The organism is Providencia sp. PROV174, from assembly GCF_028480685.1.
GTDB classification, from domain to species: domain Bacteria; phylum Pseudomonadota; class Gammaproteobacteria; order Enterobacterales; family Enterobacteriaceae; genus Providencia; species Providencia rettgeri.
Genome location: NZ_JAMPOT010000028.1, coordinates 1 through 57671, shown reverse-complemented (window position 1 = coordinate 57671; position 57671 = coordinate 1). Strand labels below are relative to the sequence as shown.

At 42.5% G+C, this 57671-nt stretch carries 50 protein-coding genes and 1 riboswitch (1 of these 51 running past the window's edge); of the genes, 27 read left to right on the top strand and 23 right to left on the bottom strand.

All coding sequences use genetic code 11. From position 1 onward, the window contains the following. Both purH and purD read left to right on the top strand, forming a co-directional pair. A protein-coding gene (gene purH, locus PSE60_RS20090) for a bifunctional phosphoribosylaminoimidazolecarboxamide formyltransferase/IMP cyclohydrolase (protein WP_272666553.1) crosses the window boundary here: on the top strand, positions 1 to 1208 show its 3' portion. The gene continues 382 nt to the left of window position 1, outside the view; 1208 of the gene's 1590 nt are visible here — the last part of the coding sequence; its start codon lies beyond the left edge, outside the window; the stop codon is at positions 1206 to 1208. An 18-nt stretch (positions 1209 to 1226) separates the two neighbouring features. Next, entirely contained in the window at positions 1227 to 2510 is a 1284-nt protein-coding gene (purD, locus tag PSE60_RS20085; protein ID WP_272666552.1) for a phosphoribosylamine--glycine ligase, read from the top strand. A 235-nt stretch (positions 2511 to 2745) separates the two neighbouring features. Here purD and PSE60_RS20080 read toward each other — a convergent pair whose 3' ends face one another. The 6 genes from PSE60_RS20080 to nudC all read right to left on the bottom strand — a co-directional run bounded on the left by PSE60_RS20080 (position 2746) and on the right by nudC (position 7324). Next, on the bottom strand, positions 2746 to 3390 hold the full coding sequence (locus PSE60_RS20080; protein ID WP_336298621.1) for a DUF1481 domain-containing protein: 645 nt from the start codon (positions 3388 to 3390) through the stop codon (positions 2746 to 2748). Positions 3391 to 3461: 71 nt separating this feature from the next. Continuing rightward, a complete protein-coding gene (locus tag PSE60_RS20075; protein WP_004264522.1) occupies positions 3462 to 3734 on the bottom strand; it encodes an HU family DNA-binding protein in 273 nt (90 codons plus the stop codon). 199 nt (positions 3735 to 3933) lie between these two features. Beyond that, complete coding sequence (locus tag PSE60_RS20070; protein WP_109913182.1) at positions 3934 to 4521, bottom strand: YjaG family protein; 588 nt, start codon at positions 4519 to 4521, stop codon at positions 3934 to 3936. A 74-nt stretch (positions 4522 to 4595) separates the two neighbouring features. Then, positions 4596 to 5267, bottom strand: a complete 672-nt coding sequence (nfi, locus tag PSE60_RS20065; RefSeq protein ID WP_272666556.1) for a deoxyribonuclease V — start codon at positions 5265 to 5267, stop codon at positions 4596 to 4598. 109 nt (positions 5268 to 5376) lie between these two features. Beyond that, positions 5377 to 6441 carry a uroporphyrinogen decarboxylase gene (gene hemE, locus PSE60_RS20060; RefSeq protein ID WP_004264519.1) on the bottom strand — a complete coding sequence of 355 codons (1065 nt, stop codon included), beginning with the start codon at positions 6439 to 6441 and terminating at the stop codon, positions 5377 to 5379. A gap of 91 nt (positions 6442 to 6532) precedes the next feature. Beyond that, positions 6533 to 7324 (bottom strand): NAD(+) diphosphatase, encoded by a 792-nt coding sequence (gene nudC / locus PSE60_RS20055; RefSeq protein ID WP_115166454.1) that lies wholly within the window; start codon positions 7322 to 7324, stop codon positions 6533 to 6535. A gap of 250 nt (positions 7325 to 7574) precedes the next feature. On the opposite strand from nudC, the gene PSE60_RS20050 reads away from it, so the two are divergent. The 12 genes from PSE60_RS20050 to thiH all read left to right on the top strand — a co-directional run bounded on the left by PSE60_RS20050 (position 7575) and on the right by thiH (position 19003). Further along, positions 7575 to 8627: an ABC transporter substrate-binding protein gene (locus PSE60_RS20050; RefSeq protein ID WP_272666551.1), complete on the top strand. Its 1053-nt coding sequence runs from the start codon at positions 7575 to 7577 to the stop codon at positions 8625 to 8627. Positions 8628 to 8656: 29 nt separating this feature from the next. Next, on the top strand, positions 8657 to 9472 hold the full coding sequence (locus PSE60_RS20045) for an alkaline phosphatase family protein (protein ID WP_272666550.1): 816 nt from the start codon (positions 8657 to 8659) through the stop codon (positions 9470 to 9472). Next, the gene (locus tag PSE60_RS20040; protein WP_272666549.1) at positions 9472 to 10374 is read left to right on the top strand and encodes an ABC transporter permease; all 903 of its coding nucleotides are present in this window, start codon (positions 9472 to 9474) and stop codon (positions 10372 to 10374) included. Before PSE60_RS20045 ends, PSE60_RS20040 begins: the two co-directional genes overlap by 1 nt. Next, positions 10364 to 11194, top strand: coding sequence for an ABC transporter permease (locus PSE60_RS20035; RefSeq protein ID WP_272666548.1), 831 nt, complete (start codon positions 10364 to 10366; stop codon positions 11192 to 11194). Before PSE60_RS20040 ends, PSE60_RS20035 begins: the two co-directional genes overlap by 11 nt. Next, on the top strand, positions 11194 to 12210 hold the full coding sequence (locus PSE60_RS20030) for an ABC transporter ATP-binding protein (RefSeq protein WP_272666555.1): 1017 nt from the start codon (positions 11194 to 11196) through the stop codon (positions 12208 to 12210). Before PSE60_RS20035 ends, PSE60_RS20030 begins: the two co-directional genes overlap by 1 nt. An 18-nt stretch (positions 12211 to 12228) precedes the next feature. After that, positions 12229 to 12891 carry an HAD family hydrolase gene (locus tag PSE60_RS20025; protein WP_272666547.1) on the top strand — a complete coding sequence of 221 codons (663 nt, stop codon included), beginning with the start codon at positions 12229 to 12231 and terminating at the stop codon, positions 12889 to 12891. Positions 12892 to 13195: 304 nt separating this feature from the next. Beyond that, a riboswitch (TPP riboswitch) is annotated at positions 13196 to 13307 on the top strand. Positions 13308 to 13451: 144 nt separating this feature from the next. After that, a complete protein-coding gene (gene thiC, locus PSE60_RS20020) occupies positions 13452 to 15440 on the top strand; it encodes a phosphomethylpyrimidine synthase ThiC (protein WP_272666546.1) in 1989 nt (662 codons plus the stop codon). Further along, the gene (gene thiE, locus PSE60_RS20015; protein WP_272666545.1) at positions 15424 to 16089 is read left to right on the top strand and encodes a thiamine phosphate synthase; all 666 of its coding nucleotides are present in this window, start codon (positions 15424 to 15426) and stop codon (positions 16087 to 16089) included. The genes thiC and thiE overlap by 17 nt, the downstream gene beginning before the upstream one ends. A 76-nt stretch (positions 16090 to 16165) precedes the next feature. Then, positions 16166 to 16924 (top strand): HesA/MoeB/ThiF family protein, encoded by a 759-nt coding sequence (locus tag PSE60_RS20010; RefSeq protein WP_272666544.1) that lies wholly within the window; start codon positions 16166 to 16168, stop codon positions 16922 to 16924. Next, on the top strand, positions 16912 to 17112 hold the full coding sequence (gene thiS / locus PSE60_RS20005) for a sulfur carrier protein ThiS (protein WP_210836562.1): 201 nt from the start codon (positions 16912 to 16914) through the stop codon (positions 17110 to 17112). Before PSE60_RS20010 ends, thiS begins: the two co-directional genes overlap by 13 nt. A gap of 2 nt (positions 17113 to 17114) precedes the next feature. Beyond that, on the top strand, positions 17115 to 17885 hold the full coding sequence (locus PSE60_RS20000; RefSeq protein WP_272666554.1) for a thiazole synthase: 771 nt from the start codon (positions 17115 to 17117) through the stop codon (positions 17883 to 17885). Next, positions 17882 to 19003 carry a 2-iminoacetate synthase ThiH gene (thiH, locus tag PSE60_RS19995; protein WP_210836563.1) on the top strand — a complete coding sequence of 374 codons (1122 nt, stop codon included), beginning with the start codon at positions 17882 to 17884 and terminating at the stop codon, positions 19001 to 19003. The genes PSE60_RS20000 and thiH overlap by 4 nt, the downstream gene beginning before the upstream one ends. A gap of 54 nt (positions 19004 to 19057) precedes the next feature. Here the strand turns inward: thiH and PSE60_RS19990 are convergent, their stop codons facing one another. The 6 genes from PSE60_RS19990 to PSE60_RS19965 form a co-directional block, all read right to left on the bottom strand. Then, complete coding sequence (locus PSE60_RS19990; protein ID WP_272666543.1) at positions 19058 to 20359, bottom strand: uracil/xanthine transporter; 1302 nt, start codon at positions 20357 to 20359, stop codon at positions 19058 to 19060. A 257-nt stretch (positions 20360 to 20616) separates the two neighbouring features. Then, positions 20617 to 21195, bottom strand: coding sequence for a DJ-1/PfpI family protein (locus PSE60_RS19985; protein ID WP_198642143.1), 579 nt, complete (start codon positions 21193 to 21195; stop codon positions 20617 to 20619). A 91-nt stretch (positions 21196 to 21286) separates the two neighbouring features. After that, positions 21287 to 22141 carry a tagatose bisphosphate family class II aldolase gene (locus PSE60_RS19980; RefSeq protein WP_115166445.1) on the bottom strand — a complete coding sequence of 285 codons (855 nt, stop codon included), beginning with the start codon at positions 22139 to 22141 and terminating at the stop codon, positions 21287 to 21289. Between the two features lie 115 nt (positions 22142 to 22256). After that, a complete protein-coding gene (locus PSE60_RS19975; protein WP_272666542.1) occupies positions 22257 to 23723 on the bottom strand; it encodes a DUF2264 domain-containing protein in 1467 nt (488 codons plus the stop codon). Between the two features lie 63 nt (positions 23724 to 23786). After that, positions 23787 to 25394: a sulfatase family protein gene (locus tag PSE60_RS19970; protein ID WP_272666541.1), complete on the bottom strand. Its 1608-nt coding sequence runs from the start codon at positions 25392 to 25394 to the stop codon at positions 23787 to 23789. Between the two features lie 23 nt (positions 25395 to 25417). Beyond that, positions 25418 to 26653 (bottom strand): anaerobic sulfatase maturase, encoded by a 1236-nt coding sequence (locus tag PSE60_RS19965; protein ID WP_272666540.1) that lies wholly within the window; start codon positions 26651 to 26653, stop codon positions 25418 to 25420. A gap of 528 nt (positions 26654 to 27181) precedes the next feature. Between PSE60_RS19965 and agaR the strand changes: the two genes are divergently transcribed. From agaR to PSE60_RS19910, 11 genes are all read left to right on the top strand, one after another. Next, positions 27182 to 27958 (top strand): transcriptional repressor AgaR, encoded by a 777-nt coding sequence (gene agaR, locus PSE60_RS19960; RefSeq protein ID WP_210836571.1) that lies wholly within the window; start codon positions 27182 to 27184, stop codon positions 27956 to 27958. Positions 27959 to 28009: 51 nt separating this feature from the next. Then, entirely contained in the window at positions 28010 to 29293 is a 1284-nt protein-coding gene (kbaZ, locus tag PSE60_RS19955) for a tagatose-bisphosphate aldolase subunit KbaZ (RefSeq protein ID WP_272666539.1), read from the top strand. Between the two features lie 8 nt (positions 29294 to 29301). Then, positions 29302 to 30486 carry an SIS domain-containing protein gene (locus PSE60_RS19950; RefSeq protein WP_210836573.1) on the top strand — a complete coding sequence of 395 codons (1185 nt, stop codon included), beginning with the start codon at positions 29302 to 29304 and terminating at the stop codon, positions 30484 to 30486. 34 nt (positions 30487 to 30520) lie between these two features. Then, positions 30521 to 31015 carry a PTS N-acetylgalactosamine transporter subunit IIB gene (gene agaV, locus PSE60_RS19945; RefSeq protein WP_115166439.1) on the top strand — a complete coding sequence of 165 codons (495 nt, stop codon included), beginning with the start codon at positions 30521 to 30523 and terminating at the stop codon, positions 31013 to 31015. Positions 31016 to 31063: 48 nt separating this feature from the next. Continuing rightward, the gene (gene agaW, locus PSE60_RS19940; RefSeq protein ID WP_004264436.1) at positions 31064 to 31834 is read left to right on the top strand and encodes a PTS N-acetylgalactosamine transporter subunit IIC; all 771 of its coding nucleotides are present in this window, start codon (positions 31064 to 31066) and stop codon (positions 31832 to 31834) included. Beyond that, positions 31824 to 32711 (top strand): PTS system mannose/fructose/sorbose family transporter subunit IID, encoded by an 888-nt coding sequence (locus PSE60_RS19935; RefSeq protein WP_117163054.1) that lies wholly within the window; start codon positions 31824 to 31826, stop codon positions 32709 to 32711. The genes agaW and PSE60_RS19935 overlap by 11 nt, the downstream gene beginning before the upstream one ends. 62 nt (positions 32712 to 32773) lie before the next feature. After that, on the top strand, positions 32774 to 33205 hold the full coding sequence (gene agaF, locus PSE60_RS19930; RefSeq protein WP_115166437.1) for a PTS galactosamine/N-acetylgalactosamine transporter subunit IIA: 432 nt from the start codon (positions 32774 to 32776) through the stop codon (positions 33203 to 33205). Continuing rightward, a complete protein-coding gene (gene nagA / locus PSE60_RS19925; RefSeq protein WP_272666538.1) occupies positions 33202 to 34374 on the top strand; it encodes an N-acetylglucosamine-6-phosphate deacetylase in 1173 nt (390 codons plus the stop codon). Before agaF ends, nagA begins: the two co-directional genes overlap by 4 nt. Before the next feature lie 37 nt (positions 34375 to 34411). Further along, complete coding sequence (gene kduI / locus PSE60_RS19920; protein WP_272666537.1) at positions 34412 to 35242, top strand: 5-dehydro-4-deoxy-D-glucuronate isomerase; 831 nt, start codon at positions 34412 to 34414, stop codon at positions 35240 to 35242. A 67-nt stretch (positions 35243 to 35309) separates the two neighbouring features. Continuing rightward, positions 35310 to 36065 carry a 2-dehydro-3-deoxy-D-gluconate 5-dehydrogenase KduD gene (gene kduD, locus PSE60_RS19915; protein WP_206086819.1) on the top strand — a complete coding sequence of 252 codons (756 nt, stop codon included), beginning with the start codon at positions 35310 to 35312 and terminating at the stop codon, positions 36063 to 36065. A 17-nt stretch (positions 36066 to 36082) separates the two neighbouring features. After that, positions 36083 to 37150 (top strand): glycoside hydrolase family 88/105 protein, encoded by a 1068-nt coding sequence (locus PSE60_RS19910; RefSeq protein WP_272666536.1) that lies wholly within the window; start codon positions 36083 to 36085, stop codon positions 37148 to 37150. A gap of 333 nt (positions 37151 to 37483) precedes the next feature. Here PSE60_RS19910 and PSE60_RS19905 read toward each other — a convergent pair whose 3' ends face one another. After that, complete coding sequence (locus PSE60_RS19905; protein WP_115166432.1) at positions 37484 to 38203, bottom strand: oligogalacturonate-specific porin KdgM family protein; 720 nt, start codon at positions 38201 to 38203, stop codon at positions 37484 to 37486. A gap of 124 nt (positions 38204 to 38327) precedes the next feature. Beyond that, positions 38328 to 39887: a sulfatase-like hydrolase/transferase gene (locus PSE60_RS19900; protein WP_272666535.1), complete on the bottom strand. Its 1560-nt coding sequence runs from the start codon at positions 39885 to 39887 to the stop codon at positions 38328 to 38330. A gap of 904 nt (positions 39888 to 40791) precedes the next feature. On the opposite strand from PSE60_RS19900, the gene pepT reads away from it, so the two are divergent. Continuing rightward, complete coding sequence (pepT, locus tag PSE60_RS19895; RefSeq protein ID WP_272666534.1) at positions 40792 to 42045, top strand: peptidase T; 1254 nt, start codon at positions 40792 to 40794, stop codon at positions 42043 to 42045. Next, positions 42042 to 43415 (top strand): C4-dicarboxylate transporter DcuC, encoded by a 1374-nt coding sequence (dcuC, locus tag PSE60_RS19890; protein WP_272666533.1) that lies wholly within the window; start codon positions 42042 to 42044, stop codon positions 43413 to 43415. The genes pepT and dcuC overlap by 4 nt, the downstream gene beginning before the upstream one ends. A gap of 64 nt (positions 43416 to 43479) precedes the next feature. On the opposite strand, the gene PSE60_RS19885 is transcribed toward dcuC, so the two are convergent. The 9 genes from PSE60_RS19885 to secE form a co-directional block, all read right to left on the bottom strand. Beyond that, on the bottom strand, positions 43480 to 44433 hold the full coding sequence (locus tag PSE60_RS19885; protein ID WP_210840412.1) for a VWA domain-containing protein: 954 nt from the start codon (positions 44431 to 44433) through the stop codon (positions 43480 to 43482). A gap of 416 nt (positions 44434 to 44849) precedes the next feature. Further along, positions 44850 to 49073 (bottom strand): DNA-directed RNA polymerase subunit beta', encoded by a 4224-nt coding sequence (gene rpoC / locus PSE60_RS19880; protein ID WP_004265876.1) that lies wholly within the window; start codon positions 49071 to 49073, stop codon positions 44850 to 44852. A gap of 108 nt (positions 49074 to 49181) precedes the next feature. Further along, on the bottom strand, positions 49182 to 53210 hold the full coding sequence (gene rpoB / locus PSE60_RS19875) for a DNA-directed RNA polymerase subunit beta (protein ID WP_210839816.1): 4029 nt from the start codon (positions 53208 to 53210) through the stop codon (positions 49182 to 49184). Positions 53211 to 53568: 358 nt separating this feature from the next. Continuing rightward, positions 53569 to 53934, bottom strand: a complete 366-nt coding sequence (gene rplL / locus PSE60_RS19870; RefSeq protein ID WP_102140204.1) for a 50S ribosomal protein L7/L12 — start codon at positions 53932 to 53934, stop codon at positions 53569 to 53571. Positions 53935 to 53994: 60 nt separating this feature from the next. Beyond that, the gene (rplJ, locus tag PSE60_RS19865; RefSeq protein WP_102140205.1) at positions 53995 to 54492 is read right to left on the bottom strand and encodes a 50S ribosomal protein L10; all 498 of its coding nucleotides are present in this window, start codon (positions 54490 to 54492) and stop codon (positions 53995 to 53997) included. A 325-nt stretch (positions 54493 to 54817) separates the two neighbouring features. Further along, positions 54818 to 55519 carry a 50S ribosomal protein L1 gene (rplA, locus tag PSE60_RS19860; protein ID WP_272666532.1) on the bottom strand — a complete coding sequence of 234 codons (702 nt, stop codon included), beginning with the start codon at positions 55517 to 55519 and terminating at the stop codon, positions 54818 to 54820. Between the two features lie 4 nt (positions 55520 to 55523). After that, complete coding sequence (gene rplK / locus PSE60_RS19855; protein ID WP_004264379.1) at positions 55524 to 55952, bottom strand: 50S ribosomal protein L11; 429 nt, start codon at positions 55950 to 55952, stop codon at positions 55524 to 55526. A 158-nt stretch (positions 55953 to 56110) separates the two neighbouring features. After that, positions 56111 to 56656 carry a transcription termination/antitermination protein NusG gene (nusG, locus tag PSE60_RS19850; protein WP_004264378.1) on the bottom strand — a complete coding sequence of 182 codons (546 nt, stop codon included), beginning with the start codon at positions 56654 to 56656 and terminating at the stop codon, positions 56111 to 56113. Continuing rightward, positions 56657 to 57043 (bottom strand): preprotein translocase subunit SecE, encoded by a 387-nt coding sequence (gene secE / locus PSE60_RS19845; protein WP_004265885.1) that lies wholly within the window; start codon positions 57041 to 57043, stop codon positions 56657 to 56659. Positions 57044 to 57671 lie beyond the last annotated feature (628 nt).

Here is a 57671-nt window from a genome sequence, read left to right as displayed (position 1 = left end):
TCGGCGGCCCAACCATGGTGCGCTCCGCGGCTAAAAATCATAAAGACGTAGCAATTGTAGTAAATAGTAATGACTATCAAATCATTATTGATGAAATGGATAACCACGAAAACTCGCTCAATTGGTCTACGCGGTTTGACCTCGCAATTAAAGCTTTTGAACACACTGCAGCTTATGACAGCATGATTGCGAATTACTTTGGTGAATTAGTTGCCCCTTATTATGGTGATACGACCCAGCCTTCTGGCCGCTTCCCTCGCACCTTGAATTTAAATTTTATTAAGAAGCAAGATATGCGTTATGGAGAAAACAGCCATCAAGATGCCGCTTTTTATATAGAAGAAAACCCAAAAGAAGCATCTATTGCAACTGCTCAGCAAATCCAAGGTAAGGCCCTGTCTTATAACAATATCGCTGATACCGATGCGGCTCTTGAATGCGTTAAATCATTCGAAGAACCTGCTTGTGTCATTGTTAAACATGCAAACCCTTGTGGTGTCGCTATCGGTGATTCTATCCATGCTGCTTATGATAACGCATTCAAAACTGATCCAACTTCTGCTTTTGGCGGCATTATCGCTTTCAATCGTCAATTAGATAAAGAAACTGCTCAAGCCATTATCGATCGCCAGTTTGTGGAAGTCATTATTGCACCTTCTGTTGCTAAAGATGCATTACCTATTCTTGAGACTAAACAAAACGTTCGCGTACTTGAATGTGGCGAATGGAGCAAACCAGTTGCAGGCTTAGACTTTAAACGTGTGAATGGTGGTTTATTGGTACAAGACCGTGACTTAGGTATGGTTGAAAAGGAAGCGCTACGTGTAGTCACAAACCGCCAACCTACAGAGCGTGAATTAAAAGATGCCATGTTCTGCTGGAAAGTCGCGAAATTTGTGAAATCGAATGCGATTGTTTATGCCAAAAATGACATGACCGTTGGAATTGGTGCAGGGCAAATGAGCCGTGTCTACTCTGCAAAAATTGCAGGTATTAAAGCCGCTGATGAAAGTTTAGAAGTCGCTGGCTGTGCAATGGCTTCAGATGCCTTTTTCCCATTCCGCGATGGTATTGATGCCGCAGCTGCTGTTGGAGTAACCTGTGTTATCCAACCAGGTGGTTCTATCCGTGATGATGAAGTCATTGCGGCGGCAAATGAACATGGTATTGCCATGATTTTCACTAATATGCGTCATTTCCGTCACTAATTTATTAGGAGTCTAGTAATGAATATTTTGATTATTGGTGGCGGCGGCCGTGAACATGCCTTAGCTTGGAAAGCGGCACAATCCCCTTTAGCAGACAAAGTGTATGTTGCCCCGGGCAATGCAGGCACAGCATTAGAGCCAACCCTTGAAAACGTCAATATTTCGGCAACTGATATCAATGGATTGCTTCAATTCGCCAAAGATAAGCAAATTGGTTTAACTATTGTCGGCCCTGAAGCACCATTGGTTATTGGTGTAGTCGATGCATTTAAAGCTGCTGGCTTAACTATTTTTGGCCCAACCCAAGGTGCTGCACAGCTTGAGGGTTCAAAAGCATTTACCAAAGATTTTTTAGCTCGTCATCATATTCCTACTGCGGCTTATGAAAATTTTACTGAAATTGAACCTGCTTTAGCTTACTTAGATAAAGTCGGTGCGCCAATCGTGATCAAAGCAGATGGGCTGGCAGCAGGTAAAGGGGTTATTGTTGCAATGACTCTGCAAGAAGCGAAAGAAGCTGTTCATGACATGTTAGCAGGGAATGCCTTTGGTGATGCAGGCCACCGTATCGTGATCGAAGAGTTTCTTGATGGTGAAGAAGCGAGTTTCATCGTTATGGTAGATGGTGAAAATGTCATCCCAATGGCGACTAGCCAAGATCACAAACGTGTTGGGGATGGTGATACCGGCCTAAATACAGGTGGAATGGGCGCTTACTCCCCAGCTCCTGTTGTGACAGATGAAATACACCAGCGCGTGATGGAACAAGTCATTTACCCTACAGTTAAAGGTATGGACCAAGAAGGAAACCGCTATCAAGGCTTCTTATATGCAGGTTTGATGATTGATAAAGCAGGTAACCCAAAAGTTATCGAGTTCAACTGCCGTTTTGGCGATCCTGAAACTCAACCTATTATGATGCGCTTACAGTCGGATTTAGTTGCTCTGTGCCTAGCGGGTGCGAAAGGTGAGTTAGCGGGTAAAGATTCATTATGGGATGAGCGCCCTGCTTTAGGGGTAGTAATTGCTGCAGGTGGTTACCCAGGTGATTACCACAATGGCGATGTAATTTCAGGTTTACCAACCACTGAATCCACGGATAGTAAAGTTTTCCATGCTGGTACTCGCATGAAAGATGGAGAAGTCGTGACTGCTGGTGGTCGCGTCCTATGCGTAACGGCATTGGGTAATGATATTGCTAAAGCACAAACCAAAGCTTATGAAGTCGCCAAAACCATTCACTGGAATGATAGCTTCTACCGCAACGACATCGGCTACCGCGCTATCGCTCGTATAAAATAAGACAAAGTACTAAACCATTCCCTGAGCTGATAAGAGGAAACTTTTATCAGCTTTTTTATTTTCTATTTTTTGAACTTGTTTTTGCCTTTGACCATTCACACAGACAATGGCTCTAAGTATTTCGAATCACAGCAAAGCTGCAAGAGAGAGAATCTCTAGGAACATACATAAGTATGTAACTAGAGTGAGCGAACGTAGCAATATAGCTGAGGCTCGAAAGACGACGAGCGATTATTTATAAGCTATCTTTAGAAGGTTGCCAGCGGCAAAAATCGGTATCAGCTACCATCAAAAGCTGGTTTCCCTCTGAAGACTCCAACCACGCTAAATTTAGCTGGGAATGCCACACTTTTGCACGGTTTTGCAACCAATTTTCAGCATAGGGTTCGAAAGCCACTTCACGCACATCACCTTCACATGTGGTCACTTTTCCTTGTTGCCAGCGACCTTGATAGAGTTTGACGCCGCCGACAATCAGTGCGGTGTTTGTCTCAAGTACGCGTTCCGCTTCAAAGCGCCAACGCGTGATTTCATCAGCCGAAAGTGATGTTTTATGGCCATCTTGAGCACGCTGCATAAAAATAACGTCATTATTTTTATCGAAGCGTAATTGTTCGGTGATATCGCCATTTTTTTGATTCAAGATTTGGCTACGAATTTGCCAGAGGTTACCAGAGCGATACTCGAAGAAATTAACGGAAGTGTCTGTACCTTTATAGGGGCTATAAACCACCATTAAGACCAGAGGTTGGCTTTTTGCATTATTTAGCCGCCACATACGAATGACGCCATCATCGGCAATAAAACCACTTGCACTAAACTCAGGGAGCTTTGGTGCATTAGAAGAACAGGCGCTTAGCATTGAGATAGTTCCCAACACCAGCAACCCTTTTTGAATAAACAAAAGGGGTAGTTTTTTACCCCCTCTGGTGATTCGGCTGTACAATGTTCTTATTTTACAGCTTCTTTCAGTGCTTTACCGGCAGAGAAAGCAGGTACAGTTGTAGCAGGAATCTGGATTTCTGCTTTAGTTTGTGGGTTACGACCAGTACGCGCAGCACGATGGCTAACTTTAAAAGTACCGAAACCGACCAGTTGGACTTGTTCGCCTTTTTTCAGCGTTTCAGAAATAGCATTCAGAGTAGATTCTAATGCCGCTTTTGCCTGAACTTTGGTCAGGTCCGCTGATTCTGCGATAGCATCAACTAATTCAGTCTTGTTCATAAATTATCCTTACACAGTGTGTTTATCGTTTGCAAAGCATCGAGTGCGTCGGATATGCCAAATTGACAGCCCCTGATACACGCCCCCGATAGCCACTTCTTCTCGCCCCTAAATGTAGACCAGAGTAGGGGCAAATGTGAAGTCTTAGTACTCAGCATTACTGCGTCAAGTCACGTTTTCGATAATGAAAATGCGAAAATCAGCTTAAAGTAATACCTATATTGCTCACCCCCGCTTCGCGGAGGTCAGATTTTAATCCTTTAATTAACTCTAAGTCGCGCTCTTCACAAGCTGCCAGTAAGCGGAAAATGTCCCACTGGATATCCCATTCTTCTTCAACGGCCGGGATTTCTTTGAGTTCTTCTTCTGTCATTTCCCGCCCTGCTTGAGTCATTTCGAGCATGGCAACTGTACGAATGGATGCTTCGCTAACCAATATTGCGTGTTCGAGGGTTTCACCGCTCAATTTCGAATGAATAATTTCACCTAATGCAATACAGGCATCAATAGCTGGATACACACCATACATATCGAAATCATCTGCTGATGGGATAATTTCTTCTAATTTTTCTAACTGATTATCGAAATTGACTTTGCTATCTTTAATGACCAAAGTTTCCCAAACTAAATCAAGGATGGAACGATAAACTTTTGCATCGGCAAATTCAGTTTGCTGACAAAACATTTGAAAGTTCGGATACATTCTTTCACATAGGCTCGCCATGAAAGTAGTATGTTGCCAGCTTTCTAATTTTTCCAACCTCAAATGAATGGGATTTCTTAACATAATTTCTGACTCATCAATCTTAATACTTCGCAGTTTACCTGAAAATCTGTCAATGCCACATATTTTGCTGATAATTAGCTGATTTTCTCATTCATTCGCTTAAAAAACGTTCGATTTGATGCAATTCCGTCAGCAAAACGCGTCGGTTCTGGCAACCGATAGCCTCTTAGACACTGCTTAACCCACGCTAGGGAAGACGAAAAACCTACTTTATGGCCCGGCGAAACATATAATGGTTTGCAGCGTTTTTTACTCCGCAACACCCAACCGAGTTGATTTTCACCTGCCATTAACGGCTGAACACTTTCAGGCTCTTCACTTAACTCAACCGCATCACCACATAGACGGCTTTTTGCAACACCAATTGTGGCTATATTCGCTTGTAACCCAAAATGGCAGGCAACACCAAACCGCCGTGGATGTGCAATTCCTTGTCCATCCACAAGCACTAATTCAGGTTTGTTTTGTATTTTTCCCCACGCTGCCATTAACCCTGGGACTTCACGAAAAGAAAGTAACCCCGGTATATAAGGCAATTGCGTCGGTATTCGAGCTATTTGATACTCAACAAGTTCTAACTGTGGCCAAGATAGTACAGCTACCACTGCACGTGTAATAGCGCCTTGCTGTTCAAAGCCTACATCGGCTCCACCAATCAGTTTGAGTGGTGCAAATTCATCCTGCAAAATGATTTTTGAAGCTTGGCTAGTCTGTTCTTTTCGTAATCGTTGAGTATCTAAAACCATCATGCGTCCATTGCTTATGAGATTTAATTATTCTTAATCATAGATGATAATGGTGTACTTACAAGATTCTATAAATACACCACAAATCAAGAACATCAATAAACAATAATTATTGATGATATTGGCGGGATAAACGGTGAACTGCATCGACAAATGCACCTGCATGCTCAGGTGGAACATCCTGATGGATACCATGACCTAAATTAAATACGTGCCCTTCACCTTGGCCGAAGCCTGATAGAATATTTTGCACTTCTTCTTCAATACGAGCCGGTGGCGCATATAACATGGATGGATCCATATTGCCTTGTAAAGCAACTTTATCACCGACACGACGACGAGCATCTGCAATTTCAGTCGTCCAATCAAGGCCTAATGCATCGCAACCCGTTGCGGCCATTTCCTCTAACCACTGGCCGCCACCTTTAGTGAATAAGGTGACAGGAACACGGCGGCCGTCATTTTCACGAATTAAGCCATCAATAATTTTATGCATATAATTCAATGAAAACTGTAAATAATCACGCTTAGTTAAGACCCCACCCCATGTGTCAAAAATCATCACGGACTGTGCACCTGCTCGGATTTGAGCATTCAAGTATAAAATGACACTGTCTGCCAGTTTATCCAATAACAAATGCAATGTGTTCGGGTCTTCGTACATCATCTTTTTGATTTTAGTGAATGCTTTGCTACTACCGCCTTCCACCATATAAGTCGCCAGTGTCCACGGGCTACCAGAGAAACCAATTAGTGGCACATTACCTTCAAGAGCTTTACGAATAGCTCGCACCGCATCCATCACATAACCTAATTCCATTTCAGGATCAGGAATAGGGATATTTTTTACATCTGCCGCGCTCATAATCGGTTTATGAAAACGTGGGCCTTCACCCGTTTCGAAATATAACCCAAGCCCCATTGCATCAGGGATAGTCAGAATATCAGAAAATAAAATTGCAGCGTCTAATGGAAAACGACGTAATGGCTGTAATGTCACTTCACAAGCCAATTCGGTGTTTTTGCACAGAGCAATAAAATCACCAGCTTCAGCGCGTGTTGCTTTATATTCAGGCAGGTAACGCCCTGCTTGACGCATCATCCATACAGGGGTCACATCTACAGGCTGACGTAGCAAAGCACGTAGATAGCGGTCATTTTTTAACTCAGTCATTATTTACTCCATTATTATAAGTGGCCGCCGCAAATGGCTAGAGCGAAGTTCATTATTGTATCATGTTAATGGTAACAATATCAGCGCTGTGCTATTTGCCCGTTTCATATTCACTCTGACGACACAATGCGACCGTATCTTCAATCAAACGTCTAGCGATTGTGTCTGCCGGTGGGATCAACGGTAATTCATTGTAATGATACCAATTTGCGCTCACCAGTTCCTTAGGGTCTACTTTAATATCGCCACTCTCATAATCCGCGAGAAAGCCCATCATTAAGGAATGAGGAAAAGGCCATGGTTGTGAAGATACGTAACGAATATTTTTCACTTTTATATGGCTTTCTTCCATGACTTCGCGCATAACAGCTTCTTCTAATGTTTCACCAACTTCAACAAAACCCGCAAGTACAGTAAATAATGGATTTTGCGAATGGCGCCGATGCTGAGCCAATAGAATATGGTCATCACGGCGGATTCCCACAATAATACAAGGGGCTATCTGCGGGTAATAACGCTCATGACAATGGTCACACAAACACGCCCATTCTGTTTCACTATGGCGCATTGCCGTACCACAATAGCCGCAATAACGATGAGAGCGATAGAATTCTGCCAATTGCACGCCTCGCCCAGCAAGACGAAATAAACCTTCATCTTGCGCAGCAACGATACGAGGAGATGCCATATCTGATGGCATTTTTTCGGCGATCAACCAGACGATTTCCCCTTGCCACTCACCGATTGGCGTTGCTGTTTTTCCTTCTAATAAATAGTCCTTTGCCATACCTCGTGGAATGTCTCCATGAGGTAGCCACAAACGCCCGGAAAAACAGATGAACCACCAACCACTTTCTGTTCCTGATAATTTTAACTTATTCATTTTTCACATCTTTTGTTAGCTTTCATTGTCGATAATGAGCAATCTATTAATGACACAATACACTTCTTTGACACAATATCATTCAAACGTTTGTTTCATTATTTTTCTTTGTCAATTTTGACACTTTTTAGACGTTCCATTCCATAAAATGTCTAAAAACTGTCATAAAAGGATCAACTAACTGTCACTTCTTAAAATTAGGATGCTAAGTAACCAATACGGTTCACCGTTCTGTAAAAGTGAGAAAATAATGAAAACTATCGTTCCTGCGATTTTACTATCATTGACCGCATCCAGTGTGACATTAGCTGCTGATACTAATTTAGCAGAGTTAATCGATGCAGCGAAAAAAGAAGGGCAAGTTTACAGCGTTGGAATGCCTGACACTTGGGCTAACTGGAAAGGAACTTGGCAAGACTTAGAGACACAATATGGGTTGAAGCATCAAGATACTGATATGAGCTCCGCTCAAGAAATTGCCAAATTTGCCGCAGAAAAAAATAATGCGACGGCAGATATTGGTGATGTCGGTGCTTCTTTTGGGCCTGTTGCCGTGCAAAAGGGAGTGACTCAACCTTATAAACCAACAACGTGGTCACAAATTCCTGATTGGGCAAAAGACAAAGACGGTCATTGGGCTTTAGCCTATACGGGGTCTATTGCTTTCATGATTAATAATGACTTAGTGAAAGATGCACCGAAAAGCTGGGATGATTTACTAAAAGGGAAATATAAAGTCACCGTTGGGGATGTTGGTATCGCTGCACAAGCCAACAATGCTGTACTAGCCGCCGCATTTGCCCGTGGTGGTGATGAAAATAACCTAAAACCTGCCATTGAGTTTTTTGCTGAACTCGCCAAACAAAAACGCCTATCCGTTAATGATCCAACTGTCGCAAATATCGAAAAAGGTGAAGTCGAAGTTGGCATCTTATGGGACTTCAACGCACTGAATTACCGTGATCAGATCAACCGTGATCGCTTTACGGTTGTGATCCCATCTGACGGTTCTGTCATTTCAGGTTACACCACTATCATCAATAAATTTGCCAAAAACCCAAATGCGGCAAAATTAGCTCGTGAATTCATTTTCAGTGACAAAGGCCAATTAAACCTTGCAGAAGGCTACGCTCGCCCAATTCGCGCGCAGTATTTAACCTTACCTGATGATATTAAAGCCAAATTACTGCCCGAAGAACAATATAAAAATGTTCAACCTATTAAGAATGCAGAAGGTTGGGAAAAATCGTCTCGTAATCTCCCTAAAATGTGGCAACAGCAAGTTTTGATCCACCAGCAGTAATTTAATGTATTGATTTTAGGAAAAAATTGATGTCTGAGAAAGTCATACTGGTTGTCCTAGACGGTTTAAGTTATTCAGTAGCCCATCATTGTATGGGCTATCTCAACGGTTTAATCAAAGCTGACAGTGCAACACTTTACCGATTAGAGTGCGAGCTTCCTTCGATGTCTCGCCCTCTATATGAATGCATACTAACGGGAGTTCCCCCTATCAAAAGCGGTATTGTGCATAACCAAATTGTCCGGTTATCCCATTTTGATAGCATATTCTCTCTTGCTCGCCTTGCAGGTAAAACAACTGCCGCCGCTGCTTATTATTGGGTGAGTGAACTGTATAACCGAGCACCTTTCGTAGCAACAAGAGACCGTTTTACCCATGATGAGTCGCTAACCATCCAACATGGCTGCTTTTATCAAGCAGATCATTACCCTGATGACCATTTATTTGTTGATGCGGAATATTTACGTAGTCAATTTGATCCTGATTTCTTATTGATTCATCCTATGAATATAGATGATACAGGGCACAAGTTTGGCTTTGATTCCCCACAATACCGTAATGCAGCACGCCATGCAGATATTATCCTGTCGAATTATATTCCTACATGGGTTGAGCAAGGTTATCAAATTCTGATCACTAGTGATCATGGTATGAATAATGATCGCAGCCACGGAGGAACACTCCCCGAAGAGTGTTTAGTCCCATTGTTTGTTGTCGGTTCACAATTTTCTCATCAACCCTACAATATTGAGCAAACTGAGATTTGTGGAACCATTTGTCGTTTACTTGGTGCCAACTCTCTCGACAAACCGGTTTGTGATGCGCTATTACGAGGAGATTTGTAATGGCTGACATTCCTGCCCCCTGTGAACAGACATACCAACAACAGGGAAAAATTGCCATGTTAAAAAAACGCTTTGCTCGTTTTCATTGGCGCGCGGCACTGTTACTGTTGCCATTCTTCGTGCTGTTTAGTCTATTCCAAATCGCCCCAATGATTTGGGTGCTCATTAATAGCTTTATCTACGAAGAAGCATGGTCATTAGGTAACTACCTAGAGGTATTCAATAATGATTTTTACTTGCAAGCGTTTGAAAATACCTTATGGCTTTCCGTTATTTGCAGTGTAATTGGCTTATTCATTTCCAGTATCACGGCATTTTCCATTTATAAAATGCAAGGGAAAATTCGCCGGATAATGATCTCCTTCACCACCATGGCCAGTAATTTCAGCGGGGTTCCCCTTGCTTTCGCGTTCATTATTATTTTGGGTTTCAATGGCGCAATTACTTTACAACTCAAGTCATGGGGAATTATTGAAGATTTTAATATATACAGCGCCAGCGGGTTAATGCTGTTGTATGTGTATTTTCAGATCCCATTAGGTGTTTTGTTGCTCTACCCCGCCTTTGATGCACTAAAACCGGAGTGGGAAGATGCAGCGAAAACGATGGGAGCAAGTAAGCTAACCTATTGGTTAAAAGTCGCAATTCCAGTGCTTTCTCCTGCTTTACTTGGCACTTTTATTATCCTAATTGCTAATGCCATGGGCGCATACGCCAGTACTTATGCCTTAACGAGTGGTAATTACAACCTTGTGACTATTCGAATTGCCAGTTTAGTTTCCGGTGATCTGTTTCTCGAACCGAATATGGCTGCTGCGTTATCAATGCTACTTATCGCTATCTTAGCTTTTATTACTGCTATCCATCATTGGCTAATCAAGCGGAGCTACCATGCAAAATAATAATGTGATTAGCCCAGTGATAACCAATAACAATAAACCCTCTGGATTATGGCTCCATAAGTTAGTACTAATCAGTGTTGCTAGCCTATTAGCGCTACCTATTATTGCCACATTTTTGTATTCCATCGCCAGCTCTTGGGGAGCCACTGTGCTACCCGATGCCTTGTCCATCAAATGGTATCTACAACTGTGGCAAGACCCGCGTTTTCTCATGGCATTTGGTCGTTCATTAATAATTTGCTTTGGTACGTTGCTGGTTAGCACATTAATTATTTTGCCGATGACATTTGCGGTATTTTATCGCTTCCCTAAATTCAAAGGGGTGATGGATTTACTGATTATTTTACCCTTTGCGATTCCGCCTGTCGTCTCATCGGTGGGCTTGCTGCAAATATTTGCCGATGAACCATTCATGTTAGTTGGCACGCCTTGGATCCTGATTGGTACTTATTTCACCATCACATTACCTTTTATGTATCGTGCTCTTGCGAATAGCTTTCAAGGCATTAATTTGCATGACTTAATGGATGCTGCACATTTACTCGGCGCCAGTACTTTCCAAGCTTTTATGATGATTGTGTTACCAAATATTCGCAAAGGTATGTTGGTCTCATTATTAATTTCATTTTCATTTTTAATGGGTGAGTTTGTATTTGCCAATATCCTTGTGGGAACACGTTATGAAACCTTGCAAATCTATCTTTTCAATATGCGACAAACCAGCGGACATTTCACTTCTGCTCTGGTGATGTCATATTTTCTGTTTACCTTATTGCTGACATGGTTAGCAATGCGATTAAATCGTTCAGGAGATGAATGATGAGTTATGTTATTGCGGAAAACTTAGCTAAATCTTTTGGCACTAATCAGGTATTTTCTGATATTCAATTTACTATAAAAAAAGGCGAATTTATTACCCTACTGGGCCCAAGTGGTTGCGGAAAATCGACTTTATTACGCTGTATCGCAGGGCTTGAACAACTTAATGATGGTGAACTTTATATTAATTGCCAGAATGTAACCCACCAAGCTGCGCAGCAACGCGGGGTGGGTATGGTGTTCCAAAGTTATGCGTTATTTCCCAATATGACGGTAGTTGACAATATCGCGTTTGGTTTAAAAATGCGTAAAATTGATAGCCAAGCAAGGTCTAAAGCAGTCGCTGAAGTGATCGAATTAGTTGAGTTACAAGGAAAAGAACAACAATTTCCGCATCAGCTATCAGGCGGGCAGCGCCAACGTGTTGCGCTAGCAAGGGCATTAGTCATGAAACCGCAAATTTTGTTACTTGATGAGCCACTTTCTGCTCTTGATGCTCGCATTCGCAAGCACTTACGCCAGCAAATTCGCCAGATTCAACGCGAATTAGGTTTAACGACAATTTTTGTTACTCATGATCAAGATGAAGCGATGATTATGTCTGACCGTATTTTTCTGATGAATAAAGGCCAGATAGTACAAAGTGGCACGGCAGAGAATATTTATACCCAACCGGCAACAGAATTTGTCGCTCGATTTATGGGGCATTACAACCTTGTTGACTCCGAAAAAGCCAATACGATGTTAGGCCTTAATTTACAAGGTACACTTGCTATCCGCCCTGAGTCTATATATGTCAAAGAAGCGGGTCGCCAATATGGTAACCATATTTCTCACCCTGTTGATGCCGTGATATTGGATCACCAATTGCTCGGCAATATTATTCGTTATAGTGTGAATACCCCTGCAGGTGATATGACAGTGGATTTACTTAACCGCTCATCCGAGCGTTTATTTGAACCGGGCACTCGCCTTGAACTTATGTTTAATAAAAATGAAATTCGCACACTTAGTTAATAAGTAGATAGGAATATAATGCAAAACCAACTGGCCATTTTTGACTTAGATGATACGTTAATTCAAGGTGATAGCAGCGTATTGTGGACACAATATCTGTGGGACAGGCAAATTATCAACGACCCACAGTTTGTAGAGGCGGATAAAGCCATGATGGCGCAATATAATGCAGGCACATTAGATATGCCGACTTACTTACGTTTTAACCTGCAAACTCTCGCCAATGTAAAAACTGAGCAAGTGGATATCTGGCTAAATGATTTTGTGCAAAGCATGATTCTGCCAAGGATCTACCCTGAAGCGATTAGAACGATCGCAAATTATCGAGCTAAAGGGATCCCAATTATTGTGATCTCCGCAACTGTTTCGTTTATTGTCAAAAAGATCGCAGATCAACTCAATGCCGACGTCGCTATGGGCATCGATATTAAGCAACAAGATGGTTGCTACACCACAGAGATAGACGGTATCCCAACCTTTAAAGAAGGTAAAGTCAAACGTCTATTAGCTTGGATCCGCCACCAGCCAATCACTGACGCCTACGTGTATTTCTACTCCGACTCTGCCAACGATCTTCCGATGTGCCAATTCGCTGACGAAACCTTTATCATCAACGGCGACCCTCGTCTCCTCCAAGCCGCCAAAGAAAATCACTGGCCGCAATATCAGTGGAATTTATAAACCTTATTTTTATCTCACCTTGATTTCAATTTGTTAGAAGAAGGCAGCAAACGAGGATATCTCAAGGAGCATATATAAGTATGTGACTTGAGGAACCTAGCGCAGCCAACGCACTTATCGCTTGAAGAATGACGAGAAAATAATCTTATTCCGCTCTAATTTCTTCTTTCCTCTAAATAATTCAAGTGAGAAGAAGGCGGCAAACGAGGATATCTCAAGGAGCATACATAAGTATGTGACTTGGGGAGCCGAGCGCAGCCAACGCACTTATCGCTTGAAGAATGACGAGGAAAGCTTATACTGAAATCTCTTGTCGGAGTGCCTAGCATGCATAGCATCAGGCTGAGACCGTTAATTCGGGATCCGCGGAACCTGATCGGGTTAATACCCGCGAAGGGAACAAGAGTAATCACTCAGCGTTAGTTTGCCACCTCAGATTTGGTGAAAAATTAACCGCAATGTCTTTTTATTACTCCTCCGAACTCCTGACAAGCAACTTTCTTTCGATAAACCCGCTACACACTAAGCTGTGATAGCCGTGACAATGTCAGGAAATTGCTATGTCCAATAATACAGAACAAAATATCATCCCTACAGCTGATTTATCGCCACAAGCTGCACCCGCTCGCACTCGTAAAGCCCAACGCGACGCTGCTGAAAACTTTATCAATACTGTTTCTGGCGTTTCCTTTCCCAATTCTGAACGAATTTATCTTCAAGGTTCAAGAGACGATATCCAAGTCCCAATGCGAGAAATTCAGCTTTCGCAAACCCTTATTGGTGGCGACAAAGACAACCCGCAATTTGAAGACAACGAACCCGTTCCTATCTACGACACTTCAGGCCCTTACGGCGACCCAACATCAGAACTCAACGTTCACAAAGGCTTGAAAAAAATTCGCGCGCCATGGATAAACGAGCGCTCAGACACCACTAAAGTAGAAAATCTCAGCTCTGACTTCACACAACAACGCCTTGCTGATGCAGGCCTTGACCATCTACGCTTTAACAACCGTCCCCACCCGTTAAAAGCCCAAACTAACAAGTGTGTTACCCAATTACATTACGCACGCAAAGGTATCATTACCCCTGAAATGGAGTTTATTGCAATCCGCGAAAATATGGGACGTGAACGTATTCGTGGCGAAGTTTTATTGCAACAACATCCAGGCCAAGGCTTTGGCGCAAATTTGCCAGAGAATATTACCCCTGAATTTGTTCGCCAAGAAGTGGCGGCGGGTCGCGCTATTATCCCAGCCAATATCAACCATCCCGAATCAGAACCAATGATTATTGGTCGTAATTTCTTGGTTAAGGTTAATGCCAATATTGGTAATTCATCAGTCACCTCATCCATTGAAGAAGAAGTAGAGAAACTGATTTGGTCAACACGTTGGGGGGCGGATACCGTCATGGATTTATCCACCGGCCGTTATATCCACGAAACCCGCGAATGGATTTTACGTAATAGCCCAGTGCCTATTGGTACAGTTCCGATTTACCAAGCTCTCGAAAAAGTGAACGGCGTCGCCGAAAATCTCACGTGGGAAATGTTCCGTGACACATTATTAGAGCAAGCAGAACAAGGTGTCGACTACTTCACTATCCATGCCGGCGTATTGCTACGCTATGTGCCAATGACAGCTAAACGCCTAACAGGGATCGTCTCTCGCGGTGGCTCTATCATGGCAAAATGGTGCTTGTCTCATCACCAAGAAAACTTCCTGTACGAAAACTTCCGCGAAATCTGTGAGATTTGTGCCACTTACGACGTTTCCTTGTCATTAGGTGATGGCTTGCGTCCGGGTTCCATCCAAGACGCCAACGACCAAGCTCAATTTGCCGAGCTCCATACCCTTGGTGAGCTCACAAAAATTGCGTGGGAATATGATGTCCAAGTCATGATTGAAGGCCCCGGCCACGTACCAATGCAAATGATCCGCCGTAATATGACGGAAGAATTGGAACATTGCCACGAAGCCCCATTCTATACTTTAGGCCCACTAACAACCGATATTGCTCCGGGTTACGACCACTTTACCTCTGGTATTGGTGCCGCCATGATCGGCTGGTTTGGCTGTGCAATGTTGTGCTATGTAACACCAAAAGAGCATTTAGGCTTACCAAACAAAGAAGATGTTAAACAAGGGCTAATCACCTATAAGATTGCAGCCCACGCCGCTGACCTTGCTAAAGGCCACCCGGGTGCACAGATCCGTGATAACGCCATGTCCAAAGCCCGTTTTGAATTCCGCTGGGAAGACCAATTTAACTTGGCGTTAGACCCTGAAACTGCTCGCAAATATCACGATGAAACCTTACCACAAGCTTCTGGGAAAATTGCCCATTTCTGCTCTATGTGTGGGCCTAAATTCTGTTCAATGAAGATATCCCAAGAAGTTCGTGACTACGCAGCCCAAAAAGAGGCAAATGAAAAAGAAGCGGGTATGGAACAGATGTCTGAAGCCTTCCGTGCCCATGGCAGCGAACTCTATCACGGTGCTGAAATTGTGAATGCAGAGGTGGATGAAAATGCCAAAATTGCCTAACGCTATAGCTATCCCAAATAGCCCTTTTCCTGAGACTGAACAACGCCTTGGGCTTTACCCCGTTGTGGATTCCGTTGAATGGATTGAACGTTTGCTTAATGCTGGTGTTTCCACAATTCAATTGCGTATCAAAGACAAATCTGACGCAGATGTTCGTGATGAGATTCAACAAGCTATTGCGCTCGGGGAAAAACATAACGCACGCTTATTCATTAATGATTACTGGCGGTTAGCGGTCGAGTTTGGTGCTTATGGCGTACATTTAGGCCAAGAAGATTTGGAAACTACCGATTTATTAGCAATCCACCAAGCGGGCTTACGGTTAGGAATATCAACGCACGATGAGCATGAATTGGCTATCGCAAAATCGGTTCGCCCTTCCTACATTGCCATGGGGCATATCTTTCCAACACAAACGAAAGAGATGCCTTCTTCGCCTCAGGGTTTAGAAACACTTAAAGCCATGGTGGAAGCAACGCCTGACTACCCAACTGTAGCCATTGGTGGGATTTCCATTGATAAAGTGCCTGACGTGCTAGCAACTGGAGTGGGTAGTGTCGCGCTAGTCAGTGCGATTACTAAAGCCGATGATTGGCGCGCCGCAACAGAAACTTTGCTGAATTTAATTGAGCGGGATCACGCCAATTAGTCGATTTTTAATCACAAAATTAGCCCTAGTTTATCGTCATAAAAACAGGGCTAATGATGATTTAAGGAATTCAATCATGTTAAGTGACCAAGAATTCATGCGTTACAGCCGCCAGCTATTACTTGAAGACATCAGTCCTGATGGGCAACAAAAACTGAAAAATAGCAAAGTTCTCATTGTCGGCTTAGGGGGCTTAGGCTCTCCTGCATCCCTTTATTTAACGGGTGCTGGTGTCGGCGAATTGTGGCTAGCTGACCACGATGACTTGCACGTTTCTAACTTACAACGGCAGGTACTTTACGATACCGATGATATTGGCCAGTCAAAAGCCCAGCTTGCCGCAGATAGGCTACATCAACTCAATCCGTTGGTCAGAACCCATGTTGTCGCACAAAAATTGGATGTTGAGACGTTAATTCCTTTAGCTGAACAAGTCGATTTAGTGCTTGATTGCTGCGATAACATGGCTACTCGCCATGCAGTTAATGCTGCCTGTGTCATGACTAATACAACCTTAGTTAGTGGCAGTGCGGTTGGGTTTGGTGGCCAATTAATGGTACTTGAGCCGCCATTTAGTACCGGTTGCTATGCCTGTTTATACCCAGACCAAGATGAACCTGAACGCAACTGCCGCACAGCTGGGGTATTAGGGCCAGTGGTTGGGGTTATCGGCACGTTGCAAGCACTGGAAGCCATTAAATTACTTGTCGGCCTTCCCTCTTCACTGAGCGGCAAATTGCGTTTATTCGATGGAAAACAACAACAATGGAATACATTGCAATTAACGCCGTCATTGCAATGTCCAATCTGTCGGGAAGAAACATGCATATCATAATTAATGACCAACCTATGGAATTCGATGCCCCACTGACGGTTAATCAATTATTTTCCACTCTCGATCGCCCAATGGTGGGAACTGCACTTGCTATCAATCAAGTGATCATTCCGAAGAGTCAGTGGAATTCATATCTCATTAATGACCAAGATAATATCTTGTTGTTTCAAGCTATCGCTGGGGGCTAATGATGTTAAAAATCGCAGATTTTACTTTTCACTCACGCCTGTTTACTGGAACAGGTAAATTTGCCAGTGCCAACCTCATGCAAGACGCCATTGCGGCATCCGGCAGTCAATTGGTGACAATGGCAATGAAACGTATTGATTTACGAGGGCAAGATGATGGCATTCTACAACCTCTGCAAGAACTGGGTGTGAAACTATTACCGAATACCTCTGGTGCGAAAAATGCCCAAGAGGCGGTGTTTGCCGCGCGCCTAGCTCGAGAAGCCCTCGGTACCAATTGGGTCAAACTCGAAATTCATCCGGATATGCGTTATTTACTACCGGATCCCATCGAGACATTACTCGCCGCAGAGCAGCTCGTTAAAGAGGGATTTGTTGTATTACCTTATTGCAGCGCAGACCCGGTGTTATGCCGTCGTTTAGAAGAAGTTGGCTGTGCCGCTGTGATGCCATTAGGCGCACCGATTGGCACAAACAAAGGCTTAGCAACTAAAGAAATGCTCCGTATCATTATTGAGCAAGCTTCTGTGCCTGTCGTTGTAGATGCCGGGATTGGTGCACCAAGCCACGCCGCAGAAGCTATCGAGATAGGGGCTGATGCCGTCTTAGTCAACACCGCAATCGCTGTAGCGAAACAACCTGTACTCATGGCAAAAGCGTTTAAACTCGCGGTCGAAGCGGCTGAGTTAGCTTATCAAAGTGGTTTAGCTGCACCGAAGCAACAGGCGCAAGCGTCCAGCCCATTGACCAGTTTCTTAGGGGCCTTATCATGATCCCAAGTTTCCAAGAACGCTTACAAGCACTGGATTGGGACGATACGACACTGCGGATAAACAGTAAAACACCTGCCGATGTAGAACATGCTTTGGCGGTGGATATACTCACACTCGATGATTTTATGGCGCTGCTTTCCCCTGCTGCCCGTCCCTATATTGAGCTGATAGCACAAAAAGCTCAGAAACTCACCCGACAACGCTTTGGCCATGCCGTTGGGTTTTATGTGCCACTTTATTTATCGAACCTATGCGCAAACGATTGTACTTATTGCGGTTTTTCGATGAGTAATAAAATTAAACGTAAAACGCTAAATGACGCTGAAATCATCAATGAGTGCGAAACCATTCGCAAAATTGGTTTCGATAGCTTATTACTGGTCACCGGGGAGCACCAGAGTAAAGTGGGTATGGACTATTTTCGTCACACATTCCCCATCATTCGCCCTTATTTCAGTTCCTTAATGATGGAAGTGCAGCCATTAAGCACAGATGAGTATAAGGAATTGAAAACTTTGGGGTTAGACGGTGTGATGGTTTATCAAGAAACCTACCATGAGCCCACGTATCAACTCCATCACCTCAAAGGCAAAAAGCAGGATTTTCACTGGCGCTTAGCTACTCCAGAACGCTTAGGGGAAGCGGGCATAGATAAAATCGGCCTTGGTGCGTTAATTGGTTTATCAAACAGTTGGCGTACCGATTGCTATATGGTTGCAGAACATTTGTTGTACTTACAGCAACATTACTGGCAAAGTCGTTATTCTATCTCTTTTCCTCGCTTACGCCCTTGTGCAGGTGGTGTTGAACCGGCATCACTGATGAATGAAGCCGAATTAGTGCAATTAATTTGTGCTTTTCGCTTACTGGCGCCGAATGTCGAGCTTTCACTCTCAACTCGTGAATCGCCTTACTTCCGTGATAACGTGGTGCCATTGGCAATTAACAACGTCAGTGCCGGCTCGAAAACCCAACCAGGTGGCTATGCAGATACCAAAGAAGAGCTAGAACAATTTTCCCCAAATGATAACCGCAGTGCCGCACAAGTAGCGAATGCACTTGTGCAAGCCGGTTTACAGCCCGTTTGGAAAGATTGGGATGGTTATTTAGGCCGCTAGAATTTTACTGAAAAAGAGCATTAGCTGCACAACAGCTTAGTGCTCTTTTATTATTTAGGAGATTTTATCCCACTTGATCGTATTTTCTAAAATAAGAGCCAATATAATGCCTATAAGTAACCCATTACCCAGTAAAGAACTAAACATTGTTGGTAACGAATTTAGTACCGCAGCAGGTGCTGACATCAAAAAGATGCCAATAAAAATAGGTAATGCGAGGCGATAAATATTACGTGCATTCAGTTTCATATCCGCAAGAAATGAAAATGAAGAAAATAGCAGCGGCAAATAAGTCGCTAACATAACCGCGCTACCAATGGCTAACGGCAAAGAGCGGAAAAATTGCGTCAATACTGCAACGCCCCCCACACATAAGAAAATAAGGCTGCCGATAGTAAAAGAGATACGTGAACTGTCTTTTGTTTGAGTAATTAGACCAATTGATGAAACAAACGGTGAAAAAGGCACTACGCCTATCGGCGCTGCTAATATTGTTATAGCTCCTGACATCATAAAACTACGCCGATATAAGGACTTAACGGGTAATGAATCGGGGTAAAATACATCCGTTCCGCGCATTGCTCCAAACGTATTTGATGTGTTTAATATCCCAGCCAAAATTGCTGTTATCACAATACTTATATTAATTTCATCGGAACGGCCTAATGGAAATAGTACCCACTCCCCTGATGAAACAGATGATATCGTGCTACCAAATAACCCACTATAAGCAACCCACCCTATGATTGTTCCAATCAATAAAGCATATTTACTAATATTCACAGGTAAATACACAATAATCCCTATAACAAATACCAGTACTGCGAGCGCCAAAAAGAATACTGGATAATTAACTGTAATATTTTCACTGCCAACACCAAAGGGTAGCCCTAACATCCCTTTTAAAAAAATAGTGACCAGCTGCGCGCCAAGTAAAAACATAAATACCACCAGCACACCTGGTTTGAACAAACCCGCTAACCAACCACCAAGACCACTTAGGCCAATAAGAATAGTAATAATCCCAGACAGAAAAATCCCCATGGCCAAACTCCATCCAATCGTCTCAAGAGGAGTTCCTTGTATAGATTCTGACAAAGTTACGGTTAAAATTGTTGCCCACCACAACCCTGTTGGCCCCTCCATCACAGAGCGTTTATGGCCTATAAATGCTTGCAACAAGCAAGCTAAAGCTGTTAATAAGAAAGCATATTGAGTAATAACAAACGTGGTTTGTGGTGACAAATGAAAAGCAGACTGTAACGTCGGGGGAATAACAACCGTATTACAAAAGATAAAAAAGAACCATTGAAAGCCAGAAATAATATTATTTTTTGTAATAGCAATATTCCGCATTTTCATTCCTTACCGGTGATTATATATCTGACCAGCTTAATGTTTATAGCGGAAAATTTCTAATTTAAATCTAATTGTTATGATATTTATAAATTATCATTTATTCTTATCATGATAAAAAATGGCTTCATACGCTATTAAGTCTCTATTTTTATTTTCATTCGACTAGTTGATAAAAATAAAGCGGGGAAAATATTATTCCCGCTTTATTTATTACCTTTATTGCCGATATAAAAGTACGTAGTTACCAATAAAAATTATAGATAGGAAAGCGGCCAATGTTTAAAATATATATGTTTAGCTTGCCAATCCACTTTATCAATATTGTCAGCCAGTAAATGTTTTGCGACGGTAAATGCAAATTCAAAGCTTACACCAAGTCCTTTTGCACTAATAAATTTTCCATCAACAACAACATCTTGGTCGACATAGATACCATCATCAAATTTTTCAGCCAGCTTATCTCCTGTACTATAATGCCGTCCTTCCAGTAACCCATGAGCCGCTAACACCTTCGCGCCTGAAGAACATAGCGCACAAATATACTTATCCTCATGTATATGCCGACGAAGAAAATCAACTACTTTTTCATTCGCATACAAGCGGTCAGTTCCTTTTGGGCCCCCTGGCATCATGATGGCATCATAAGTATGGGATAACTTATCGACTAACAGATAATCTGCACTAATTTTAGTACCAAAATACGTATTTAAAATAAGCGAATCCATGCAGGACAGCACATCAACATGAATATCTAGCCGACGCATGATATCAATGAAAACGACCGCTTCCCCTTCCTCAAAGCCATCCGCGAGCAAAACAGCAACTTGTTTCATGACATTCCTTTTATTTTCAAAGAAAGCTATTACGAGTCATCCGCAATAAATTTGGGTTGTATACTCAGCAAATCCAGATAATTTTTACTTGTTAAAGTGTTCCATCACTTTTGCAAACACGAATTTTATCCATCACCACCGCTTTCATCGCTGCCTTTCCTGGAACCAGATAATGGCGAGGGTCAGTGGCTTCTGGGTTTTCAATGAAGTACTGCTTAATGGCATCAGAAAACGCAATTTTGAGTTCTGTTGCGACATTGACTTTACAAATTCCAAGGTCAATACAGTGCCTAACATCCGCATCAGGGATCCCCGAAGCACCATGCAGAACTAACGGTAAATCTGTTTTCTTACGGATGGCATCTAGCCTAACAAAATCCAAATGAGGCTCACTTTTGTACATGCCGTGAGCGGTTCCGATGGCAACAGCTAAGGAATCAATACCGGTTCTTTGAATAAAAGTTACGGCAGCATCAGGGTCGGTGAAAAGTGCATCTGCAGCATCGACAACTAAGTCATCTTCTTGCCCACCTAAACGCCCTAGTTCAGCCTCAACCGTGCAGTCCCATTGATGGCAAAAATCAACAACCCGTTTAACAATTTGAATATTTTCTTCAAACGGAAAATGAGAAGCATCAATCATCGCAGAGCGCACACCCGCGGAGACTTTCTGGAAAATGTCTGGAATATCTTCATGATGGTCGAGATGCAAAGCCACTGGGACTTTATAACGCTCAGCGGCCTGCTGGCAGATTGCTATCAAATAGTCACTTCCTGCATAAGAAAAGGTACTCGGTGTGCCAGCTAAAATAACCGGGGATGCCATTTCTGCGGCAGTTTCCATGACAACTTGAATAGTTTCTAAATTATGAATATTAAATGCGGGAACTGCATAGCCTCCCAGTTGAGCTTTGTTCAACATATTACGGGTAGATACCAAGTACATAATCGCCTCTTACCTTTCGATTGATTTCGAATCATATTAAACGAAAGAAACAGAAAGGTAAAAGATCTAAATCACATTTCCATTCCTTTCGCACTGAAAGCAAATGAAAGAAAGTCTAGAAGTAGTGAGTCATTTTAGAGCTATAGCTAGTCACCCCCTTACGTAACAGGTTGTTTTTAGGGCGCCTTGATTGACCTAGAAGCATTTCAATCACTTTCTGAGAGCGTAATTGTTTCTCTAAGCGACGCGTCAACGGGGATTGCTGTTTGAGGTAATCTTCACGAAATATCACGGTAACCTCTTGTGTTTCTTTCACACCAATAACCGTTGCCGAAATTGACGGTATTTCGAAATGAAAGTCTGAACGCTCAATTGGCAACGGACTACAAGGGCTGTCCCAAAGTTGGATTCGGTTACCACAATACAAAGCAATAATTACAGCACGTAATGACCAAAAACTACTCGCAGGACCACTGTAGTTATCGACTAGGCGCGCATCATAACTAAATAAACCTTGAGTTGGCGCTCCTGCTTTTAAAGCACCATGGCCAATAAAATAACGCAAAGTACTTTTTAGTGCGTTTTTAGCCTCCCCCACACTCACGGCATCTCCACCTAAATCAACGCCGGCTAATAAAGGCGTGGACACCGCGAGGCGATAACATGCACTGCGGCCAAAAAATGGAATGCCTTGTGGTGTCATAAGATAACGATAATGATGGTTAAACTGATTTAAGGAACTACGAATGAACTCATCATCGAAATGAGGGCAAATTTGATTAAGCCAATATAGTGAATAGTAAAAACCCCATGCATTGTAGTAATCAAAGTTACCCTTTGCACCATCTCGAAACCAACCATCACCCACGTAAAATTGTTTCACTCTTTCATACCGCCACATTGCAATAGTATCTCGGCCGGTGAGTGCTCGGATCACAAACTGCACGGTAAGCGGAAAAAGATGCCAGTTGTTATCAACGATATCACAGTGATTAACCTGTTCGAACCATGTAATAATGCGTTGTTGAACAGAACTATCCAACTTTTCCCATACCCACTCACGACTTAACCAAAGCGTCAGTGCTAAATCTGCCGATTCACAAATTTTTTGGTCATAATTGTCAAGCCTTCCCCAATAGCCTTTATGATTGGGGTCAGTGCCATGCAAAAATGCATTTTTAATAATCTCAGGAAGGTCAATCGACGCTAAATTTAACCCATTTAATACGGTTTTTCGGCTATGGACTAACCATGCAGCGAACAAAGGCAGTACCCGGCTAACGCCTTCTAGCGCATCTGTTCGCACAGTCTGTTGGCCAGGACTGCCAGGGTAATAGGCATGAGAGTAGCCCCAAGCTTGATAATGAACAAAGGCTTCTGCAGTATAGCGGACTAATAATTCGCAAAGAACGGAAAGTGATTGACTTTCATCTTGAAAAACTTCGGTGATGTGATTATCGTTACATTGATAAGCTGACTTTCTAATTAATCTTCGAATGATATTCTCTTTGAATAATTTCTGATAAATTTTTATACTTGGATGCTCATAAGGTAGTTTTGGGCGTTCAGTCGGTATTGTCATACGTATTTCTCTATGGTGCAGACAGGCGCATCCTTGCGCGCAGAATAAAACAAAGTTTTGTATTTATCTTGCTGATTCAATCAGGACTTGGTAACGATCTTGTCCCCATACAACGGGTTTTGGTTTATCTTTAATCCATTGATAATAAGCAGATTTTAATTCTTTAACTTTTTCTGGATATTGAGCCGCTAAATTATTTGATTCGGCTGGGTTTTGTTTATCATTGAATAATTGGAGCTGGTCAGAACCATCATCATAAAAATAAAGTGCCCATTCTCCATCACGGATAGCCCATGAACCTTTCGATAGTTTTTCTAAATTAGGGTTGTTTGGAATTTCTTTGCGTTGATAAGTGATCCATTCATGGTAACCATGCCAAAAATCTTGGTTTTCTTCGCTGTAATGTTTCGTCCCTGGCCCTGTCCAATACAAATAATTATGTGGCGACTTTTCTGTTTTCCCCGTTAAGAGTGGCATAATATTTTTGCCTTCAACCTTCATACTATCGGGTATGGTGATCCCTGCGCTTTGTAATGCGGTTGGTAAGATATCAATTGCTGAAACCATCGCATCACTGTATTTACCCGCAGGAATATGCCCTGGCCAATAAGCAACAAATGGAACGCGTACACCACCATTAAACATTTGCCCTTTAAAACCTTTATCCATCGCATTCATTGGCATTGGCGACTCATGTACCGCACCATTGTCAGAAATAAAGAAAATTAGCGTATTATCTAATTCACCATTTTCCTTTAGTGTATTGATAATTTTACCTATTCCCTCATCGGCTGCATTTAGCGCAGCAAAATATTTGTCGGCTTCAACATTACCCGTATTGAATTTATCCATATATTTCGCTGGAGAAGCTTCTTCTAACGGAATGTGCGGCACACTATATGAAAGGTTGATAAAAAAAGGTTTGTCCTTATGGCCATCAATGAATTTAATGGCTTCATCCGTTAACAAGTGCGTGGTGTAGCCGGGGGCGGGTACGTTTTCACCATTTCGCCACATAGCCGGGGAGTTCCAAAGTGCCGCCCCTGATGCATAGAAACTATATGCATAATCGAAGCCTCTTTCATGGGGGGCGAAACCCGGCTCCGGTGTCGAAATCATATTATCGTGATAATCACGAGTTTGCTTTTCTGCTGCAATTTTAGGCTTTTTCAATACCTTGGCATTATGCCATTTCCCAATACTGGCGGTGGCATAGCCGTTTTCTTGAAATAATGCAGGTAATAGTTTGATATCTTGTGGGATACCTAACATCGCATCGTCATTACTGTAAGTGCCAAAGCTTGCGGGAGAGCGCCCTGTAAAAATGCCAGCTCGTGATGGACCACAAACAGGATGAGCAACAAATGCATTAGTCATCTTTATTCCACCGGCAGCCATATCCGAAACATTTGGCATTGCTGCTCTTGCTGCTTCCACCATCTTATTAATATCACCTTGATAACGTTGTGGTGATGGGCGCTGTGCAAGTTCTGTGACATCAATGCTATCAAGCACAAAATCGAGCTGCCCTGTTCCTAAGTCATCCATAACAATCAGTAAAACATTCGGCTTTTCCGGTGTGCCTCCTGCATTCGCTGCAATGGGAGGCACTAAGCTGCTTGCGGCTATCAGCCCAGCTAATAGGCTTTTCTTCATAGAAGGTAATCTCACAAAAATATCTCCAGATAATATGATTATTGCTTGTAAGCACGCTGTATTGCGCCAAGTGCATCACTGGCTAAAGCACCACCCGATATCGCTTGACGCATTAACTGCATACCTAAAGCGGTATGATGAAAAATCTTTTTATATGAACGACATAAATAGTTATGGCGATATTTTTCACCTTCTATCGCCGTGATCCGGTGCTTAGGGCAACCACCATAACAAAGGCTTTGAACCTCACAGCGCTGGCAAAGACTCGTTAGCTTGTCATATTTATTTTGCCCAAAACGGACTTGCTGCTTAGAAGAAACAATACGGGAAAGGGAGTGTTGTTGTACGTTACCCAACCGATTTGCAGGGTACACATAGTGGTCACAGGAATAGACATCCCCATTAGATTCAATAATCAGTGCTTGCCCACACGTTTTAGATTGCACACAGGTTGATGCGGGATAGCCCATCCAAGTACCTAATAAGCTATCAAATAGACGTATGTAAATTTTGCCAATGTCTCCTTGGTGGATCCATTCATCAAAAACATCAGCCATAAATTGCCCATACCCCTCCGCGGGTACTGAAAATGGCGCCATCACAGCATTTGGTCCAGGAGCATAATGACCACCTTGGGTCTGAGGAAAGCGCCTATCCACTTCAACAATGGGGATAAACTGAAAAAAAGTGGACCCCAATGCTTTCAAGGCTCGATACGTTTCTTTTCCTTTTCGCCAATTTTGGTCATTAACTACGGTTAGGGTATTAAATTCAACACCGTATTCAATCAAGAGCTGAATGGCTTTCTTCACACGCTCAAAAGTTGGGTTGCCATTAACGGAAATTCGATATTTATCATGAACAGCTTCTAAGCCATCAATTGATACACCAATTAAAAAACTGTGGTCTGCAAAAAACTGCGCCCATTGTCGATTAATCGCAATGGCGTTCGTTTGCACACTATTCGTGATCGTTTTTCCTTGAGCATATTGCTTTTGGTACTTAACAACTCGCTCAAAAAATTCGAGCCCTGCAAGTGTTGGCTCCCCACCTTGCCATGAAAAATCTACCTGCTCACCAGCATGGGACTGGATATAGTCTTTGATATAACGACGTAGCACGTTATCAGGCATAACGTCATGTTTATCTTGCGCAGGTTGCTCGTGAAACACATTTTCTTTTTCAAGATAAAAACAGTATTCACATTTAATATTGCAGCGATAACTGGTGGGTTTCGCCATCATATGAAAGTAAGAGGGTTGGTTTGCAGGCATTTAAATTAATCCGAAATAGTCAGGTTATTTTTATAGCATTACGCAAAACACGAAAAATCAAAAGAGATTGAAATCACAAAATAAGAAAATGAAAGAATTTGAAAGAGTTCAATTTGAGTTAAAAACATTGAAAAGAGTATAAATAACGCACAACATGCCACTAATTTATGTTTTTTGTTTTAAAGAAATTTCTATTCCTTTCGAACTTCAAATACCGCCATCACACTTTATGCCAATTTTTGAGCTTATATTTAGCTAACTTTTTGCAAAAATTGCTAATATTTATGTAAAACACGGAGTTTGCTTAGTAAAAGTATAGTTATTACGACTTTATTGATTGGATACTTTCTTATTCGAAGATATGATATTTAAAATTTGAAAATATCCGTAAGCAAACAACACACAAATCGAAACTTTGTGAAAGAGATCAAAAGTTTTGTTTTTTTTCGTTGTCGGTATTTTTTAGCGTAGTAAACTTAATTCGAAATCAAATGAAAGCAAATCATTTGATTTCGTAAGGAGATGAAAGTGAAAGCGGCTGTTGAAAGGCGCATGGAAATCCTCGACATGATTAACCAACAAGGTAAAGCACGAGTCGAAGATTTAGCCGAAATATTTAAAGTTTCAAGTGTCACCATCCGTAGCGATTTAAGCTTTCTTGAAAAAAATGGTTATGTGGTCCGCTCCCATGGAGCAGCAATTCCAAATACTGGGTTTATTGCTGAACTAAGCATTCACGAAAAGCGTGGGCAGAATGCGGGCACAAAAACATTAATAGGGAAAGCAGCCGCCGCGCTCATTAATGATGGCGACACGATCATTTTAGACTCGGGGACAACGACACGAGAAATTGCGACACACTTAAAGTCGCGGGATAACGTCGTTGTCATGACTAACGGTTTAGATGTCGCAATGGAGTTAGCAACAGCCGCAGGCATTGATGTACTAATGACTGGCGGCGCATTGCGCAAAAATGCTTTATCGTTTTCTGGCTCACAAGCAGAAAATAGCCTCAGAAATTATCGTTTTGACAAGGTTTTTCTTGGGGTTGATGGGTTCGATTTACGCGTTGGTATCACGACACACAATGAACAGGAAGCTAGTCTTAACCGGTTAATGTGTGAAATCTCGGAAACAGTTATTGCGGTTGCTGATTCTACGAAATTTGGTAAGCGCAGTTGTCATATGATCCGTGAATTCGCTGATATTGATGTTTTGGTGACAGACTCTGGGATCCCTGATGAATATGTCCAAGAGTTGAAAAACCATAAAATTGAAGTAATCATCGTCGATAAAGAGCAATAATTCGCTAACTCCATTAACAATACAACCGTGTTGATTGTGGAGTTAGTATTAATGCATCCTTTAGAAAAGATTGTTCAGCAAAATAAACTTGGTAAACAGAATGGCATTTATTCTGTTTGCTCAGCCCACCCATTTGTTATTGAAGCTTCATTGCACCAAGCGCTGGATGATGATTCCTTTCTTTTAATTGAAGCCACATCAAATCAAGTTGATCAATTTGGTGGCTATACGGGTATGACTCCGGCTGATTTTTTCAATTATGTAATTGAAAAAGCAGAAAAAATCAATTTCCCTCTGAATAAGTTAATTCTTGGTGGTGACCATTTAGGTCCGAATCGTTGGCAAGGGCTTAATGCCGCTGATGCCATGGATAATGCCGATGTTCTAATTGAACATTACGTTGCCGCAGGGTTCAAAAAAATCCACCTTGACTGTAGTATGTCCTGCGCAGATGACCCCGTTCCACTCACGGATGAAATCGTTGCACAACGTGCCGCCCGACTCGCTGTTGTTGCAGAAAAAACCGCCAAAGAAAAATTTGGTTACAGCGATATCGTGTATGTTATTGGTACTGAAGTCCCCGTACCAGGTGGAGCAACTGAAGCGCTTGAAGGTGTTGAAGTCACAGATCCAGAAGCCGCGAGAAAAACCTTAGACTGCCATGCGAAAGCGTTCGAAAAAGCAGGTGTCGGTGACTGTTGGGCACGTGTTATTGGCCTCGTCGTTCAACCTGGTGTGGAATTTGACCATACTGGTGTTATTGATTATCAACCCGAAAAAGCACAAGCATTAAGTCAAGTAGTTGATGATTACCCTCATCTCGTTTTTGAAGCACACTCAACCGATTACCAAACACCTGATGCTTATAAGCAGCTTGTTCAAGACCACTTTGCCATTTTAAAAGTTGGCCCAGCTTTAACATTTGCTATGCGAGAAGCCCTCTATTCTCTGTGTGAAATTGAGAATGAAATGTTCCCGGCAGAACAGTGTTCTCACTTAAAAGAGAAAATGGAACAATTGATGTGTCGTGAGCCCGAATTTTGGCAAAAATACTACCATGGCGATGCCCAGCAGCAAGCTTTTGCTCGCGTTTATAGCTTTAGTGACCGTATTCGTTATTACTGGCCTGATAAAGAAATTAACCAAGCCATAGAAATACTGATGGCTAACTTATCTTCAAAACCAATCCCGTTACCACTTTTAAGCCAATACATGCCGCATCAATTTCAACAATTAAGAGAAGGCATGCTCGATGGCACAGCGAAATCCTTTATTTTTGCAAAAATTCGCGACGTACTTTCGGTATATGCCGATGCATGTAAATTTAGTCACTGAGGTTTGACATGGAATATTTAAGCTATCAAACACCCGAACTCGAAAAGCTAAACGCATTCTGGACAGCAAAAGAAATTGAGCAACAACCTGAATGCTGGGAAAAAACAAACCAACTAATACAAGAGCAACGTACTGAAATTGATACATTTTTAGCTAAAGTACTTCAGGCATCGGACGCACGCATTATCATGACAGGTGCTGGAACATCGGCTTTCGCCGGCCGCGCTCTTGCCCCCGTTCTCACTGGTCATTTAAAACGCCGCGTGGATGCCATTGCCACCACGGATTTAGTCGCTGATCCAAAAGAATATTTAGCGGAAGACGTACCAACGTTATTAATTTCTTTTGCTCGCTCAGGCAATAGCCCAGAAAGTGTTGCCGCCCTCGATGTGGCAGAAAAATGCCTCACTCAATGTTACCACTTAGTTTTAACCTGTAACGAGCAAGGACAGCTATATCGTTATTGCCAAAATAATACCAATGCATTAGCCATTTTAATGCCTGAAGAGTCAAATGACCGTTCATTAGCCATGACTTCAAGCTTTTCATCCATGATGATGGCTGCACTGTGTATTTTCTTAACAGAATCCTTCTATTTAAACGAAATTAAGCCTTATTTCTACGATTATCACGACATTTTTACTCAATTTAACCATCGTATCCGGGAAGAATACGCGGGTAAATTTAAACGAGTCATTTATTTAGGTAGTGGTGGCCTACAAGGTCTCGCACAAGAAGCGGCTCTAAAAATGTTGGAATTAACAGCTGGTAAGGTCGTTGCTAACTTCGACACACCGTTAGGCTTTCGCCATGGACCGAAATCTATCGTCAATAAGGAAACGTTAATCGTGCTGTTTCTGTCAAACGATAAATACACTAGACAGTATGAAACTGACTTATTAAGAGAGGTAATTCACGATAATGCGTCAGCAAAAGTGATCGCGGTCACCTCCTCTTCCGATGACACACAAATAGAGGAAAGTTTTGTTTATATTAAAAAAATGGAGCAATGCTCAGACTCAGCCCTATTTTTCCCTTATTTAATGTTAGCGCAGGCCTTTGCATTCCATAGTTCCATTGCACTGGGGAATACACCGGATAACCCATCTCCAACCGGAGAAATTAATCGAGTTGTTCAAGGTGTCACTATTTACCCGTTCTCATATCAAGAAGATGGCTTCATGCCTTCTTAATGATAAATATAGCTAATAATAAGAGAGCAATTATATGCACGCACCAAATATTGTCTGGACCCGAATCGATGAGCGTTTATTACATGGGCAAATTCGAATCACTTGGGGTAAACACACTGAAGCAAATTTAATTCTTGTCGCTAATGATGATGCTGCGGATGGCCCTAATGCTGCTTTTATGCAAGCAGGAATGAAAGCCTCCGCGGGTGGAGAATATGCCGTCCGATTTTTCTCTATCGAAAAAACTATCGATGTCATTCACAAAGCGTCTCCACGTCAAAAAATCTTTATTCTTTGCAATAACCCAACAGATGTTGCCCGCCTTGTCGAAGGCGGCGTTCCTATCACGCACTGTAATGTTGGCAATATGCACTTCCATGAAGGAAAACGCCAAATTACTAAAACAGTATCTGTGGATGAGCGCGACTTAGAAGCATTTCGTCGGCTTGTCGACAAAGGAGTCGCTTGCACGATTCAAAATACTCCCGATCAAACCCCCGTTAATGTTCTTACTCTCGCATCAGCATAAGCAGATTGAGATAACAACTTAACACTAAGGCGTTTAAGGAAAACTATTATGATTTATGAAGCTTCTCTTGTGGCTTTATGGGCCTTCTTTTGTGGTATAGATAAGTATGACGTTGCACTCAATATCCACCGCCCACTGATCACAGGGCCTGTTGTCGGCCTGATTATGGGTGATATGCAAGTCGGTTTAATTGCGGGTGCAACATTAGAATTAGCTTGGCTTGGGCTTGTTCCAAATGCAGGAGCTCAGCCACCTGATGTTACTTTAGGCACTATCGCCGCCGTTGCATTCGCTATTATGACAAATCAATCACCAGCGGTAGCGATGGGAATTGGTATGCCAATTGCCGTTCTCATGCAAATGATCATTATCGGCTTTTTTGCTATTACCGCGTTCACCATGGGTAAAGCTGACCGCTACGCTGAAAAAGCTGATGCAGCAGGGATCTCCCGGTTATTAGTCGCCACAATTACCGTTCGTTCTTTACTCTACGCTATCGTCGCCTTTGTAACGGTTTACTTCGGTGAACACGCAGCACAGTGGATTGATGAAAACACACCAAAAGTGCTACTCGAAGGCTTAGGTATTGGGGCGAAAATGGTTCCAGCAATTGGCTTCGCGATGTTGTTAAAAATTATGTGGTCAAAAGAAGTGGCGGGTGTGTTCTTTGTTGGTTTCGTTATGACCACTTATCTCAAACTACCAATTATGGCAGTAGCAATACTCGGCGCATCTGCGGCGGCTCTGTATTACTTCTTCAGCGGTAACAACAACAAGAATAACTCACAACAAAATGAGGATTTTGAAGATGGTATCTGATAACAAAACAACAGTAGAAACAAAAAACTTACCTGTGGAATCCTACGTTGATGGCGTTGATGAATATCAAGATACCACTGTCCGCAAAGTCATCACGAAAGGCGATCTATGGCGCTGTGCTTTTCGTGGGCTCTTTATGGAAGGTAACTTTAACTTTGAACGTATGCAAGGAGGTGGCTTTGCATTCTCCATCATCCCAGCCCTACGCAAAATTCATGGTAATAACAAACGCGATTATGCAACCGCACTGAAAAATCACTTACAGTTTTTCAATGCGAGTCCAAAATTATTTACTTTCTTACTTGGTACTGCCGTTGCCATGGAAGAAAACAAAGAGAAGCCTTCTACGGTCAACGTCATGAAAGTGGCAGGCATGGGCCCAACAGGTGGAATTGGCGATGCTATCGACCATATGACACTAATGCCACTGACTTTAGCATTAGGTGCATCTATCGCAATGGAAGGCTCAATTGCCGGCCCATTCGTTTTCTTCTTTTTGTACCAAATTGTTCACTTTTTTGTCTATTTCGGTTTGATGTTCATGGGATATCGTGCAGGTACTGCAGCGATGGTTAACATGAGCGACGCGACAGAAAAATTGGCTAAAGCCGCCAACATCATGGGGATTTTTGTCATTGGGGCACTTTCCGCCACCTTCATAAAAGTACAAACCACCGCTGCTGTCGAGGTAGGTGGCAAAGTGGTTGAACTACAAACCGCCTTGTTCGACAAAATCATGCCTAACTTACTCCCTCTGTGTCTTGTCTTTTTGATGTTCAAAATGGTGAAAGGGACAGGCTTTTGGGCAAAACCGCCGGTACTTATCTTCTCTGTCTTAGCCTTCGGTGTTATTGGCCATGTACTTGGCGTGATGTAACAAAATCGTATTAAATTGTTTTTAGGTGGGTAGCTAAGTTACCCACCAGCAAGGAGTTATAAATGATTGGTTTGATTGTTTCTGGGCACATTAATTTTGCGAGCGGTATGGCTTCCGCCGTCAAAGCCATCGCAGGTGAACAGGAAAATATGGTGTTTATTGATTTTGTTGAAACCCTTTCTCCCGACGAATTGGAACAACAAATGCGAGCAGCAATGGACGCCATGAATTGTGAACAAGTACTTTTTCTTACCGACCTTCCTGGTGGAACCCCTTGTAACCGCGCTATGGCAATTATGATGGAAGATAAATCCGTTGAAGTTTTAGCTGGAGTTAATTTGCCGATGATCGTCAATGCGGCATTAGAACGTGAAGGCGTTGATGCGAAAGAACTTCTTTCTATCTTACAGGATATTGGTACTAGCAGTATCCAAGACCTACGTCAGCAACTGGCGATGATATCAGAGCCTGAATTTGAAGAAGATGGCCTATGAAAAAGCAATATGCCATTTTAGCGGATCGCACCTTTACTCCTGAAGGAATTCGCTATCAGCAGTATGTTCGAGTGTGCAACGGTGTTATACAGGAAATTACGGATACCGCTCCCGAACACTGCCCTGTTATCCGTCTTCAAGGCCGCTCCTTACTACCGGGGTTTGTTGATATCCATATTCATGGGCGTGCTGGTGCAGACGTCATGGATGCAAACCAGCAAGGGTTGCAAACCATTGCTGATGCATTAGTCAAAACTGGCGTTGCGGCTTGGGTGGGAACCACCGTCACCGCACCAATGAATGATATTAAACGCGCACTAACCCAAGTGTGTGAATTTATCACCAAGCCGCAAACATCAGGAGCCCAATTAGTCGGCAGTTTTTTAGAAGGCCCTTACTTCACTGAACGTCATCGAGGCTCACATCCTGTTAAGTACTTAAAATCGCCGACCATTCATGAATTAGAAGACCTTATGCAATGTGCTAATCACACACTTTTGCGTGTTGCAGTTGCACCTGAAGCTGAAGGCGCCATTGAGGCTATTGATTGGTTAGTACAACACGGTATTAAAACCAGTGTTGCACATACCGCCGCCGATTTCATGCAAACCAGTCTTGCATTTTCCCAAGGAGCAGATTGTGGTGTGCATCTTTATAACGGGATGACCGGTTTACACCATAGAGAACCTGGTTGCTGTGGCGCAGTGTTGTACCACGATGTTCTTGCAGAACTGATTGCCGATGGCATTCATGTTCATCCCGTCATGATGCAGCTAGCGTATCGAATGAAAGGTTATCAGCGGCTCGCTTTAATCACAGATTGTATGCGAGCTGGCGGCCTACCAGATGGTGATTATGCCCTTGGTGCACAAACGGTAAAAGTCACGCAAGGGCAAGCTCGCACAGCCGATGGCTCTCTTGCGGGCAGTACATGTAGCCTTGATAACGCATTGCGCAATATGGTGCAACTCGCTCATGTTCCTGAGTGGGAAGCCGTACAAATGGCCACATCGGTCCCCGCTCAATACCTTGGAATTGATGACCAATTTGGCTACATCCGAGTTGGGGCTCAAGCTAGTTTTGCCGTTGTTGATAATAATTTTTATCTAACAGACACATTCATCAGAGGTGAACACGTTCACTCTGTATTCGGGGATACCGACCATTAAGGTTGGTTACCTATCAGTAAATCATGAGGTATTTATAATGGAAATTCGTCAACCAATTCACAGCGAGCATGCAAAAACACTTGATACTGAAGGCTTACGCAAACAGTTCCTGATCGAGAACTTGTTCCGTGAAGGGGAAATGAATCTCACTTATAGCCATATCGATCGCATTATTGTGGGTGGCATTGTTCCAACACAAAAGCCACTCACTCTTATGGCAGGAAAAGCATTAGGCGTTGAGTTCTTTCTTGAGCGTCGTGAACTGGGTGCAATTAATATTGGGGGCACAGGTCAAGTTATCGTTGACGGCGAAACCTATGATATCGCACCAAAAGAAGCTATTTATATTGGTATGGGTGCTAAATCTGTCGAGTTTATCAGTAACGATGCCATTACCCCTGCACGTTTTTACATCAACAGTGCTCCTGCACACCATACCTATCCAACACGCAAAATTACTATCGAACAAGCTTCACCAGAAAAATTGGGTAATGTTGAAAATTGTAACGTTCGAACCATTTATAAATTCTTACACCCATCTATTTTACCAACCTGCCAATTATCAATGGGCATGACAGTACTCGAACCCGGTAGCTTATGGAATACCATGCCATGCCATACCCATGAGCGCCGTATGGAAGTGTATCTGTATTTCAATATGCAAGAAGACAACGTTGTTTTCCATTATATGGGCGAGCCTTCGGAAACCCGCCATATTGTTGTTCGTAATGAACAAGCCGTCATTAGTCCAAGCTGGTCTATTCACTCAGGCGTGGGAACTGCGGCTTATACATTTATATGGGGAATGGTTGGGGAAAACCAGGTATTCCACGATATGGACCATGTCGCGATGAAAGATCTGAAATAACCTTTTTATTTTTTTAACATAATAAAAAACGATGTGGCAGTACTGTCACATCGTAAGTGAGGCACAGATGAACTTATTTGATTTAACAGGAAAAGTTGCGATTGTCACTGGATGTAATACCGGTTTAGGTCAAGGGATGGCAATTGGTTTAGCCCAAGCTGGCGCGGATATTGTTGGGGTTGGTATTCAAGATGCCCCTGAAACACGTGCTCAAGTTGAAGCTTTAGGCCGTAAATTTCACTATATTATCATGAATTTAATGGAACAAGATGGGTTACAAACTTTGGTTGATGATGCAGTATCCGCCATGGGCCATGTTGATATCCTTGTCAATAATGCGGGCATTATTCGCCGTGAAGACTTATTAGAGTTTAGTGAAAAAGATTGGGACGATGTGATTAATATTAATCAAAAAACCTTATTCTTTTTATCTCAACGCGTTGCACGCCAATTTGTGAAGCAAGGTAATGGCGGGAAAATTATTAATATTGCATCAATGCTCTCATTCCAAGGTGGTATTCGGGTTCCATCTTACACAGCAAGTAAGTCCGCTGTCATGGGGCTCACTCGTGCTCTTGCTACTGAGCTTTCCCAATACAACATTAATGTGAATGCAATCGCCCCAGGTTACATGGCAACAGACAACACAGCAGCACTACGCGCTGATGCAGACCGCAATGCGGCTATCTTAGAGCGCATTCCTGCGGGTCGCTGGGGAACACCTGAGGATTTAGCAGGACCAGCCATCTTTTTAGCCTCCAAAGCAAGCGACTATATTAATGGTTATACCATTGCCGTTGATGGTGGCTGGTTAGCTCGCTAATCCATCTGGAGAAAATAATGGAACAATCATCATTACCAAAACCATTACAACGTAATACGGTTTTAGATGATATGAAACGGGTTTATCGTTATCAATCAAAAAACCAAGTACGCAGTGTACTTCGTCGTAGTGGCAAAACTCGTTTTATCAAAGATACGGACTGGGAACGTGGTGTTCTGTGGTCTTGTGTTGCGGCTGCATGGCAGGCAACACAAGATAACGAATATCTTGCTGGTGTATTGGATTACACATTACATACTGGATTTCGCACAGGGCCTAACCCACGCTTTGCCGATGACCACGTCTGCACCCAAGCCTATTTAGCTGTGAGTTCACAATTTGATCATCCAGAAGTTCTTGAGCCCACTATTAACGCATTCAACCTTATGTTAGCAGAGCCAAAACTAGGTCGAGAGGACTGGTGGTGGTGTGATGCACTTTTCATGGCCCCCCCGGCTTTTGCCGCATTATCAACTAAAACGAATGACGCTCGTTATTTCGATTACATGCATACCGCTTATTGGGATGCGATAGAGCATTTGCGTGATCCTGAAACTGGCTTAATTTATCGCGATTATCGTTATATTCCTGATGGTAAAGGTGGTGAATTGCGTGAAAAAAATGGTGAGAAAGTATTTTGGAGTCGAGGCATTGGTTGGGTCATTGCATCTATCCCTCGTATCTTACAATCTTTACCTAATGATTTCCCTGCCCGCCAGCAATATGTAAATTTATTTACGGAGCTAATGGAAACTGTCATTCAATACCAGCAAGAAGATGGCTTCTGGCGTACCAGTTTACTTGACCCGCAAAACTTCCCCTCACCCGAAAGTAGCGCCACCGCATTATTTTGCTATGGCTTAGCATGGGGGTTAAACCAAGGTTTACTGGAAGAAACGCGTTATCTGCCTTTACTCGAAAAATCATGGCGTGCACTACAAAACTGTATTCACCCTAACGGCATGTTAGGTTGGGTGCAGCTTCCGGCGTTCAATCCGCGAGATGTCAAGTATGAACATAATATGGATTATGGGGCAGGAGCCTATTTATTAGCAGCAAGTGAAGTTATTCAACTCAACATTTAATTCATTACAACCCGATTTACCATTGCTCAAGTTGTCATTTCATTACTTTCTTTTGGCCAATTTATTGGCCATTTTTCTTGCTTTTTTTCCGTGTTTCTTCCTCCCTTCTCTTTAAAAATAGGCAATAAAAAAACCCACGATAATTCGTGGGTCAGACTGCCGACAAACATATTGTGTTTGGCGGCAAGTCTAATAGGTTTTGAAAATAAACTAGGAAAATCAATTTATTGATTTTCGTCTGATAACACAAAGCGGGAAAAACCACGCTTTTATCCCGCTTTGTCAACAACCTAACCCACGATAATTCGTGGGTGTATTTAATAGAAAACGATATTACCAAGTATATTGAATACCTACACGGAAACGTGTTTGGCGGTCACTTGAAAACCTATTTTCTTTCACATTACCCACTTCAACAAATGGGCGCCATAAAGCACCATCATCCGCTTTAATGTCATAACGAAGGCGAACGTTGTGTTGATAATCGAATTTCTTATCATTATAAAGAGGTTGAGCGTTGTCAGCCATTTCCCACATTAAATCTAATTGATATTGCAAATCTAAGTTACCCCATTTGTAACCTATCCAGCTATCAAACTCCTGGATTTTAGAATGGTAATTACTGCCGTTTTCCCCAGCTTGACCATAATCCCATACTTTCCATTTATAACGGCCTTGCAAACGAATACCATTATCGAATGTATAATTTAAACGGACATAAGGCACATAAACTAAACCTAATTTATCAAAATCAAGAGAAGCACCGACAAGTCCCACTAAATTTGGGTTCAACTTTGTATAATAAAAAGCTGAAAATTCTGAACCATCAATTTTCATTGCATCATAGGCACCATCTTTATTCCCATAACGTGCATCAAGTTCAAATCCAATATTTTTTCCTGTATCCAAGAAAGCTTTAATTCTATCTCCACTTTTCCCTGATGCGTCTAAATATTGGTGACGGTATTCAATTGTTGTTTTATAGTTATTTGCGAGAGCAGATTGTGATGAAATTGCAAATAACACTGCACTAGCAATAATTAATCTTTTCATTATCTTTATTCCAAAGCTGTGTGCTATTTAAGCACGAGGATAGTGATTCCCTGTTTTATTAGAGAATAATAATTTCATTATTTTTAGTTATTACCGCCTAATTAATTAGGCGGCAAAAAATAATTTATTTAACTTCACACGCTGAAACTTTCTTATTTAATTTATTTGTTGTTGCCGTAATAAACTCTGTTGGTCTCCAAGAGTCACCGGTTTTTTCTAACCACGGTATGAGCTCATCTTTAATTAATTTATCAATAATTGGCTTGTTTTCATCTGCCACATTTTTCATTTGATAAGGGTCATTCACATTATCATAAAGCGTATATTTCAGTGGCTGTCCATCTTGGCGATCAATAACCAGTGTATGCGTTTTCGTTCTCACTCCGCGTTTACCAAACGAAGGTTCACCATATGGAATAAATAAGTAAAGTTGAGAATTGGCAACATCGCCCTCACCAGTGATTACACGTTCAGCTAAGTTACTCCCTTCAACTGAGCCGGGAATCCATTGCTCTAACCCTAATAAACCGAGAATCGTTGGGTAGATATCCGGTGCTGACATTAATGCATCATCTTGCCCCGGTTTAATTTTACCCGGTAACCGAAACATCATCGGAACACGCATTGATTCATCATAAGGGTTATTTTTTGTCGGCTGCCCATTTGCACCAAGACAACTACCATGATCAGAGAAGAAAACGACCAATGTATTATCAGCAAGTCCCTGTTTTTCAAGTTCATCAACGATACGACCAAATTGTTCATCGACGCCGTTTACCATCGCCAGATATTCTTTAAAATATTGAGGTCCATAACCTTCTTGGTATTCCACATCCCATTTAACGTTTGGCCGAGTATTTAACTCTTGCGAGGTTTTCCCTTTATAGACATCAAGATATTTTTGTGGGACTTGGTCATACGGTGAATGCGGAGGGTTCATTGAAACAACCAGTGCAAATGGCTTAGTATTATCACGGTATTGCCCATTTTTATTCTGTAAGAATTTTATGGCCATATCCGCTTCGTGCTCTGGTCCCCATTGGTCGATATAAATAGGTTTTTCTCGTGGTGTATTATTGGCCCAATACATCGGTTTCATATGCAAATCATATGTGCCATAGGAGTACCAAAAATCAAAGCCATGGCGGCGGTTTGGTGCAGCCCATTCATTCCAATAACGCCCTTCCATCGGATTGTTATAGCTTTCAATGAAAGGTGCATATGGCGCATCTAAATGCCATTTACCAATATAACCCGTGCTGTAATCCAATGATTTCAAAACATCAGACCAACAATTAGCGTAAGGTGATAAATCAATCCCTACCTTCCCACCATAATCGTGTGCGTTGCCTGTAATACCGTTACGTACAGGATATTGCCCAGTCATAAACATGCCACGAAATGGAGAACATAGTGGGTAATTGGATGCCATTTGTGTCATGACTTTTGATTGTTTGGCAAACTTATTTAAATTAGGGGTAATTGACGGGTCTTCTCCCATAAATTGTAACGCATGGGTACGCATCTCATCGGGGAATACTATCAATAAGTTAGGGGAGTTATCGGGCCGATAAGGCTTAATATTTGAAGGTTTTCCATCACTGGCTAAAATGGGACTAGAAACCGACATTGCTGCACCGCTGGCTGCTAATCCTTTTATAAAGGTTCTGCGCGAAACAGTCATTGCTTCATCCTCTTTTTGTTTACGTTTTCTTTCGTTTCTGGTTAACACATATTATTTATACTTTTACATAAGATCAAAAAGTAAGTGATCGAAAATACCAAAATTCAAGTAGAGATCACAAAAAGTAAGCAATTCATCGAAAACAAGTCGATTACCTCGCTGTAAAAAGATGATGACAACTTAGAAAAAATAACCATAATCAAGTGATTTTTAATCAAAAAAAATAATTTAGAGATACTGAACACAAAAGTGGAATTTTGCTTTGAAATTACATAGCAAGGGGTAGTTAAACAGTCGATAGTAAATCTTCATTTGCTTTCAAAGAAGGATAGGTAGAGGCAATGTGAAACGATACAAAAAAAATTTTTATCACTACCCTATAAAAATCAACCAATATAAGGGGCATTATAAAATTTATTCAATTATCTAAATGAAAGATAAAGAAATAAAATGTCAAAATATGATTTTAAGCATTCATTCCATCTACCTTTCTATTAATGTTGTTAAATTAAAATTGTTTTTATTTTTAGAATAAATTATCTTTTAATTACCCAACAAAAATATATATTAATTAAATTTAAGATAGAGCAAGTTTAATACTAGGTGTTAAATAAAATATACATTGTGAAAGAATATTATCACGTATCAATATCAATAATTTAACAATGTAAAGTTAGGAAAAATAAGGTAGGAATAAAGTCGCTCATTTTAATTCATTATACGAATAATGCCACTATTAACTATCAATTTTATATTCTCACTAGCATTTCTTAGAAAAACTCAACAGGTCTGATATTCAGAATATCTTTAGTTGTGATACAAGAATAATACTGTGAAATGAAATTACAGTCACAGATATAACTAATGTAAAACGCATTCTATAAGATGCTGGGGAATTAACAGAATGAATATTGTTGAGCGGTTTATTTCTTACACCAAAATTAACACCACCACTGATAGGGAAAAGGGCGCGGCAGGGATTATGCCATCCTCAGAAGGGCAACGTGTCCTTGCGAAACAACTGGTTCAGGAGCTAGAAGCTCTGGGCGTTGAAGATATTAAGCTGCGTGATACTGCCATTGTCACCGCAACGTTGCCTTCCAATCTTGATTATGATGTCCCAACTGTCGCGTTCTTCGGCCACTTAGATACCAGTGCAGAACAAACTAATGATACTAAAGCGCAAATCTTGCCATACACCGGTGAAGATTTATGCATGAATAAAGAGCTTAATATTTATCTACGCAAGGGTGAATTCCCTGAATTGGTGAACTACATTGGTGATGACATTATTGTCACTGATGGAACTAGCCTATTAGGTGCTGACGATAAAGCGGCAATTGCCTCTATCATGGATATGCTGCAATACTTTAAGCAAAACCCAGAAATCAAGCACGGAACCATTAAAATTGGTTTTGTTCCGGACGAAGAACAAGGCCTCCGTGGCGCAAAAGTCTTTGATGTTAAAGAGTTTGGAGCAGATTTTGCTTACACCTTAGACTGCTGCGGTATTGGTGAACTTGTGTATGAAAACTGGAATGCGGGTGATGCCGAAATCATCTTTACGGGTAAATCAGCTCATCCAATGTCTGCAAAAGGCAAACTCGTTAATTCATTATTAATGGCGCAAAAATTTATTGCCATGTTACCGGGCGGTGAAGCACCTGAATATACAGATGGTCGCGAAGGCTATTATTGGGTGAAACAAATGTCAGGTAATAGCGCTCGTACCGTGTTAAAAATGGACATTCGCGATTTTACCGAAGATGGCTATCGCAAACGTATGGCTTTTTTAAAACAATTAGCAGAAAGCTGTGAAAGTCTCTGGGGCAGCGAAAGTGTTGTTTGTAAGCTATCAGATCGCTATTCTAACGTTTACAACAGCCTACAAGGTGATAACCGTTACCCTATTGATATTGCTGTTGACGCCTACCAAGCTTGTGGTATTACACCAAAAGTCATTCCTATGCGTGGTGGCTATGATGGAGCCGCATTATCACAAAATGGGTTACCTTGCCCTAACATCTTCACAGGTGCACATAACTTCCATTCAATCTATGAATATCTACCTGTTAAGTCCCTACACGCCGCCAGCGATGTATTAAAACAAGTGGTACAAATCACCGCAGAACGCTTCAAACCAGGAGCTAAAGCATGATCCCAATTCTAACGGTTCTGATTATCGTTGTTTTGGTTGCGCGGTTTATTTTGAAGGGATACAAAGCTGAGCCAGTATTATTAATTGCTGGCTTAGTATTGATGATATTCACCCTAGCCCTTGGCTGGGGGCCTATTCTCCCTAAAAATGTCGCCACCACCGGTATCACTTGGCTCGATCCATTTGAAGTCATGCGAGATTTATTCAGTAGCCGTGCAGCAGATCTCGGTTTAATGATCATGGCATTGATGGGCTTTGCGCACTATATGGACCATATCGGTGCCAATGAAGCGGTAGTACGTGTTGCAACCAAGCCACTGAAAAATATGCGTTCACCTTATGTACTACTATTTTTCTCTTTCTTGTTGGCGAGTATATTGCAATTAGCCATTCCATCAGCAACGGGCTTAGCGGTATTGTTAATGGGTACCATGTTCCCCATTATGATAGGTTTGGGATTATCACCTGCTTCTGCGGCTGGGGTTATCGCTACATCCCTTGGTGTGGCCTATACTCCAACGGCAATTGATGCTATCCGTGGCGCAAAAGCTGTCGATATGTCTGTTGTTGAATATGTACTTTACTATCAAGGCCCTGCCGCGTTAGCCACTGTATTGGTAGTCGGTATTACCCATATTTTCTGGCAACGTCATTGTGACCGTAAGCAAGGCTTCGTGCCTGAAATTGGTAAAGCTGTTCAGTCCCATGAAAAAGAAGAAATGACTAAATCCGTTCCTGGATATTATGCACTTCTTCCTATGTTACCCATTATTATGGCAGTAGGAACATCCAATCTGTTCTTTTCCGGTATTCACTTAGATGTTGTGACTATCGTACTGATTGCGATGGCAATTTGTATGGTGATTGAAACACTTCGCGTACGTAATTTCAAAACGGTTTGTAATGGCTTCCAAACATTTTTAAATGGTATGGGTCATGCATTCAGTAATGTAGTTGGCTTATTGGTTGCTGCTGGTGTGTTCGCTCATGGTATTAAAGTCAGTGGAGCAATTGACCAACTGATTTTAGGCGCTGAGTCCGTCGGCTTGCCACCATTTGCCATGGCGATTGTATTTGCATTAGTGACCCTTGCTGCAGCCATTATTATGGGTTCAGGTAATGCACCATTCCTTGCATTCGTTGAGTTAATTCCACAAATTGCGCATAGCATGGGCGTTAACCCAATTGCCATGATCCTACCAATGCAACAAGCTTCACACATGGGTCGAGGTATGTCACCAGTCGCGGGGGTTATTATTGCCGTATCGAGTGGGGCAAAACTGCAACCTTTTGATGTCGTGAAACGAACCGCTGTACCATTGATGGTCGGGTTTGTCGCGCACTGTGCAATTATTGGTATTTTTTATTAACCACGAAACTTATCAATAATAATTACAAAGCGGGAATATTTTCCCGCTTTTATTTTTTATAACATTAATGCTGACACTGGCACGAATCATCATGTTTCGTATCTGAGTCTATTGGGCAACAAGAGTTGATTGTTTTATTGATGATATCGGACAATGTATTTACTGTATTAATAATTAATGGCAAGTTGTCACACACCGCATCACAATTTAATAAGCCTTTATCGGGTTTTACTGGTGGTGTTAAGCTGTCACACAATATTTCCTGTAAAACCAAGGAGAAATTTGCAATCCCTGTGGTGTAAATATACGCACGCCCGTCGGTTTCTTTGGCTAGCCGTTCGTACTCTCTCGTCACGTTATCTCTATCAGCAAGAGTTGGGAAACGATCTAGATTGGTTGGGCTATCATCTGGTGTACCTTGGTAGGTATATACTTTAATTCCTCTTTCTTGAGCCACCGATATGGCTTCATTATTTTTAGCAATCGCAGCACGAGTGAGAATTCCCCCACCACCTTCCATTCCTTCATCACCCAATACAAAAATAGCTCTACGGGCATCATCACGCCAATCAAAATGTTTACTAATATCAATAACCGCGCGGCATAAATCCTCTTTATTTCCAGCGTGATCTCGCCCATCGGGTTCTTTAAACGGCAATCTAGCTTGTAGATCCCTTTCGTTCGTACCTATCTTAATTAAATATTCACTGGCAGATTGGTCAAACCTTGTGTTTGCCCAATTCCCTTCTATACCTAAAAATGTCGCTCTAAGATGGGATGGACACTTCGCTGATGCCGCTTCAATCGTCGCATCAATCTGTTTACTTAAATCCCCTGCTTCATCAGCCATTGAACCACTGGTATCGATAACAACAACTAAATCTAACGCAATTTGCCCGTTTCCAGTGACTATCTGAGATGTATTCATTACCCCTAATGAATTTGATAATAACCCATGATAAGCCGAAAGATTGGCTTGATTTGTATCAACCTGTTCATTTGTCTTTTTTTTGTCCATCGTATATTCCTTTTATTTATTCCTATTAAATAATTTGAAAGTGATTTTTATATTATTATTTTTTATTACCGTTTACTTTTTAACCCGGCAAATTATTATTACGTTTTTTCACTGACCGATATATTTTAAAAATAGAAATACGTATTACATATTCAGATAATCTTAAGAAAAAAAAGGGTTTATTGATAAACTCAAATTAGAAAAATAAAAATTAATTTAAACAATAATTAATATATAAATATATAAATATATAAATATATAAATATATAAATATATAAATATATAAATATATAAATATATTTATTTTTAGCCATATATTTGTTTCATAGAAATCAATTTATCATTTTATTAGATATAAAAAAGCCAGCACCTTTCGGTACTGGCTTCTGTCAGGAATTTTGCAGTGAAATCAGAAACTAGTTCTGGTTGTCGCTGCTAAAACCTGCATTTAACAGCTCAGCTAAGTTCGCTGTTGCTTCGTCTGCACTGACTTGTGGTGCATCCACAACATCGTTCAGATGACGGCGACGGATACGGTCTTGGTGATACGCAAAACCAGTACCTGCTGGGATCAGACGTCCAACAATTACGTTTTCTTTCAGACCGCGCAGTTCATCACGTTTACCTGCAACTGCTGCTTCAGTCAGTACGCGTGTCGTTTCTTGGAACGATGCTGCTGAGATAAAGGATTCTGTTGCCAGAGATGCCTTCGTAATACCCAACAGGTCGCGAGCAAAGTTCGCTGGAATTTTGCCTTCTTGTTCCAGTTTACGGTTAGAAACTTTAACACGTGAGTACTCGACTTGTTCACCTTCGAGGAATTCAGAACTTCCTGCATCCGCGATAGTGACTTTACGCAGCATCTGACGAACGATAACTTCAATGTGTTTATCGTTAATCTTAACGCCTTGTAAGCGGTAAACTTCCTGAACCTCGTTAGTGATATAACGCGTAACAGCATGGACACCACGCAGACGCAGAATATCATGTGGAGATTCTGGACCATCTGAAACCACGTCACCGCGTTCAACGATCTCACCTTCGAACACGTTGAGCTGACGCCATTTAGGGATCATCTCTTCGTACGGATCGCTACCATCTAATGGCGTGATAACCAGACGACGTTTCCCTTTGGTTTCTTTACCAAACGAGATAATACCGCTGATTTCAGCCAAGATCGCAGGCTCTTTCGGACGACGTGCTTCAAACAAGTCAGCTACGCGTGGTAGACCACCCGTGATATCTTTCGTACCCACAGATTCTTGTGGAATACGCGCTAAGGTATCACCCGCATTGATAGCAACGCCATCGTCTAACTGAACAATTGCTTTACCCGGTAAGAAGTACTGAGTTGGCATGTCTGTGTTAGGGATCAGAACATCGTTACCATTTGCGTCAATAACACGTAGAGCAGGACGCAGGTCTTTACCACCACTGGTACGTTCCGCAGTATCCAGAACAACGATTGAGGACAGACCAGTTAACTCATCAGTCTGACGCGTCATTGTTTGACCATCAAGCATGTCAGAGAAGCTGATGAAACCAGAAACTTCACTGACGACTGGCATGGTATGTGGATCCCAGTTCGCAACAGTTTCACCGCCCGTTACAGCCTCGCCATCACCTTTGGTTAAGTGCGCACCGTAAGGGACTTTGTAGCTTTCTTTCGTACGACCGAATTCGTCAATCAGACGCAATTCTGTATTACGTGAAGTAATAACCAGTTTGCCTTCTGTGTTAGTAACGAATTTCGCGTTAACCAGCTTCAGAGTACCTGTGTTACGGACTTGAATACTAGATTCTGCCGCCGCACGAGATGCCGCACCCCCGATGTGGAACGTACGCATCGTTAACTGTGTACCCGGCTCACCGATTGACTGTGCCGCGATAACCCCGATAGCTTCACCTTTGTTGATGATATGACCACGAGCAAGGTCACGACCATAACAGTGAGCACACACACCGAAGTCAGTTTCACAACTTACAACTGAACGAACTTTAACGCTGTCGACGGAGTTAGCTTCTAACAGGTCACACAGTTTTTCGTGCAGTAATGTATTACGTGGAACCAGAATGTCCGCAGTACCTGGGATCAGGATATCTTCTGCAGTCACACGACCCAGTACACGCTCACGCAGTGGTTCTTTAACGTCGCCACCCTCGATAACCGGAGTCATCAGGATACCTTCGTGAGTTCCACAGTCGTCTTCAGTTACCACCAAGTCCTGTGCAACGTCAACTAAACGACGTGTCAGATAACCGGAGTTCGCTGTTTTCAATGCGGTATCGGCAAGACCTTTACGCGCACCGTGCGTAGAAATAAAGTACTGGAGAACGTTCAGACCTTCACGGAAGTTTGCCGTGATTGGTGTTTCGATGATTGAACCATCTGGCTTAGCCATCAGACCACGCATACCGGCTAGCTGACGAATCTGAGCTGCAGAACCACGAGCACCGGAATCGGCCATCATAAAGATACTGTTGAAAGAAACTTGTTGTTCTTCGACGCCATCACGGTTAATAACCGCTTCAGTCGACAAGTTTTCCATCATCGCTTTAGCAACACGTTCGTTTGCCGCTGCCCAGATATCGATAACTTTGTTGTAACGTTCGCCTGCTGTAACCAGACCAGACTGGAACTGTTCCTGAATTTCTGCAACTTCAGCTTCTGCTTCGGCGATAATTCCAGCTTTTTTCTCTGGAATAACCATATCATCGATACCAACTGATGCACCAGAACGTGCCGCATAGGCAAAACCGGTATACATGATTTGGTCAGCAAAAATAACAGTAGGCTTCAGGCCCAGAACACGGTAACAGGTGTTCAGCATTTTAGAGATCGCTTTTTTACCTAACGCTTGGTTAACCAATTCATAAGGCAGACCTTTCGGTACGATCATCCATAAAATTGCACGACCAACAGTGGTGTCAACTAAGCCCGTGTTGATTGTGATGTTACCTTCCGAATCTTTTACTTCTTCAGTGATACGGACTTTAACGCGGGCATGCAGCGACGCATGACCTGAACGGTAAACACGCTCAGCTTCTTTAGGACCGGCTAATACCATGCCCTCGCCTTTCGCGTTTACGCAGTCACGTGTCATGTAGTAAAGACCCAATACAACGTCCTGTGAAGGAACGATGATAGGCTCACCACTTGCAGGTGACAGGATGTTGTTGGTTGACATCATCAACGCACGTGCTTCTAACTGAGCTTCCAGAGTCAGAGGAACGTGTACCGCCATTTGGTCTCCATCGAAGTCGGCGTTATATGCCGCACAAACGAGTGGGTGCAATTGGATAGCTTTACCTTCGATAAGAATAGGTTCGAAAGCTTGGATACCCAGACGGTGAAGTGTTGGTGCACGGTTCAGCATAACTGGATGTTCACGGATAACTTCATCCAAGATATCCCAAACAACCGCTTCTTCGCGCTCAACCATTTTCTTCGCAGCTTTAATGGTTGTTGCCAGACCACGTAATTCTAATTTGCCATAGATAAATGGTTTGAATAACTCAAGAGCCATTTTCTTAGGCAGACCGCACTGATGCAGACGTAGGTATGGACCTACGGTGATAACAGAACGACCTGAGTAGTCAACACGCTTACCAAGTAAGTTCTGACGGAAACGACCTTGTTTACCTTTGATCATATCTGCCAAAGATTTCAGAGGACGTTTGTTAGAACCTGTGATTGCGCGACCACGACGACCGTTATCTAACAAGGCGTCAACCGCTTCTTGCAGCATACGTTTTTCGTTACGTACGATGATGTCTGGCGCTGCCAGATCCAGAAGGCGTTTCAGACGGTTATTACGGTTGATTACGCGACGATACAGATCGTTTAGATCTGATGTTGCGAAACGACCACCATCGAGTGGAACTAATGGACGCAGATCCGGTGGTAATACTGGTAATACGTTTAAGATCATCCACTCTGGTTTGTTACCAGATTGAATGAATGCTTCCAGCAGTTTGATACGCTTGGTCAGCTTCTTACGCTTAGTTTCAGAGTTAGTTTCGTTTAACTCTTCGCGCAGCGTTTCACACTCGTTCTCAAGATCGAGGTTTTTCAGCAGGCCTTGGATTGCTTCCGCACCCATTTTCGCATCAAATTCGTCACCGAACTCTTCCAGCGCATCTAAGTATTGCTCTTCTGTCAGAATCTGTGCACGCTCAAGGCTAGTCATACCGCCTTCGACAACTACATATGATTCAAAGTACAGAACGCGTTCGATATCACGCAGTGGCATATCAAGCAGCAAACCGATACGGGATGGCAGTGATTTTAAGAACCAAATGTGTGCAGTCGGAGAGGCAAGTTCAATGTGGCCCATGCGCTCACGACGGACTTTGGTCTGTGTAACTTCAACGCCACACTTCTCACAAATCACACCACGGTGTTTTAAACGTTTGTACTTACCGCACAGACATTCGTAGTCTTTTACTGGCCCGAAAATACGCGCACAGAAAAGACCGTCACGCTCAGGTTTGAACGTACGGTAGTTAATGGTTTCTGGCTTTTTAACTTCACCGAATGACCATGAACGGATCATATCAGGTGATGCCAGAGCAATCTTGATAGCATCAAACTCTTCGGTCTTGGTTTGCGCTTTCAGAAACTTTATTAAGTCTTTCACAAAATGCTCCTGTCGGAGTTAGACCTGTCAGGTGAGTGTTCAAAGACACTCTCCCCAAATCCCAGTGCTTACATGTGCCGGAAAGCAAGCTTTCCGGCATAAAACGAATTACTCGTCTTCCAGCTCGATGTTGATACCCAGTGAGCGGATTTCTTTCAGTAATACGTTGAAAGATTCCGGCATACCAGGTTCCATCTGATGGCTGCCATCGACGATGTTTTTATACATCTTCGTACGGCCGTTAACGTCATCCGATTTAACTGTAAGCATTTCTTGAAGAGTATAGGCTGCACCGTATGCTTCCAGTGCCCACACTTCCATCTCCCCGAAACGCTGACCACCGAACTGCGCTTTACCACCCAGCGGTTGCTGAGTAACCAAGCTATAAGAACCTGTTGAACGGGCGTGCATCTTATCGTCAACCAAGTGGTTCAGTTTCAGCATATACATGTAGCCAACAGTTACTTGACGCTCAAAACGCTCGCCAGTACGACCATCGAATAATGTAATCTGACCTGAAGTTGGCAGACCACCCAATTTCAGCAGTTCTTTGATTTCTTTCTCTTTCGCACCATCAAATACTGGTGTTGCAATTGGCATACCTTTTTTCAGGTTCTCAGCCAAACGCATAACTTCTTCGTCAGAGAAAGTGTTCAAGTCAACTTTCTGGCGTGGATCATCACCTAAATCGTATGCTTTTTGGATAAACTCACGCAGTTTGGCAACTTCTTCTTGCTGTTTAAGCATAGCATTGATTTTCTCACCAATACCTTTCGCTGCCATCCCTAAGTGGGTTTCCAAAATCTGACCGATGTTCATACGTGATGGTACGCCCAGCGGGTTCAGAACGATATCAACTGGGTTACCGTTTTCATCGTAAGGCATGTCTTCAACTGGGTTGATTTTTGAGATAACACCTTTGTTACCATGGCGACCCGCCATTTTATCACCCGGTTGGATCTGACGTTTAACAGCCAGATAAACCTTAACAATTTTCAGTACACCCGGTGCTAAGTCATCACCTTGAGTAATTTTACGACGTTTTGCATCGAGTTTTTTCTCGAACTCAGATTTCAGTTCGTCATACTGTTCAGCTAATTGCTCTAACTGGTTTTGCTTCTCTTCGTCAGCTAAAGATAACTCTAACCAACGGTCGCGAGGTAGTTTGTCCAGTTTTTCAGCTTCAATTCCGCCGTTAACCAGTACAGAACGGATACGAGCAAACAGACCTGCTTCGAAAATACGTAGCTCTTCTGTTAAGTCTTTCTTCGCATCACGTAACTGAGTTTCTTCGATCTCTAATGCACGTTTGTCTTTCTCTACGCCGTCACGGGTAAATACTTGTACGTCAATAACCGTACCAGATACACCGTTAGGAACACGTAAAGAAGAGTCTTTAACGTCTGATGCTTTTTCACCGAAGATAGCACGTAACAGTTTCTCTTCTGGCGTCAGCTGAGTTTCACCTTTAGGTGTCACTTTACCAACCAGAATATCGCCGCCTTTCACTTCCGCACCAATATACACGATACCGGATTCGTCAAGTTTAGACAGGGCAGCTTCACCAACGTTTGGAATATCTGCAGTGATTTCTTCAGGCCCTAATTTAGTGTCACGAGACACACAAGAGAGCTCTTGAATATGAATAGTTGTAAAACGGTCTTCTTGAACAACACGCTCAGAAACTAAGATGGAGTCTTCGAAGTTATAACCATTCCATGGCATGAATGCCACGCGCATGTTTTGACCAAGTGCTAATTCACCGAGGTCTGTTGAAGGACCATCCGCTAACACGTCACCACGTTCAACTGGCTCGCCTAAAGATACACAAGGCATCTGGCTAATACAGGTGTTCTGGTTAGAACGGGTATATTTAGTCAGGTTATAAATATCGATTCCAGCTTCGCCTGGGTACATCTCATCTTCGTTAACTTTGATAACGATACGAGAAGCATCAACGTACTGAACCGAACCACCACGTCTTGCAACAGCAGTAACACCAGAGTCAACCGCTACTGCACGTTCCATACCTGTACCAACTAATGGTTTGTCAGCACGCAGAGTAGGAACCGCTTGACGTTGCATGTTCGCACCCATCAATGCACGGTTGGCGTCATCGTGTTCAAGGAATGGGATCAGAGACGCACCAACAGAAACAACCTGTTGAGTCGAAACGTCCATATATTCAACCTGTTCACGGCTGAATAAGCTTGACTCACCTTTGTTACGGCAAGTGATCAGTTCTTCAACAAAGCTACCATCATCACCTAAAACGGTATTTGCCTGAGCAATGATGAAGTTACCTTCTTCAATTGCAGACAGATAATGGATTTCGTCTGTCACTAAGCCATCACGTACTAAACGGTATGGGGTTTCTAAGAAACCGTACTCATTGGTCTGTGCATAAACAGATAATGAGTTGATCAGACCGATGTTTGGACCTTCAGGCGTTTCGATTGGACAGACACGACCATAGTGAGTTGGATGAACGTCACGTACTTCGAAGCCCGCACGCTCACGAGTCAGACCACCTGGGCCTAACGCAGAGATACGACGTTTGTGCGTAATTTCAGACAGCGGGTTGTTCTGGTCCATAAATTGTGACAACTGGCTGGAACCAAAGAACTCTTTAACTGCGGCTGAAATTGGTTTCGCGTTGATCATATCTTGTGGCATTAATGCATCGAGGTCGCCCAGAGAAAGACGCTCTTTCACTGCACGCTCAACACGAACCAGACCGACACGGAATTGGTTCTCAGCCATTTCACCAACGGAACGAATACGACGGTTACCTAAGTGGTCGATATCATCCACTTCGCCTTTACCGTTACGGATATCGATGAGTTTACGCATCACCTCGATGATGTCTTCTTCACTCAAGATACCTGAACCTTCAATTTCTTCACGGTTCAGTGAACGGTTGAACTTCATACGACCTACAGCAGACAAGTCGTAACGGTCTTCAGAGAAGAACAAGTTCTCGAACAGGTTTTCAGCTGCTTCGCGGGTCGGTGGTTCACCAGGACGCATCATGCGGTAGATTTCTACTAATGCACTCAGACGGTCGTTAGTTGGGTCGACACGAACGGTTTCAGAAATGTAAGCACCGTGATCTAAGTCATTGGTAAACAATGTTTCAATTGTTTTATGACCAGACTGGCTCAGACGTGCCAACATGTCTAAAGAAAGTTCCATGTTTGCTGCACAAATCAGCTCGCCAGTACTTTCATCAATGTAATCTCTAGCAACAACTTTACCTGCGATATATTCAACAGGAACTTCGATGCTATTGACTTCTTCTTTTTCTAACTGACGAATGTGACGTGCAGTGATACGGCGGCCTTTCTCTACATAGACTTTACCGTTCGCTTCGATATCAAAAGAAGCAGTTTCACCACGTAGACGCTCAGGAACCAGCGTCATCATCAGTTTATTATCACGGATTTGGAATACTGTTTTTTCGAAGAACAGGTTTAAAATTTCTTCGGTATTGTAATCCATTGCACGCAGAATAATGGTCGCAGGTAATTTACGGCGACGGTCAATACGCACAAACAGGTTATCTTTCGGGTCAAATTCGAAATCAAGCCATGAACCACGGTAAGGGATAATACGTGCGTTATAGAGCACTTTACCTGAAGAGTGTGTTTTACCTTTATCGCTATCGAAGAATACACCTGGACTACGGTGTAACTGAGAAACGATAACACGCTCAGTACCGTTGATAACGAAAGTTCCGTTTTCAGTCATGAGTGGAATTTCACCCATGTAGACTTCTTGTTCTTTGATGTCTTTAACAGTTCCTTCCGGTGCTTCACGCTCATAAACGATGAGGCGTAATTTCACACGTAAAGGCGCAGAGTAAGTTACACCGCGAATTTGACATTCTTTAACATCAAAAACAGGCTCGCCTAAACGATAGCTGACATATTGTAATTCAGCATTACCGCTGTAGCTCTGAATTGGAAACACAGAACGGAAAGCTGCTTCCAGCCCATTCTGGCCATCTGGATCTTGCTCGATAAACTTCTGGAACGAGTCAAGTTGGATAGAAAGGAGATAAGGTATGTCCAAAACTTGTGGACGTTTACCAAAATCCTTACGAATACGTTTTTTCTCGGTATAGGAGTAAACCATTGGTTTCCTCAGCTCGTTGATCAGTGACCCAAGTGGTTAGCTCTTAGTGTAAGAGACTGAACCGCAACGCGTTTTTTATAAGAAACGGAAAATGAATACTTTCCTTAATACTCATTGCTATTACTCTTAAATCATTTCATTGTGTTGCCATGGCTACCGAGCTACCCGAGCGGGTCGTAGCGAAGAACACAGTATATTAAGTCGTCAATAGAAAGAAGTATTGGAGGGTTGTTGTTAACATTAAAACTGCGTGAAAAGCTGTTAACACCCATCACGCTTTACAGCGCAAAAAGGCTGGTGATTAAAAAATCACCAGCCGTCAGCCTAATTAGATCAGGCTGCGTTCTTGAAATTGAACTTATTTAAGTTCAACAGAAGCGCCTGCTTCTTCAAGAGCTTTCTTCAGAGTTTCAGCTTCGTCTTTGCTTGCAGCTTCTTTGATAGTCGCTGGAGCTGACTCTACCATGTCTTTAGCTTCTTTCAGGCCAAGACCGGTTGCGCCACGAACTGCTTTGATAACTGCAACTTTGTTACCGCCGATAGCAGACAGAACAACGTCGAATTCAGTTTTTTCTTCAGCAGCTTCAGCAGGACCCGCAGCAACAGCAACAGCTGCAGCAGCAGAAACGCCGAATTTTTCTTCCATCATAGTAATCAGTTCAACAACGTCCATTACAGACATTTCTGCAACTGCATCAAGGATTTGGTCTTTAGTGATAGACATAACAAGTGTTCCTAAAATTCAGAAATAGTTTATACGTTAAAAAGCAACGAAGGAAAGGGCTTATGCAGCTTCTTTCTGATCGCGCAGAGCAGCCAGAGTACGAACCAATTTGCCGGCAGCGGCTTCTTTCATGGTTGCCATCAGGCGTGCGATTGCTTCATCGTAAGTTGGGAGAGTTGCCAGACGATCGATATCTTTCGCTTGGATTAACTCACCTTCAAAGGCCGCAGCTTTAATCTCAAATGCTGGATTCGCTTTCGCGAACTCTTTGAACAGACGAGCGCCAGCGCCCGGGTGTTCGTTAGAGAAAGCAATTAAGGTTGGACCGACAAACACGTCTTTCAGTACATCGTAAGAAGTACCTTCAACAGCACGGCGGATCAGTGTGTTACGAACAACACGGATATAAACGCCAGCTTCGCGACCTGCTTTACGCAGTTCAGTCATTTTTGCTACAGTTACGCCGCGTGAATCGGCAACAACTGCAGAAAGCGCGCCTTTGGCTACTTCGCTGACTTCAGCAACAATCGCTTGTTTGTCTTGAAGATTTAGTGCCATTAGCTTCTTGCTCCTGGATTAACCGGGAAAACCCCGGGACTCACATCACTCAGGTACAACATGTACTTGAGCGCTAAAACACGGTGAGCAGAATAGAATCCAGAATAAAATTCTAGGTATCTCTGTCACCGTCTACGCAGGTAAATTAAGTAGCTAATATAACCACACCTGCGGTCTTGGACGGGGTCTGGAAAGGCCAGACTCCATACCGAAATTTGTGGTTTGTTGAGCATGTTACTATACCCAACAAACTCAAGGCGTCAAATTTTATACAAATTTGACGCAAAGGTAAAGCCTAATTACCAATTAGCCGGGGCTATAGCAATTAAACTGTCGCTGACAGACCAGATTGGTCAACAGCAACACCTGCACCCATAGTGGTAGACAGGCTAACTTTCTTGATGAAAACACCTTTAGCAGAAGCTGGTTTTGCTTTTTTCAGCGCGATCAGCAGTGCTTCTAAGTTTTCTTTCAGATTGTTAGTGTCGAAATCAACTTTACCGATTGTGGTGTGGATGATTCCGTTTTTGTCATTACGGTAACGAACCTGACCTGCTTTAGCATTGTTAACTGCTTCAGCAACGTTTGGAGTTACAGTACCAACTTTCGGGTTTGGCATCAGACCACGTGGGCCCAGAACTTGACCTAATTGGCCAACAACGCGCATTGCATCTGGAGAAGCAATAACAACGTCAAAGTTCATTTCGCCCGCTTTGATTTTATCAGCCAGATCTTCCATACCTACCAGTTCAGCACCTGCAGCTTTAGCAGCTTCAGCGTTTGCGCCTTGTGCGAACACAGCAACGCGAACTGAACGGCCAGTACCGTGTGGCAGTACAGTTGCACCGCGAACGTTTTGGTCAGATTTACGAGCATCGATGCCCAGGTTGATAGCTACGTCAACGCTTTCTACGAATTTAGCAGTTGCTAATTCTTTCAGCAGTGCAACGGCTTCGTTGATATCATACTGTTTAGTTACATCAACTTTTTCACGGATATTGCGCATGCGCTTAGTCAGTTTAGCCATTGTCTTAGTCCTCCACTACCAGGCCCATGGAACGAGCAGTACCTTCAATTGAACGCATCATTGCGTCAACATCAGCACCAGTCATGTCCGCAGCTTTAGTTTCAGCGATTTCGCGAATCTGAGCAGAGGTCACTTTACCAACTTTATCTTTGTTAGGCTTGCCTGAACCAGACTTAACGCCAGCTGCTTTTTTCAGCAGAACTGCTGCAGGTGGAGTTTTGGTAACGAAAGTGAAAGAACGGTCTGCATAAACAGTAATAACAACAGGAATTGGTAAACCTTTTTCCAGGCTGTCTGTTTTTGCGTTGAACGCTTTACAGAATTCCATGATGTTAACACCTTGTTGACCCAGAGCTGGACCAACTGGTGGACTTGGGTTCGCCATACCAGCTGCAACTTGCAGCTTAACGTAGGCTTGAACTTTCTTAGCCATGATATTTCCTCTAGATGGGTGATAGCGCCTTACGGTTTGCAAGGCTCCCCGTTACATTAAACATGTCCCGCACATTAATTTGCGCCGAACATAAAAACAAAAGGCGCGAAATTGTAGTCAAATTTCACGCCTTTTGCAAGTCAGTTTTGTCGCTTAGATTAGGCTTTTTCTACCTGACCAAAATCCAATTCGACTGGAGTTGCACGACCGAAGATAGAAACAGAGACTTTTAAGCGGCTCTTTTCATAATCAATTTCTTCAACAACACCGTTAAAGTCAGCAAATGGACCTTCACTAACACGAACCATTTCACCTGGTTCAAACAGTGTTTTCGGACGTGGTTTATCACCAACTTGTTGTAAGCGGTTCATGATAGCGTCAACTTCTTTATCGCTAATTGGCGCTGGACGATCTGACGTTCCGCCAATGAACCCCATTACACGCGGTACACTACGCACTAAGTGCCAAGAGTCATCGTTCATGACCATTTGGACCAAGACATAGCCTGGGAAGAATTTACGTTCACTCTTACGGCGCTGACCGCTACGGATTTCAACAACTTCTTCTGTTGGAACCATAACTTCGCCAAAAGAATCTTCCATAGCATGTAATTTGATATGTTCACGTAAAGATTGTGCTACGCGACCTTCAAAACCAGAGAATGCCTGAATGACATACCAGCGCTTTTTAGGTGAATCGGACATTTAGAATAACCTCAGGCTTGTAATAAATGAAACTAAACGCACCAGGATACCATCTAGTCCCCACAGTATTAAAGACATTACAGCCGTTACTGCAGCAACAATTAAAGTAGTTTGTAATGTTTCCTGGCGAGTAGGCCAAATGACTTTTCTCATCTCGACGCGAGCTTCGCGTGCAAACGCCAGTGTTGCTTTACCTTTTGTAGTCCATAAAGCGACAGCACCTGCAATAGCGACAACAGCCACAACTGCAAATGCACGCAGCGCGAGATTATATTGACGGAAGTAATAATTACCAACAATAGCAATTATTAATAAGGCACAGACAATGACCCACTTGAAGATGTCTGCACTGCGTCCACTTCCTTGAGCTTCGCTATTCGCACTCATAATTCAACCTGTTACCATGAAGTATGTACATAGCCTGCTTGTTTACAAAGGTAAAACAACCAAGCCAAACCAATAGAATATGCCAACATATCCCTCAATTACTACAAACTAAGCCTGCAAAATTGAATAGGGATATCAATAACATTACCTGCGATCTAAAAGTAATTAGCCTTGTTAATGGAGGTAATTAGCGTTATTCGTTCTGCAAATATAACAAATTGCAGTAACATTTTATTTCGCAAGTACTACTTGTACGTCAGTACTATCACTTTACAAGTGCTACCCATTTCACAAGTGCTATTCCATTTTGCAGGAATTTCAGCATGCTCAGTAAATTTTTTGACTACACAAATAAGAAAATGACATTCTTTTTGTGGCAGCGGTAAAATATACCATATCTTCTGAGCAAAACCTTAATAAATCTCATATAACTGCGCAAAGGAGTCCGCACAGTTATCAATTCGTTGTTTCAGAGCCTATCTCACCAATAATTATCGAAATGATTGATGAGATAGGTTCTTAATTTTGCAACGTCTGAATTTTGCAATGTATAAAAAGGACGTCTATTAGACGCCCTTTTTTACTAAGTAGTTCTTTCTTATTCAGAAAGAGCGGTATTATGCAATGA

Coding starts and splice junctions, on each gene's coding strand:
- PSE60_RS20000 (WP_272666554.1), top strand. CDS start 17,115: ATGTTAAAAATCGCAGATTTTACTTTTCACTCACGCCTGTTTACTGGA.
- PSE60_RS20040 (WP_272666549.1), top strand. CDS start 9,472: ATGGCTGACATTCCTGCCCCCTGTGAACAGACATACCAACAACAGGGA.
- PSE60_RS19965 (WP_272666540.1), bottom strand. CDS start 26,653: ATGCCTGCAAACCAACCCTCTTACTTTCATATGATGGCGAAACCCACC.
- rplK (WP_004264379.1), bottom strand. CDS start 55,952: ATGGCTAAGAAAGTTCAAGCCTACGTTAAGCTGCAAGTTGCAGCTGGT.
- PSE60_RS19935 (WP_117163054.1), top strand. CDS start 31,824: ATGGTATCTGATAACAAAACAACAGTAGAAACAAAAAACTTACCTGTG.
- PSE60_RS19905 (WP_115166432.1), bottom strand. CDS start 38,203: ATGAAAAGATTAATTATTGCTAGTGCAGTGTTATTTGCAATTTCATCA.
- thiC (WP_272666546.1), top strand. CDS start 13,452: ATGTCCAATAATACAGAACAAAATATCATCCCTACAGCTGATTTATCG.
- thiH (WP_210836563.1), top strand. CDS start 17,882: ATGATCCCAAGTTTCCAAGAACGCTTACAAGCACTGGATTGGGACGAT.
- kduI (WP_272666537.1), top strand. CDS start 34,412: ATGGAAATTCGTCAACCAATTCACAGCGAGCATGCAAAAACACTTGAT.
- PSE60_RS19975 (WP_272666542.1), bottom strand. CDS start 23,723: ATGACAATACCGACTGAACGCCCAAAACTACCTTATGAGCATCCAAGT.
- PSE60_RS19885 (WP_210840412.1), bottom strand. CDS start 44,433: ATGGACAAAAAAAAGACAAATGAACAGGTTGATACAAATCAAGCCAAT.
- nusG (WP_004264378.1), bottom strand. CDS start 56,656: ATGTCCGATTCACCTAAAAAGCGCTGGTATGTCATTCAGGCATTCTCT.
- rplA (WP_272666532.1), bottom strand. CDS start 55,519: ATGGCTAAACTGACTAAGCGCATGCGCAATATCCGTGAAAAAGTTGAT.
- nfi (WP_272666556.1), bottom strand. CDS start 5,267: ATGGTTTTAGATACTCAACGATTACGAAAAGAACAGACTAGCCAAGCT.
- kbaZ (WP_272666539.1), top strand. CDS start 28,010: ATGCATCCTTTAGAAAAGATTGTTCAGCAAAATAAACTTGGTAAACAG.
- nudC (WP_115166454.1), bottom strand. CDS start 7,324: ATGAATAAGTTAAAATTATCAGGAACAGAAAGTGGTTGGTGGTTCATC.
- agaW (WP_004264436.1), top strand. CDS start 31,064: ATGATTTATGAAGCTTCTCTTGTGGCTTTATGGGCCTTCTTTTGTGGT.
- PSE60_RS20070 (WP_109913182.1), bottom strand. CDS start 4,521: ATGTTAAGAAATCCCATTCATTTGAGGTTGGAAAAATTAGAAAGCTGG.
- hemE (WP_004264519.1), bottom strand. CDS start 6,441: ATGACTGAGTTAAAAAATGACCGCTATCTACGTGCTTTGCTACGTCAG.
- PSE60_RS20050 (WP_272666551.1), top strand. CDS start 7,575: ATGAAAACTATCGTTCCTGCGATTTTACTATCATTGACCGCATCCAGT.
- PSE60_RS20035 (WP_272666548.1), top strand. CDS start 10,364: ATGCAAAATAATAATGTGATTAGCCCAGTGATAACCAATAACAATAAA.
- PSE60_RS19990 (WP_272666543.1), bottom strand. CDS start 20,359: ATGCGGAATATTGCTATTACAAAAAATAATATTATTTCTGGCTTTCAA.
- thiE (WP_272666545.1), top strand. CDS start 15,424: ATGCCAAAATTGCCTAACGCTATAGCTATCCCAAATAGCCCTTTTCCT.
- PSE60_RS20025 (WP_272666547.1), top strand. CDS start 12,229: ATGCAAAACCAACTGGCCATTTTTGACTTAGATGATACGTTAATTCAA.
- agaF (WP_115166437.1), top strand. CDS start 32,774: ATGATTGGTTTGATTGTTTCTGGGCACATTAATTTTGCGAGCGGTATG.
- PSE60_RS20075 (WP_004264522.1), bottom strand. CDS start 3,734: ATGAACAAGACTGAATTAGTTGATGCTATCGCAGAATCAGCGGACCTG.
- rpoB (WP_210839816.1), bottom strand. CDS start 53,210: ATGGTTTACTCCTATACCGAGAAAAAACGTATTCGTAAGGATTTTGGT.
- nagA (WP_272666538.1), top strand. CDS start 33,202: ATGAAAAAGCAATATGCCATTTTAGCGGATCGCACCTTTACTCCTGAA.
- PSE60_RS19980 (WP_115166445.1), bottom strand. CDS start 22,141: ATGTACTTGGTATCTACCCGTAATATGTTGAACAAAGCTCAACTGGGA.
- PSE60_RS20045 (WP_272666550.1), top strand. CDS start 8,657: ATGTCTGAGAAAGTCATACTGGTTGTCCTAGACGGTTTAAGTTATTCA.
- PSE60_RS20030 (WP_272666555.1), top strand. CDS start 11,194: ATGAGTTATGTTATTGCGGAAAACTTAGCTAAATCTTTTGGCACTAAT.
- rplL (WP_102140204.1), bottom strand. CDS start 53,934: ATGTCTATCACTAAAGACCAAATCCTTGATGCAGTTGCAGAAATGTCT.
- PSE60_RS19985 (WP_198642143.1), bottom strand. CDS start 21,195: ATGAAACAAGTTGCTGTTTTGCTCGCGGATGGCTTTGAGGAAGGGGAA.
- secE (WP_004265885.1), bottom strand. CDS start 57,043: ATGAGTGCGAATAGCGAAGCTCAAGGAAGTGGACGCAGTGCAGACATC.
- PSE60_RS19910 (WP_272666536.1), top strand. CDS start 36,083: ATGGAACAATCATCATTACCAAAACCATTACAACGTAATACGGTTTTA.
- purD (WP_272666552.1), top strand. CDS start 1,227: ATGAATATTTTGATTATTGGTGGCGGCGGCCGTGAACATGCCTTAGCT.
- agaV (WP_115166439.1), top strand. CDS start 30,521: ATGCACGCACCAAATATTGTCTGGACCCGAATCGATGAGCGTTTATTA.
- pepT (WP_272666534.1), top strand. CDS start 40,792: ATGAATATTGTTGAGCGGTTTATTTCTTACACCAAAATTAACACCACC.
- rplJ (WP_102140205.1), bottom strand. CDS start 54,492: ATGGCACTAAATCTTCAAGACAAACAAGCGATTGTTGCTGAAGTCAGC.
- kduD (WP_206086819.1), top strand. CDS start 35,310: ATGAACTTATTTGATTTAACAGGAAAAGTTGCGATTGTCACTGGATGT.
- thiS (WP_210836562.1), top strand. CDS start 16,912: ATGCATATCATAATTAATGACCAACCTATGGAATTCGATGCCCCACTG.
- dcuC (WP_272666533.1), top strand. CDS start 42,042: ATGATCCCAATTCTAACGGTTCTGATTATCGTTGTTTTGGTTGCGCGG.
- PSE60_RS19900 (WP_272666535.1), bottom strand. CDS start 39,887: ATGACTGTTTCGCGCAGAACCTTTATAAAAGGATTAGCAGCCAGCGGT.
- PSE60_RS19950 (WP_210836573.1), top strand. CDS start 29,302: ATGGAATATTTAAGCTATCAAACACCCGAACTCGAAAAGCTAAACGCA.
- PSE60_RS20010 (WP_272666544.1), top strand. CDS start 16,166: ATGTTAAGTGACCAAGAATTCATGCGTTACAGCCGCCAGCTATTACTT.